The sequence below is a fragment of the Micromonospora peucetia genome (assembly GCF_900091625.1).
Taxonomy (GTDB): Bacteria; Actinomycetota; Actinomycetes; order Mycobacteriales; family Micromonosporaceae; genus Micromonospora; species Micromonospora peucetia.
The window spans coordinates 399,409-457,079 of sequence record NZ_FMIC01000002.1; the positions used below are offsets into that span (position 1 = coordinate 399,409).

The following is a 57,671-nucleotide window of genomic DNA, read 5'->3' on the forward strand; positions in this document are numbered from 1 at the left end:
CGCCGTACCCGACGCCCGCTCCGCGCCGCCGCCCTCACCGCGCCACCTCAGGCCAGCAGCAGACCGGCGACCCAGAGGGCCGCGACGAACAGGCCGGCGAGGAACTCGACAAGCATGGACAGCCCGGCTGCCGCCACCGCCTGCCTCGTCGCCGGCCAGGCCAGCCGGGAGTCGCCCAGCCGCAGCCGCTCCGCCGCCCACACCCCGCCGACGAAGCCGAGCACCAGCCCGATCACCGGGATCACGAAGAAGCCGACCAGCCCCAGCAGGCCACCGGCTAGCAGCGACGAGGTGGGCACGCCGGTGCGTTTCAGGTTCCGACCCGGCCAGGAGTACTTGACGACGGTGCCGACGACGACGACCACGGTGGCGGCGGCGAGCACCGCCCAGCGGCCGGGCCCGGCGCCGCCGAAGAGCGCCCAGACCAGCACCCCGCCCCAACACAGTGGCAGCGCCGGCAGGCCGGGCACCACCACGCCGGCGAGCCCGGCGAGGATCACCAACCCGGCGAGTACGGCGACCGCCGTCTCGGTGTCCGTCAGGCTCATGCCGTCGGCCCCCGATCGTCGCCGCGCAGCCGGGCGGTGATCTCCGCCGCGGGCGCGGGTGGGCCGAAGAACCGTCCCTGCCCGGTGTCGCAGCGCAGCGCGCGCAGCCGCTCGGCCTGCACCCCGGTCTCCACCGCCTCGGCGGTCACCCACAGCTCCAGCGCGTGCGCCAGCCGGACCAGCGCGTCCACGATCCGCTCGTCCCGGTGGTCGGTCACCGCCTCGGCATCCTCGCCCCGGATGCCCTCGACGAACGGGCCGGCCAGCTTCAGGCAGTGGATCGGCAGCCGCCGCAGGTACGCCAGGTTGGAGTAGCCGGTGCCGAAGTCGTCGATCGCCAGCCGTACGCCGAGGGCGGCCAGCCGGTGCAGCGACCGCAGCGGCTCCCCGGCGGTGCCCATCACCGCGCTCTCGGTCAACTCCAGTTGCAGCAGCTCCGCCGGCAGCCCGGTGCAGGCCAGTGCGTCCGCGACGGTGTCCACGATCCCCGGGTCGTCGGCCTGCCGGGCGGCCAGGTTGACGCTCACCACCAGCCGGGCCCGGGGGAACTCGCGCCGCCACGCCTCCGCGTCGCGGCAGGCCTGCCGCAGCACCCACTCGCCGAGCCGGACGATCAGGCCGGTCTCCTCGGCCAGCCCGATGAACCGGTCCGGCCCGATCAGCCCCAGCTCCGGGTGCTGCCACCGGACCAGCGCCTCCACGGCCAGCATCGAGCCCGCCAGCAGGGACACGATCGGCTGGTAGTGCACCACGAACTCGCCCCGGTCCAGCGCCGCCGGCAGCCCGGCGGCCAGGGCGGAGCGGGCGATGTCCCGGGCGCCGCGCTCCGGGTCGTAGACCGCCCACCGACCCCGGCCCTCCGCCTTCGCCCAGTAGAGCGTGGTGTCGGCGGCCTTCATCAGCTCCGAGGCGGTCGTCCCGCCGACCGGGCACTCGACGATGCCGACGCTCGCCGACACCGCGAGCTGGTGCTCGCCGATGCGGACCGGGGCGGAGACCGCGGCCAGGGCCACCTCGGCGACCTCCACCGCGTCGTCGATGCCGGCGCCGTCGTCGACCAGGATGACGAACTCGTCACCACCCATCCGGGCGACGAGGTGACCGCGGCCGGCGACACACTCGGCCAACCGCCCGGCGATCACCACGAGCAACCGGTCGCCGAGGTCGTGGCCGAGGCTGTCGTTGACCGCCTTGAAGCCGTCCAGGTCGAGGAAGCAGACCCCGACCCGGTGGGCCGCGTCGCCGACGTCGAAGACCCGGCTCAGCGTCTCGAAGAACAGGGTCCGGTTGGGCAGACCGGTGAGCGGGTCGTGCAGCGCCTGGAAGCGCAGCCGCTGCTGGAGTTCGTACCGCTCGGTGATGTCCTCGATCATCGCGACGGTGAACCGGGGCCGGCCGTCGTCGTGGCGGATCAGCGAGACGGCCAGGTCCGTCCAGACCACACTGCCGTCCTTGCGGTAGTAGCGTTTCTCCACCCGCGCGCTGTCCTGCTTGCCCTCGATCAGCTCCTGGTAGAGCTCCCACATCCCGGCCGCGTCGTCGGGGTGGAACAGTGCGGCCACGTTGGTCTGTCGCAGTTCCTCGATGGAGTAGCCGAGCATGTCGGCGAACGCCTGGTTGACGTCGATGATCTGACCGTCGATGCCGGCGATGCCGATCCCCATGGCCGCTCCCACGAAGACCGCCCGGAACCGGGCCTCGCTGTCCCGCAGGGCCTGCTCCACCTCGTCGCGAGCCTGCCAGGCCGAGCGGGCGATCCGCTCCTGCTGCGCGAAGGTGCGGTCGCGCAGGGCCCGGGCGAAACCGGCGGCGAGCGCGCCCTGCAACGCCGCGACCCGTTCGGCCGTCTCGTCGCAGTGGGCCAGACCCGGCAGTACCCGGGCGGGGAACCGGTCGCCGAGGGCCTGCACCGACCAGTCGAGCACCCGGGGCTCGGTCAGGTGCTCCTCGACCAGCGCGCGCCCCACCTCCTCGGCCGGCAGGGGCGAGAACGGCTCGGCGAGCAGGGCCTGGGCCAGCCGGACGGCGTGCAGGTGCAGCAGGCGCTCGGTCTCGGCCGCGCTGAGCGGCACGAAACCGAGCCGGCGCACCGCCCGGGCCCACTCGGCCGCGTACCACTGGGCGCCCGACCGGCTGAGGTCGTCACCGCCGGGATCCGGGACGGCGGCCATCGAATCAGGCGGTGGGCCGGTCGTACCGGGCGACGCCGCCGAAGGCGCCGAACCGCTCCGGGTGCTCGTCCACGTCGGAGGGCGAGTCGGGGCGCCACAGCGGCATGTGCACCACGCCCGGCTCCAGGATCGTCCAGTCGCCGAAGAAGCTCGTCACCTCGGCCCGGGAGCGGAGTGTGATCTCGGTGTCGGTGCGCTTCGAGAGACGCTGCGCGTCGAGCATCTCCTGCGGCTGGTCCTCGAACGTGGAGTGCGAGATGACCAGGTGGCTGCCCGGGGCCGCGGCGGCCCGGAGGGTGGCCAGGACGTCGCCGGGGCGGTCGGTGTCGGGGACGAAGTGCACCACCCCGGCGAGCAGGATGCCCAGCGGCTGGCTGAAGTCGAGCAGCCCGAGGCCGCGGGCCTCGGTGAGGATCCGCTCCGGCTCACGCAGGTCGGCGTGGATCACCCCGGTCAGCTCGTCGCCGGCGAGCAGCTCCCGGCTGTGCGCCACCGCGACCGGGTCGATGTCGACGTAGACCACCCGGGCCTTCGGGTTGGCCGTCTGGGCGACCTCGTGCACGTTGCCGACGGTGGGGATGCCGGAGCCGATGTCGAGGAACTGGTCGACGCCGGCGTCGAGCAGCGTCCGTACGGCCCGGCGCAGGAACTCCCGGCCGGCGCGCATCGTCGCCGCCAGGTTGGGGGTCATGCCGGCGATCTGCTCGGCGAGCTGCCGGTCGATCTCGAAGTTGTGCGCCCCGCCGAGGAAATAGTCGTACACCCGGGCCGCGCTCGGGCGGGAGAGGTCGATCTCGGCGGGAAGGCCGTCCGGCATCTGCACTGCTACACCCCATGGTCGTCGCCGCGGTGCGGGAGGGAACCGGATGTCGGGGTGCGTGGCGCACGCGAGGCACCGGCCGACCCGCGGGTCGTGTGGTGCTCACCACTCTAGGCCGGGAACTCCCCGCTCCGGGAGATCCCATGACCCACTTCGTCGACCCTTCCGCCTGCTGTAACGGATCGGACACCGATTCGCGGGCGGCACGGCCGGCGGCGTCCGCGGTCCGAGTCCGGCGTGCGGAGCCGAGGGTCGCTATCCGGCCAGCGCGGTCAGGTCATCGGCGGTGAGGCGGAGGCCGGCCGCTGCGGTGTTCTCCGCCAGATGGTCGAGTGAGCTGGTGCCGGGGATCGCGAGCGTGACCGGCGACCTGGCGAGCAGCCAGGCCAGGGCGACCTGAGCGGTGCTCGCCCGGTAGCGGGTGGCGACCCTCACGATGGGGGCCTGGTCGATCGGGTCCCTTCCCCCGCCTAGCGGAAAGAACGGGACGTACGCGATGCCCTCCTGCTCGCACCGGGTGAGCACGTCGGAGTCGCCCCGGTGGTTCACGTGGAAGTGGTTCTGCACCGCGGCGACGGGCGCGACGGACCGCGCCTCGGCGAGCTGGATCGCGTCGACGTTGCTGACGCCGAGGTGCCGGATCAGCCCTTCGCCGCGAAGCTCCGCCAGGGCGGCGAACCGCTCGCCGATCGATTCGCCGCCCGGCTGGCCCATGCCGCCCACCCGCAGGTAGACCAGGTCGAGGCAGTCCCGGCCGAGGCGGCGCAGGTCTTCCTCGACGAGACCGCGCAGCTGCCCGGCGCTCGCCTGACCGGTGGGCACGACGCCACCCTCCAGGAGCGGGCCGACCTTGGTGGCGATCACCAGGTCGGCGGGGTACGGGGAGAGCGCCTGCCGGATCATCTCGTGCGCCTGGAGGTCACCGAACCCGTAGAAGCCGGCGGTGTCGATGTGGTTCACGCCGAGTTCCACGGCGCGGCGCAGCACCGCGACACCCGCCTCGGGATGCCGTACCCGGCCGCCGAGGGCCAGCCGCATCGCGCCGAAGCCGAGCCGGCTGACCCGCCGGTCACCGCCCAGCAGGAAGTCGCCGGCTGCGGCGGGCATGGTCAGGTTCTCGTCAATTGTCACTACGGCACATCCTTCTCAGGGCGCAGCTGTCCGATATACCGGGGAACGTCTGGCCGCATTCCCGGCGGGTTCCGGGCATGAGCATAATAGGTACGGTACGTACCGTACCTTATAGCGTGGCTGTTGCCCAGCCCCTTCCTCGCCGCGAGGTACGCTTCGGGCCCGAAAGGAACGGGATGGCCGACCAACCGACACCCGACTCGACACCCCAGCCGCCGCGCGCGCCGAGCAGACGGCGCGGGATCGCACTGGAACAGGCGATCCTGCACGCGGCCATGGAGGAGCTCACCGAGAACGGTTACGTCGGGATGACCATGGAGCGGGTCGCTAGCCGCGCCGGCACCAACAAGAACGCCATCTACCGTCGCTGGCCCACCCGGGCCGCGCTGGGCATCGCCGCCTACCGGCAGTTCGTCGTCACCAACACGCAGATCCCGGACACCGGCAGCCTGCGCGGCGACGCGCTGGACCTGCTCCGCCGAGCCAACAGCACCTTCTCGTCACCCATCGGCGGCATCCTGCGCGCCCTGCTGGCCGGCGCCCGCGACGACCCACAACTGCTGGCCCAACTCCAGGAACGCACCGCCGACGCCGGAAGCGCCTCCTGGCTGACCATCCTGGCCCGGGCCGCATCCCGCGGTGAGGTACGACCCGAGGCCCTGCACCCCCGAGTCGCCACCGTGGCCGTCGTGCTGCTGCGCGACGAGTTCATCACCCGCGGGCACCCCGCCGTGCCCGACAGCGTCCTCATCGAGATCATCGACGAGGTCTACCTACCGCTGCTCCGCGGCGTGGCACCGCCCGCCTGACCCGCTGCTCCCGCCCGGCCCGCGACGGGATCCCGACATGCCTCGCGGCCCCGGGGCCGCGACTCCGGATCAGGCGGCTTCGAGCAGCAGCGAGATGCCCTGCCCGACGCCGACGCACATGGTGGCCAACGCCCGCCGGCCGCCCCGGCGGCGCAACTCCAGCGCGGCCGTCAACGCCAGCCGGGCACCGCTGGCGCCGAGCGGATGCCCGAGCGCGATCGCCCCACCGTTCGGGTTGACGTGCTCGGCGTCGGTCGGCAGGCCCAACTCGCGCAGCACCGCGACGGACTGCGCGGCGAACGCCTCGTTCAGCTCGATCACGTCGACCGCGGCCAGGTCGAGGCCGAGGCGGTCGAGCAGCTTGCGGGTGGCCGGCACCGGGCCGACGCCCATCACCCGCGGTGGTACGCCGGCTGCGGCAGCCCCGGCGACCCGGGCCAACGGGGTCAGGCCGTACCGGGCCACGGCCGCCTCGGAGGCGACCAGCAGCGCCACCGCGCCGTCGTTGACGCCCGAGGAGTTGCCGGCGGTCACCGTGCCGCCCTCCCGGAACGGGGTGGGCAGCGCGGCGAGCTTCTCCAGCGAGGTCTCCCGGGGGTGCTCGTCGACCTCGACCAGTTTCGTCTCGCGCCGCCCCGCCGGCACGGTCACTCCCACGATCTCCTCGGCGAACCGGCCGTCGGCCTGCGCCCTGGCCGCCCGCTGCTGCGACCGGTACGCGAACTCGTCCTGCTCGGCGCGGCCGACGCCGTACTCGGCGGCGACGTTCTCCGCCGTCTCCGGCATGGAGTCGATGCCCCAGTGCTTCTTCATCAGCGGGTTCACCAGCCGCCAGCCGATGGTGGTGTCGTAGACCTCGGCGTTACGGGAGAACGGGGTGGTCGCCTTCGGCAGCACGAACGGGGCGCGGCTCATGCTCTCCACCCCGCCGGCCACCACGAGGTCGGCCTCACCCGCCACGACGGACCGGGCGGCGGTGGCAAGGGCGTCCAGGCCGGAGCCGCAGAGCCGGTTGACCGTGCTGCCGGGCACCTCCTCGGGCAGCCCGCCGAGCAGCGCCGCCATCCGGGCCACGTTGCGGTTGTCCTCGCCGGCCTGGTTGGCGCAGCCCAGGATCACGTCGTCGACCCGCGCCCAGTCCACGGACGGGTGCCGGTCGACCAACTCGCGGATCACGTGCGCGGCCAGGTCGTCGGGGCGGACGCCGGCGAGGGCGCCGGCGTACCGGCCGATCGGGGTGCGGACACCGGCCACCAGGTATGCCACGGTCATCGGCGCGATCCTTCGGGGGGTGGGAAGGGGCGGGAGTGGGTGGTCCCGGGTCACGGGGACGCCCGGCCGCCAGGATATCCGCGCCCGCGGCGGATAGGTTGGCGGCATGGCCCGGGCCCAGTTCAGCGCAGAGACCAGCGGCGGCGGCGCGTTCGTCCGCCAACCCAACCGGTTCACCGGTCGGGTCACCCCGCACTCGGCCTCCCCGCCCGGCGGCGGCCCGGACGAGCAGGGCCGCTGGCCGCTGGAGCCGGGCCGCTACCGGCTGATCTGGTGCCGGGCCTGCCCGTGGGCGCACCGGGCCCGGATCGTGCGTGGGCTGCTCGGCCTGGAGGACGCGATCTCCCTCGGCACGGTCGACCCGATCCGCGACGAACGGGGCTGGCGGTTCAGCCTCGACCCCGACGGGTTCGACCCGGTGCTCGGCATCGGCTTCCTCTCCGAGGCGTACCTGGCCACCGACCCCGACTACACCGGCCGGGTCACCGTGCCGGCGCTGGTCGACACGTACACCGGCCGGGTGGTCACCAACGACTACCCGCGGCTCACCCTCGACCTCTCCACCGAGTGGCGCCGGCTGCACAGGCCGGAGGCACCGGACCTCTACCCGGTCGAGCTGCGCCCGGAGCTGGACGCCCTGATGGCGGAGATCCACCGGGACGTGAACAACGGCGTCTACCGGTGCGGCTTCGCCACCTCCCAGGCCGCGTACGACGAGGCGTTCACGGCGCTCTTCGCCCGGCTCGACGCGCTGTCGGTGCGGCTGGCGGACCGGCGCTACCTGATGGGCGACACGATCACCGAGGCCGACGTACGGCTCTTCACCACCCTGGTCCGCTTCGACGTGGCATACCACGGGCACTTCAAGTGCAACCGGCAGAAGCTCACCGAACTGCCGGTGCTCTGGGCGTACGCGCGGGACCTGTTCCAGACGCCGGGCTTCGGCGAGACGGTCGACTTCGAGCACATCAAGCGGCACTACTACGGCACCCACCGGGAGATCAACCCGACGGGCATCGTCCCGCTCGGCCCCGACACGTCCGGCTGGACCACGCCGCACGGGCGTGGCTGAGCCGCACCGGGCCGGCCCGACCGCCACCCCGCCCCGGGCCGCCGCCGCGTCGGCCTCCGCCGCCTGTGTCGTCGCGGGCGCGGTCGCGGTGACCGTCGCCGTGGTCGCCGGTCCCGGCCCGGGTCTGACCGGGTACGTCAGCGAGGCGGGCGTCACCGACAGCGGGTACGCCCCGGCGTACCGGATCGGGGTCTTCGCCCTGGCGGCCGGGGTGCTGCTGCTCGCCGCGGCGCTGCCCCCGGCGTTGCGGGCGGCGGCGGGGCTGCTCGCGGCCGGGAGCGTCTTCGCGCTGGTCTCCGGGGCGGTGACGTGCAGTGCGGGCTGCCCGCTGCCGCCGTTCGAGCGGGCCACCACGGCGGACCTGGTACACGGCGGGGCGAGCATCCTCGCGGTGGCCGCGGTGGTCCTCGCGATGCTGGCGACCACGCTCACCCGGGCCGCCCCGTCGGTGCTGCGCCGGCTGGCCGGGGTGGCCCTGGCAGTGGCCCTGCCGCTGGCGGGCGCGACGGCCGTGGCCCTGGTCACCGTCGGGCGCGGCAGCCTGATCGCGGTCCTGGAGCGGCTGCTGCTGCTGGTGGCCGTCCTCTGGGGCGCGGCCACCGCAACCACCGTCGCCCTCCGCCGGTAGGGAAGGCCCCTGTTGACGCCTGCGGTACATGAAGGGTCCCTCCATACACCTGTAAGGAGCGTCACGGGAGCGGTTCCTTCCGTCGCATCGACTGGTGGCGCTAGCCTCTGCTGGCGATGACCAACGTCTGGCACCTCACCGTGCGCCTGTATGTCGACCTCCGACTGCAGGCCAGCGGCGTCTGTCCGGCGCAGCCGCTCTCCTGACGCTGCCCGTTCGGACCTCCAGACCCTGGGACACACCCTCATGGCTTCCGCCCTGCGCAAGATCCCCTTCTCCGTGCAGATCCTGCTCGGCCTCGTGCTCGGCGTGGCGCTCGGCTTCCTCGCCCGCGCCAACGACCTGAGCTGGCTCACCAGCACCCTCGACACCGTCGGCGGCCTCTTCGTCCAGTTGCTCAAGCTGGCCGTGCCGCCGCTGGTCTTCACCGCCATCGTCGTCAGTGTCGTCAGCCTGCGCGGGGTGGCCAACGCCGCCCGGCTGGCGCTGAAGACGCTGCTCTGGTTCGGCGTCACCGCGCTGATCGCGGTGGGCGTCGGCATCGGGCTCGGCCTGCTGACCGACCCGGGCCGGGGCGTCACCCTCGACACGGCCGGCGCCACCGCGCCCACCAGGACCGGCTCGTGGACCGACTTCCTCACCGGCATCGTGCCGACCAACCCGGTTGGCGCGTTCGTCGACGGCAACGTGCTCCAGATCGTCTTCCTGGCCCTCGTCGTCGGTGCGGCTGCGCTGCTGGTCGGCGAGGCCGCCGAGCCGTTCGTGGCGATCAACCGGGCGCTGCTGGAGATCGTCCAGAAGGCGCTGTGGTGGGTCATCCGGCTCGCCCCGATCGGCACCCTCGGCCTGATCGGCAACGCCGTCGCCTCGTACGGCTGGGACCTGCTGGCCCCGCTCGCGAAGTTCACCACCGCCGTCTACGTCGGCTGCGCGATCGTGCTGTTCGTGGTCTACCCGCTGCTGCTGGTGACCGCCGGCCGGCTCAACCCGCTGCGCTTCTTCGCGGGCGCCTGGCCGGCGATCGAGCTGGCCTTCGTCTCCCGCTCCTCGGTGGGCACCATGCCGGTGACCCAGCGCTCGGTGGAGCGCCTCGGCGTCCCCCGCGAGTACGCCTCGTTCGCGGTGCCGTTCGGCGCCACCACGAAGATGGACGGCTGCGCGGCGGTCTACCCGGCGCTGGCGGCGATCTTCGTCGCCCAGGTCTTCGGGGTCGACCTCGCCGTCACCGACTACCTGCTGATCGCCTTCGTCTCGGTGGTCGGTTCGGCCGCCACCGCCGGCCTGACCGGCGCGATCGTGATGCTCACCCTGACGCTGAGCACGTTGGGCCTGCCGCTGGCCGGCGCCGGCCTGCTGCTGGCGATCGACCCGATCCTCGACATGATCCGCACCGCCACCAACGTCGCCGGTCAGGCGCTGGTGCCGACCATCGTCGCCGCCCGCGAGGGCACCCTGGACCGGGCCGCGTACGACTCGGCCGGCCGTCGGTCGCCGCTCGCCCCGACGGACGCCGACGCCAGCCCGCGCCGCTCCGAGGACCTGACCCCCGCACCGGCCTGAGGTCGGCCCAGCCGGTACCGGGCTGAGCCCGACAAGCGGCTGAGCCCGGTACCGGGCTCAGCCGCCCGCCGCCACGACCCGACGAGTCGGGGAGGTCCCTGCGGGTCCTTCCCGCCGCCGGAGAGGATGACCAGATGAGTGCCCTGTTCACCCCGCTGACCCTGCGCACGGTGACCCTGCCCAACCGGATCGCCCTGGCGCCGATGTGCCAGTACACCGCCGGCCCGGACGGCCTGCCCACCGACTGGCACCTGGTGCACCTGGGCGCCCGGGCGGTGGGCGGTGCCGGCCTGGTGATGACCGAGGCCACTGCCGTGCTGCCCGAGGGGCGGATCAGCCCGCAGGACACCGGGCTCTGGTCCGGGGCGCACGTCGACGCCTGGCGGCCGGTGACCGCGTTCGTCGCCGCGCACGGCGCTGCGCCGGTCGTGCAGCTCGCGCACGCCGGGTTCAAGGCGTCGACGTACCGGCCATGGGCGCCCCTGCGGGGTGGGGTGCCCGACGCGGAGGGCGGCTGGACGCCGGTCGGCCCGGGGTCCGCGCCGTTCGTGCCCGACTACCGGGTGCCGACCGCGCTGGACGAGGCCGGAATCGGCGGCGTCATCGAGGCGTTCGCGGCGGCGGCCGGCCGGGCGGTCGACGCCGGGTTCGCGGCCGTGGAGATCCACGCCGCGCACGGCTACCTGCTGCACGAGTTCCTCTCCCCGCTGACGAACCACCGGCACGACGGCTGGGGCGGGGACCGGGCCGGCCGGATGCGGCTGACCCTGGAGGTGGCCCGGGCGGTCCGCGCGGCGGTCGGCGAGGACGTGCCCGTGCTGGCCCGGATCTCGGCGACCGACTGGGAGCCGGCGGGCTGGACGGTCGAGGACAGCCTGGTGCTCGCCGGGGAGCTGGCCGCCGCCGGGGTGGACCTGGTCGACTGCTCGTCGGGCGGCGCGTCGGCCACCGCCACGATCCCGGTCGGCCCGGGCTACCAGGTGCCGCTGGCCGCCCGGGTGCGCCGGGAGGCGGGGGTGGCTACCGGCGCGGTCGGTCTGATCGTCGAGCCGGAGCAGGCCGAGGAGATCGTCGCGTCCGGCGACGCCGACCTGGTCCTGCTCGGGCGGGAACTCCTGCGGGACCCGTACTGGCCGCACCGGGCCGCCGCCAAGCTCGGCGCCACCCCCTCCTGGCCCGCCCAGTACGCCCGCGCCTGACCCCTCCCACCCGTGATCCCCGTCGATCATGAGGTTGGCGGCGATGTCGATCTCCATCGGTGCCGCCAACCTCATGATCAACGGGTTGGCCGGTGAGGGATGGGGGGTGGGGGGGTCAGCCGGCCAGGTGGGACCAGTGGGGTTCCAGGTCGCGCCAGGGGCCTTGGGCGGCGACCTTGCCGGAGCGGAGGACCACGACGTGGTCGGCCCGGACCAGGGCGGCGCGCTTCGAGGTCGAGCCCACCACGGTCACCCCGTGCTCGCGCAGCGCCTGCCACAGCGCCAGTTCGGTGGTGACGTCCAGCGCCGAGGACACGTCGTCGGCCACCAGCAGTTCGGTACGCGGGGCGAGCGCCCGGGCCAGCGCGAGGCGCTGCAACTGCCCGCCCGAGAGCCGGGTGCCCTTGTGCCCGATCAGCAGCCCGAGCCCGCCCCCGGCCGCCGCCAGGTCGTGGTCGAGCTGGGCGGTCGACACCGCCGCCGCGGCGTCCACCTGGTGGCCGAGGGTGATGTTCTCCGCCACCGTGCCGGAGAGCACCCGGGGCAGCTGGCCGACGTAGCCCACCTGGTGGGGACGCAGGAACAGTTCCGGCTCGGTGACCGGATCGCCGTTCCAGGTCAGCCGGCCGGTGTGCGGCGCGATGCCGGCCAGCGCCCGCAGCAGCGACGACTTGCCCGAGCCGACCGGGCCGACGACCAGCACCAACTGGCCGCGTTCCACCGTCAGGTCGACGTCGCGTACGGCGACCGTCCCGTCGGTGTGCCGGACGCCGAAGCCGGTCAGCTCCAGCCGGCGCAGCGGGTGCCGGGGCGGCACGACGGGCGCCGGGGCGGTTCCCGCGCCGAGGTCCACCTCCGGCACCGCCGCCGAGTACGCCTGCACCCCGGTCATCGCCACCGTCCGCCCGGTCCACACCCGCGCGGACGGGATCTGCGAGATCAGCGACGCCGTCGTCCAGGCGAACCAGCGGGCGGCGGACAGGGTGGCGACCGCGACCAGGGTGGCGCCGGCCGACAGCTGCCCGGTCAGGAACAGCGCCCACGCGCCGATCGGCAACAGGCCGCTGACCAGCGACGGGGTCGACCGGGACCAGACCTGCACCACGATCTCCCGGCGTTGCCGGTCGCTGCGGACCACGTCGAGGTCGGCCAGGTGGGCCAGCACCGGGCGGGTAGCCCCGGCGAGTTTGACCGTACGGGCGGCCGACAGCGAGGAGACCAGCGCGGTGGCGAACGCGGCCCGGGCCGTGACGGTGGCCCGCGCGGAACGCTCCAGTTTGGGGCCGAACAGTGTCGCGGCCAGCCCGGAGACCAGCATCGTGCCGGCGAAGAAGAGCCCCGGCACCAGGCTGCCGGTGACGGCGGTCATCGTGACCAGGAGCAGGAGCGAGATCACCTGGTCCATCACGTTGTCGGCGAGCTGCACGACCCGCTCGGTGTCGCCGCCCTGGGCCACCACCTCGGCCGGCGTGTGCCCGCTGACCCGGCGCGGCCCGGTCTGGCCGTGCACGAGGCGCAGGCTGATCCGCAGCATCTGCCGGACCCACCACTGCGGGAACCGCAGGCCGGTGAAGTACGGCACCGGCAGGGTCACCAGCAGGCCGACGACGATCCCCAGCGCCGGCTTCCACGGGTCGCCGGTGCCGTCGACCAGGTCGGCCCAGAGCCAGGGCAGCACCGGCCCCTCCAGCCAGAGGAGCACGAGCAGCAGGAACAACGAGATCGAGGCCAGCCCGTACCGCGCGTCGTTGACGCACAGCCGCAGGATCTCCCGCAGGCCACGCAGTCCTCGCGGCCCGCGCTCGGCTTCGGCGGCCGACTCCCCCGGCTTCCCGGACCGGCCGCCGCCCGCTTGGCCGTCATGTGCCCGGCCGTCGACCGCTTGGCCGCCGACCGAATGGCCGCCGACCGGCTCGTCCGGCGGGCCGACCGACAGCAGGACCGGCGGGTTGGCCTCCTCCGGGCCGGTGGGCCACGGGTCCGACGGGCCGGTCAGCAGATCCACCCCGCCGGAGCGGCCCGCCGGAGCCGCGCCGCCCCCCGGAGCCGCGTGGGCGTACGCGGCGGCGTGGCTGGTGGCGAGCAGCTCGGCGAAGCGTTCCGAGGAGCGCAGCGGCCCGGCCTCGACCACCGTGCCGTCGGCCATCACCACCACCTCGTCGCAGCGGCGTACGGAGGAGAGGCGGTGTGCGATGACGATGCCGATCCGGTCGCGCAGCAGCCGCTCGGTGGCCTGCTGCACCCGCGCCTCGGTCACCGGGTCGAGGCGGGCGGTGGCCTCGTCGAGGATCACCACGTGCGGGTCGCGCACCAAAATCCGGGCGAAGGCGACGAGCTGCTCCTGGCCGGCCGAGAGCACGTGCCCGCCCTCGCCCAGCCGGGTGTCGAGGCCGTCGGGCAGCTCGGCGATCCAGGCGTCCAGCCCCAGCTCGCGCAGCGCCCCGGCGGCGGCGTCGAGCAGGCCCGGGTCGAACAGCGCGACGTTCTCGGCGAGGGTGCCGGCGAGGATCTCGGTGCGCTGGGGCACCACGGCGACCCACCGGCGCAGCCGCTCGACGTCGAGGTCGCACAGGTCGTCGCCGGCCAGCAAGACCGTCCCGGCCGGCACGTCGACGGCCCGGGTGAGCACCTTGGCCAGGGTGGACTTGCCGGAGCCGGTCCGGCCGACCAGGGCGTACGAGCGGCCCCGGACGAAGGTCAGGTCGACGTCGCACAGCGCGGGGCCGCGCCCGTCGTCGGCACCCGCGTAACGGAAGGTGAGGCCCCGCACCACCAGGTCCCCCTCGGTCGGGGTGGTGCCGCCCACCGGCTCCTGCGGGGAGTCCGCCAGCAACTGCACCCGGCCCCACGCGCCGAGGGCGTACTGGAGTTCGGGAACCATCCGGCTGACGTGCTCGACGGTCATGCCGAAGCCGATGGCGAGCAGCCAGATCGCGGTGAGCCGGGCGCCGTCGACCCGGTCGGTGACCAGCGCCCACGCGCCACCGAGCACCACGGCCGCGATGCCCACCCGGATGGCCCCCGCGGCGATCGTCGTGACCTGGGCGGACATCCGCCACACCCGCACCCCCCGGCTGATCACCTCGGCCGCCCGGCGGGCGTAGAGGCGCAGCACGTACGGCCGGGCCAGGCTGGTGCGCACGTCGTCCTGGCCGTGGATGGCCTCCTCCATCACCGCGGCGAGGTCGGACCAGGCCTCCTCCTCGGTCATCCGGGCCGGGCCGATCCGCGCGGCGGGCTTGCGCAGGCCGACCACCAGCAGCACGGTGAGCAGCAGCATCCCGACGCCGGCCGGCCACCACACGGCGAGGGCGACGACGGTCGACAGCACGCCGGTCGCCAGCCCCTGCGCGATCCGTACGCCCTGGCTGCGCACCGCGGCGGCGACCTGGTAGACGTCGCCGTCGATGCGGTCGAGCAGTTCGCCGACCGGGGTGGTCTCCAGGGTCGGCAGGTCCTGCCCGAGCGCGACCCGGCACAGCCGGCGGCGCACGTCGGCGGACCAGTCGGCGGTCAGCCCGGCCATCAGCAGGCTCGCCGCGAGGTCGGTGAGGACGGCGGCGACCAGCGCCACGGCGAGCAGCGCGAAGAACCCGGTGGCACGGTGCACCAGGACGGGGCCGGCCAGCGCGGCGGCGGCGGCCTGACCGCCGGCGCCAAGCACGATCAGGCAGGTGACGATCGCCATTCGGCGGGGCGAGGTGGCCCACAGGTCCCGGAGCAGACGCATGAGAAGTCCCTTCGGGAAGAACTGGGGCGAAGTACCCAGCCTGCTCGGGATGGCCGGCCGGCTCAACGCATTTTCGGGCGGGCCGACCGGCGGACCCTGGGCCGGCGGATCAGAACAATCCGGCGGCGAGCGTGCCGACCGGGCGGATCAGAAAAGCACGGTGGCGAGCGTGCCGACCGGGCGGAGGCCGCAGCGCTCGTAGACCCGGCGGGCCGGCAGGTTGAAGTCGTTGACGTAGAGGCTGACGGTCGGGGCGACCCGCAGCAGCGCGTCGCGCACCACCGCCGCCATCGCCGCCGATGCGATGCCCCGGCCGCGCCAGTCGGGGGCCACCCAGACGCCTTGCACCTGGGCGGTCCGGCGGGTCACCACCGCCAGCTCGGCCTTGAACACCACCTGGCCGTCGACGAACCTGGCGTACGCCCGGCCGGCCCGGACCAGGTCGGTGACCCGCCGCCGGTAGCCGCGCCCGCCGTCGTCGGCGAGCGGCGAGACGCCCACCTCCTCGGTGTACATCGCCACCGCCGCCGGGAAGAGCCGGTCGATCTCGCTGCCGTGCACCAGTCGCACCTCCGGGTCCGCCCGCAGCGCCGGCAGCGCCTCGGTGGCCAGCAACGGCTGGTTCGGGCGTACGTCCCGGGCCGGCCCCCAGACGGCGGAGAGCCGGTCCCAGAGGCCGAGCACCGCGTCGGCCCGGCCCACGATCGACGAGCAGAGCCGCTCCTCCCCGGCGAGCAGGTCGGCGTAGGCGGCGACGGCCGGTTCGGTGGCGAGCACGGGGGTGAGGTTGCCGCCGAGCCAGCAGATCGACTCCAGGCTGCGCCGGCTGCCGTAGCCCAGCACCCGGCCCTCGGCCCGCCACCAGGCCAGGCCCCGGGCGGCGACCCGCTCGGCGACCTGCGCGCCCGCGAACGGGTCGAGGTCGAGCAACCGTTCGACCGCGCGGCGCTCCGACTCCCCGAGTTGCCGTACCGGCACCGTCAGCACGGATACCAGCCTGCCAGATCCGCCCCGTGCCGCGCGGGCCGAGTGGCGAGTCAGGACGCAATCGGCCCCGACCGCCGAGGTGGCGATCGGGGCCGGTGACGGCGGGACGAGTCAGTGCACGGTGACGGTGGCGCCGCCCGGCAGTAGGCCGCGCAGCTCCTCGGGCAGTTCGGCGCCCATCTCGTCGGCGATGCGCAGCGCCTCCTCGATCAGCGTCTCCACGATCTGCGCCTCGGGCACGGTCTTGACGACCTTGCCCTTGACGAAGATCTGGCCCTTGCCGTTGCCGGAGGCCACCCCGAGGTCGGCCTCGCGGGCCTCGCCCGGGCCGTTCACGACGCAGCCCATCACGGCGACCCGCAGCGGCACCGGCAGCCCCTCCAGGCCGGCGGTGACCTCCTCGGCGAGCTTGTAGACGTCGACCTGGGCCCGGCCGCAGGACGGGCAGGAGACGATCTCCAGGCCGCGCTCGCGCAGCCCGAGCGACTCCAGGATCTGGTTGCCGACCTTGATCTCCTCCACCGGCGGGGCCGACAGCGAGACCCGGATCGTGTCGCCGATCCCCTCGGCCAGCAGCGCGCCGAAGGCGACCGCCGACTTGATGGTGCCCTGGAACGCCGGGCCGGCCTCGGTGACGCCCAGGTGCAGCGGGTAGTCGCACTTCTCGGCGAGCTGACGGTAGGCCCGGATCATCACCACCGGGTCGTTGTGCTTGACCGAGATCTTGATGTCCCGGAAGCCGTGCTCCTCGAACAACGAGCACTCCCACAGCGCCGACTCGACCAGCGCCTCGGCGGTGGCCTTGCCGTACTTGGCGAGCAGCCGCTTGTCCAGCGAGCCGGCGTTGACGCCGATCCGGATCGGCACACCCGCGTCGCCGGCCGCCTTGGCGATCTCCTTGACCTTGTCGTCGAACTGGCGGATGTTGCCCGGGTTCACACGGACGGCCGCGCAGCCGGCGTCGATCGCGGCGAAGACGTACTTCGGCTGGAAGTGGATGTCGGCGATCACCGGGAGCTGCGACTTCCTCGCGATCGCCGGCAGCGCCTCCACGTCGTCCTGGCTGGGCACGGCTACCCGGACGATCTGGCACCCGGACGCGGTCAGCTCGGCGATCTGCTGGAGTGTGGCGTTGACGTCGGAGGTGAGGGTGGTGGTCATCGACTGCACCGACACCGGCGCGCCCCCACCGACCGGCACCGAGCCGACCATGATCTGGCGGCTGACCCGGCGCGGGGCGAGCGGCGGGGGCGGTACGACGGGGATACCGAGACTGACAGCGGTCACTTCAGGCACTCACCTTGAGAAGAGCGTGATCGGGTTGACGACGTCCGCGGTGATGGTCAGCAGCGTGAACACGCCACCGATCAGGATCACCGCGTACGTGAGGGGCATGAGTTTGAGGTAGTCCACCCGGCCGGGGTCGGTGCGGCCGATCCGGGCGTAGAGCCAGGATCGGGCCCGCTCGAACCAGGCGATGGCGATGTGCCCGCCGTCGAGCGGCAGCAGCGGCAGCAGGTTGAACACGCCGATGAAGAAGTTCAGCGAGACGAAGAGCATGAAGAACAGCAGCCAGGCTTCGTTCTCCACCGCCTCGCCGCCGAGCCGGCTGGCGCCGACCACGCTGATCGGGGTGTCGATGTCCCGTTCCTCGCCGGTGATCGCCGCCCAGAGGGCCGGGACCTTCTGCGGGATGCGCTTCATCGCCTCATACGTGTTGACCGCCATGTCGCCGGTGAAGTCGGCGGTCGCGCCGACTGCGCCGACCGGCCCGTACGTGACCCGGGTCGGGGTGCTGGGGACGAGGCCGACGCCGAGCGCGGCGACCGCCGCGACCTGGCCCTTCGGATCATCCAGCGGAGGCCGCTGGGTCTGCGCGAGCACCGTGCTGCCCGTGCCCGGCTGGCCGTCGCGGACGTACGCGATCTGCGCCGGCTCGCCCGGCTTGAGGGTGCGCAGCGTGGTGAGCAGCTGACCGTAGTCGTTGATCGGCGTGCCGTTGATGGCGGTGATCCGGTCGCCGTCGCGCAGCTGCGCCTGGGCGGCGGGGCTGGCCGGGTCGGCGGTGGTGCACTCGCGCAGCGTGTTCTCCGGGACCACGCACTTCGACAGCTGGATGACCGCCGGCTCCTTGCGGATCTCGGCCTCGGTGCTCGGGAACTTCGGGTTCGGCAGGCCGGCGCTGACCGCGATGATCCAGAGGGCGATCACGGCGAGGGCGAAGTGGGTGATCGAGCCGGCGGACATCACGATCGTCCGCTTCCACACCGGGTACCGCCACATCGCGCGCGGCTCGTCGGCCGGGTCGACGTCGTCGTCCTGCGGAGTCATCCCGACGATCTTGCAGAAGCCGCCGAGCGGGATACCCTTGATGCCGTACTCGGTCTCGCCTCGCTTGACCGACCAGAGCGTGGGGCCGAAACCGACGAAGTACTTGGTGACCTTCATGCCGAAGGCCTTGGCGGTGAGCATGTGCCCCGCCTCGTGCAGACTCACCGAGATGAGGATCGCGAGGGCGAAGAGCACCACCCCGAGCAGGTACGCCATCAAGCTCCTTCCACCGAACCCGCGATGATGATCTCCTGCGCATGCGCGCGCGCCCACGACTCCGCCGCGAGCACGTCCTCGACGGTACCTGGTTCGTCGAAGTCGGGAGCGTCCTCCAACACCCGTCCGAGGGTGTCGACGATGCCGAGGAAGGGCAGCCGACCGGCCACGAACGCGGCCACGCACTCCTCGTTCGCCGCGTTGTAGATCGCCGGCCGGCAGCGCCCCGCCTCGCCGGCGGCCTTCGCCAGCGCCACGGCCGGGAACGCCTCGTCGTCCAGCGGCGCGAACTCCCAGGTGTGGGCCTTCGTCCAGTCGACGGCGGCGGTGGCGCCGGCCAGCCGGTCGGGCCAGCCGAGGCCCAGCGCGATCGGCAGCCGCATGTCCGGCGGGCTGGCCTGGGCGAGGGTGGAGCCGTCCACGAACTCGACCATCGAGTGGATCACCGACTGCGGGTGCACCATCACGGCGATGTCGGCGTACGGCACGTCGAACAGCTCGTGCGCCTCGATCACCTCCAGCGCCTTGTTGACCATGGTGGCGGAGTTGATCGTGACGACCGGCCCCATGTTCCAGGTCGGGTGGGCGAGCGCCTGCTCCGGTGTGACCTGCGTCAACTCGTCGCGCCGCTTGCCCCGGAACGGGCCGCCGCTGGCGGTGACGACCAGCCGCCGCACCTCGCCCCGGCTGCCGCCGCGCAGGCACTGCGCCAGCGCCGAGTGCTCCGAGTCGACGGGGACGATCTGCTCCGGCCGCGTCACCGCGGCCTTCACGAGCGAGCCGCCAGCGACGAGGGACTCCTTGTTGGCGAGCGCGAGCGTACGGCCGGCGCGCAGCGCGGCCAGGGTCGGCGCGAGCCCGAGCGAGCCGACCACCCCGTTGAGCACCACGTCGCAGGGCCACTGCGCCAGCTCGGTCATCGCGTCCGGCCCGGCCACGATCTTGGGCAGCTTGAAGTCGCCGGTGGCCCAGCCGCGCCGGCTCGCCTCGGCATAGAAGGCGAGCTGGAGGTCCTGCGCGGCGGACGCCTTCGCCACGCCGACCGCTTCGACGCGCAGTTCGAGGGCCTGGGCTGCGAGCAGTTCGACGTTGCCACCACCGGCACCGAGGGCGACGACCCGGAACCGGTCCGGGTTGCGCCGCACGATGTCGATGGCCTGTGTGCCTACAGAGCCGGTAGAGCCGAGCAGAACAAGTTCGCGTGGGGAGGTCACCGAGCCATTCTTCCCCACCATCGCTGTGCCTCCGCTGGGAGCCTCAGCCCTCCGCGCCGGCCTGCTCCTCCGGGCTTTCCTCGCCTTCCTCCGGCGCCTCCTCACCGAGCAGGTCGGCCGGGTCGATGGAGAACTCGAACGGCTGCCTCATGACGAACCGGGCGCCGGCGGCAGCGGCTGCCACCGGCCGGTACTCCCCCTCGGCAAGCTCGAACAGCGCGATTGTGGGCACCCGGTTGCGTAGGTCGACACGGAGGAAAAACGGCACACCGACGGCGGCATACTCCCGGAGCCGATCGATGATGTCCTTGCGCCGGTTGCCCGGTGAGACGATCTCACCGAGCAGCACGGCGTGCCTGATGTCCATCGTCGTTCGCCCGCCACCTGGCACGTCGAGGATGACGATGTCCGGAATGAAGAGATCATCGCCCGAGACGACGTTCGCTTCGAGGTAGAGCCACAGCTTGGCGCGGCGGGCCGCCTGCTTGAGCAGGTACGCGAGATCCAACTCCGCGTCCTGGTGGTCATATCCGGCGTGTGGGGTCACGATCACGCTTCCGCTCAGGACCTCAACCTTGGGGCCGTTGGTCTCCGGCAACAGGTCGAGGGCGAGCTGGGCGGTCCACGGCTCGTCGTGCCACCGCAGCACGTCGAACGACGGCTCGGTGGGCTGCGGCACGGGGTCGGGTTGCTGCGGCGCCGGCTCGGGCGCGAAAGCTGCCTGGGCCATCCGGGCTCACCCCCTCAGCGGACATTCTGCTCAGGTCAGCCTAGCCGCCGCAGCCCCCGCCGCACCGCGACGCACAACCTGTGCGGCACCCGGCAGACGAGCGCAGGGGTCAGCCGCCAAGCGCGCGGCGGAGATCCTTCATCAGCAGCAGGTGCATGGGGTCGGTGGGGCTGGCCTCGTACTTGGCCAGCCGCTGGTAGAAGTCGCGGGCGGCTTCGGTCTCGCAGTGGATGAGCACCGCCCGCACGCCGATGACCTCGGCGGCGGCGCCGATCCGCCGCAGGGCGTCGACCACCAGTGCCCGACCCGGGCCGGCGCCCTGGACGCTGCGGTCGACCCCAAGCCGGGTCAGGATCACCACCGGTTGGTGGTAACGGCCGGCGCCCTGCCGCAGCCGGGGCGCGGCATCGGCCGGCGCGACGCTACCGGCAGCGAGGGCGTAGTAGCCGGCCACCCGTTGATCCGGGTGGTCGTTGTCCCGCACCACGTACACCCGGGACAAACCCGCCCGGTGGGCTTGCAGTGCATGCTCGACCAGCCACACCGACTGCGCCCGAGATCCGCAGTCAAAAGCGTTCGTAGGCTGCGTCAGTGATTAGCGGATAATTCGGACGGAGTATCGCGCGGCGGCATCCGCGCACTGGCGGTGTTCCGTGATCGGTTGACGCTGGCCCGGGCGGGACGCGGCCCGGAGCCCGGCGAAACGTCAACCGATCTTCGGTGCCCCGCAAGGGGCGCCGTCGGCCCAATCCTGTCGAGGGCGCTGTTGCCATCACAGCCCCCGTTACCTTTTTGATCGTCCCCAGCCGGGGACCCTCGGTCGCCCGGCCCGGTATGACATGATGCTCGGCGGCTACGGCGGCCAGAGCAGTTACACCACGTCACTTAGAAGCCAACTAATAACCCAGCCAGAGCATCGATACCCTTACACGCACAAGCAAATTATCAGATGACATCAGCCTTGACAGCCGTCCGCATGAATGAATAGCCCCCCCCCGCAAGGTTTAGGTACCGTTCTCGACACGTTGCGCCGAGAAGAGCCCTCGCCAGGTTACACCGCAGCGAGGGCTCTTCGTCAGATTCCTGTATCAGAAACAGCGCAACATTTGCTTCATTGATCCTCGAGTCCGGATTGGGTTCGCTGCCAGTTCTCATGCTGATCAGACCAAGCGCGACTGCTATAAATCGCCGCCTTGGCTTCGGGCAAGGACAGATCGAGGACGCGCGAGGCAACATACACAGCCTCTATCGGAGAAAGAGCGCGCTTTCTTAACTCTTGGAACACCTGCTCCTGCTCAGAAAACCCACGGCTGGAAATTTCTGACGCAACTCCGTCCAAGAAAGATCGATTCACCTCTAACCACCCAAAATCTCTGCGACATTTAGCGTCATCGTGCCAGGCCGCTTAAATATGCTGCCATCCGCTTTTGGAATATGTCGCTCATAGTTAAGTATGATAGTACTGAATCCCTCAGATCTTGCTTTTTCTGCAAGTGAGACCTTCATCTGCCGAACCGCGTTAGGGCCAATCGGGGCACGGGTAAGCCCTTCAGTCCCTCTCGGGAAAACCATCAGACCATCCAGGTGCAGAGTATCGCCGGATGCGCGAACGGTCGCCATCGCCTCAACAGTCTGCCCTCCCACATCGAACGAATCGGCCCAAATATCGCCATCGGCGAATTGGCCACACGGGACTGTGTTATGGACCAGGACCGGGGTATTGCCAGCGAGTACATAGTACGTATGGATGTTGGCAACGGTCAGGTTGTGGACGGTGGCGCGTAGGACGCTCCAGCGTTCGATCGCCGCGATCTGCACGAACGTGCCGGCGCTGGTCTGCAGCCACTGGCCGGAACGCAAATCGGTGGCGTCGATCCACTCACCCAACTCCGGCACCCAGAAGGGATGACCGTCGGTGGCGGTGACCTCGGCCGTGTCCGAACCGCGCTCGCCATCGGTGTCGATGGTGACCTTCACCAGGTGCTTGACACCGTCGCCCTTGATGGCCGCGGTGACCGTCTCCACTTCGGTTTGGCCCGTCTCGGGATCGGTGGCCTGGACCTTGTCGCCCGGCTTGACGTCCTCGATCGGCTTCGTGGAGCCGTCGGCCATCACGACCTTGGTGCCGGGCACGAAACTGTTGTCGGGCGTTGGGCAGGAGCCGCCACTGGAGCCGCCACTGGAGCCGCCGTTGCTGCGCGCGGAGGCACCCGAGGCACCGCCAGGCTTGGAGTCTCCCTTGCCACCGCTACCGGAGCTCTTGCCACCACCGGAGCTCTTGCCGGCACCGCCGGACTTGCCGCCGGCGGAACTCGCCGAAGAACCCTTCGGATTCGACTTGGACTGGGCCTGTTTCTGGACCGGGTTGCCGGTCTTCTTCGTGGCGTTGGTCGCCTTGTTGCTGGTCGTGTTGACCTTTTCGGCGGCCTTTTTCTTCGCCGCCTGCGCGGCCTTCTTCGCCCGTTCGATGGCGAGCTTCTTGGCGTTGATCGCCGCCGCCTCCGCCGCCTTGGCGGCTGCCAGCACGGCCTCGGCGGCCTTCTTCGCTGTCTGCCACGCCTGGATGGCGGCGATCGTGCGGTTGACGGCCCTCAACACGGCCGGGATCTTGCCGAGCTTCGCCCACGGGATCGCCCCGATGATCAGGCTCCCACAGGCCCACATGTCACCGCCGAAGCAGTTCATGGCGTCGGTGATGCCGATGAAGTCCTTCAACATCGACCAGGCCGCGTCGAGGACCACCGACATGAGCGAGCGACCCATGTTGGCCTGCGCCTGGGCCACCATGGCCGGCGACAGACCCGCGCCCGCCAGGGCCGCCGACATCTCCGAGGCGGTCAGCGAGATCGAGAGGCCGGTGGGGTCCGAGTGCGTCACCGGGTTGTTGTGCGCGTACGCGTACCCGTTGGACTGCTCCGGGTCCGCCAGGTCCAGGACCGGGTCGGCGGAGAGGAAGCGTCCGACCTGCGGGTCGTACAGGCGGGCCCCGAGCGGGGTGTAGCCGGAGGCGTCGTCGCGGATCGCGCCGAGGAACCCGGCGTTGGTCTGCATGTTGGCGCCGACGGTCCCCGCGCCCCGCTGGTTACCGAACGGGTCCTGCTTGCGGATCCGGGTCGGCATCGTGCCGTTGAGGCCAACCTCGGCGTACGGGCTGCCCTGGTGGTCGCCGGCGAGGGCGACGAGGGTGGGAGAGGCGGTGCTGTGCGCGTAGCGCATCACCGCGCCGCCCGGGGCGGCGTACGTGCGCTGGGTGTTGACCAGCGTCCCGCCCCGCTGGACGGTGACCTGCGACTCGCCCAGGTTCAGCGTGGCCTGCTGCCCCTGGATCGTCAGGAGTCGGCTGCCGCCGGGGCCGTAGATGTGGCGGGTCTCGTCCTGCGGGTCCCACTGCTGTGCGGGGGTGCTGCCGGCGCAGGCCGCCAGCACGAGCGGGGTGCCGTTGGCCGTGGCCGCGTCCTTGACCGCGAGGCACAGGCCGGAGGCGGCGTGCTTGAGCTGACCCGTGGAGAGGCGCTCAAGGTGCTGGTTGGCCAATCCGTTGCACTGCTGGACCCCGAACGCCGAGCCGGCGGTGTTGGCGGCCGGCTGGACGCACCAGTCGTCGTACACCGACACGGTGCCCAGGTTGGGGTTGTTCTGGTTCTGACCTGGAGCCGGCGTGAAGGTCCACTTCTGCGCGATCGTGCCGTTGCACGAGTACAGCTGGATCGGCCGGCCGGCCACCGCGAGCCCTGAGCTGAGATCGATGCACTTGTTCGCAAGGCCGAGGTACGCGCTCCGGCCCTTGCTGCCCTGGCCGGTGATCCGCTCGATCTGGCCGTCGTGGGTCCAGGACAGCGTCTGCTGGTCGCCGTTCTGGATGGACGTGACGGACTTCGTCTCGCCGGTCAGCTCGTACAGCCGGTTCGCCTCGGCGGTGACCGCGGCGCCCGCCGGAGTGACGTAGTTCTTGGTCACCTTGGTGAGGGTGCGGGGCTGGCTGCCGTCGGCCTTGCCGTAGGTGTAGGTGCTGGTGGCGTCCTTGCTGGCGTCGCCGGTGAGGTTCTTCTCCACCAGCTCCGTGCGGTTGCCGAGCAGGTCGTACTTGTACTCCTGCCAGTAGCCCGACTTGTCGGTGCCGGCCGCCACGTTGAGGGTGCCGTCCGTGCGGACCGGCCCCGAGCCGCACGACGCATGGTCGCCGGCCGTCCAGGCCATCTTCAAGCGGCCGAGCGAGTACTGGAAGCACTGCCGTTCCGCGATGGCGGCGGCACGCTCCCGGATCGCGATGACGTTGCCCGCGTCGTCGTACAAGTAGGAGCGGTGCGAGACGAGGTTGTCGCCGGCTGCGGGTGGGGCTTCCTTCTGCTCGCGGTAGACCCGCTGGTCGGTGAGGGCCCCGCTGGCGTCGTCGTACGCGGCCATGGTCCACACCCGGTACGGCTGCGCGCCGAGCGTGGAGCGCAGCACCTGCCCGTACGGCGAGTAGACGGTCTCGGATCCGTACCAGCCGTTGCCGGACACGGACAGCGGCAGCCCGTCCTTCGTGTAGCGGACCAGGAGCTTCTCGGCCGGGAAGTTGCCGACGGCGGGCAGCGTGGCCGACTCCTGCAGGCCGGTGTCGGTGTAGGTGTGGTCGTACCGGTAGGAGGTCTGCAGGCCCCACGTGTCGGCGATGGACTGCGGCAGCGTGAGGGTGGTCGACGTGGGCTGGTAGTCGTCGGTGTAGCCGCCGATGGTCTGCTTGTACGGCAGGCCGTCGGTGTAGCGGGTCGCGCTGGCGGGCAGGCCCTTGCCGCCGGCGACCGAGTCGTAGGTGTAGTCGGCCAGCAGCGTGCCGGCGCTGTCGCCGAGCCGCTGCTGCGTCGGGCGGGACAGCTCGTCGTAGCCGTTCCAGACGGTGACGTCGCGGGCGTTGGTGACGGTCTGCGTCCGGTCCCGGTGGTCGTACGTGGTGCTGGTGGTGCCGGTGTCGGGGTCGGTGGCGGTCGCCATCCGGCCACGCTGGTCGTAGGTCCAGGTCCACGGGCGGGTCGGGTCGGCGGAGTGGGTGGCCTTCACCATCTGGCCACGCGGGTCGTACTCGTACCGCATCGAGGTGAAGGTGGTGTGGGCGACGTTGGTGAAGGTGTCCACGCGGTTGGTACGGCCCAGGGCGTCGGTGTACAGCCGGTAGGACTTCGCGCCCGACGGATTGATCACCGTGGAGTGGTCGGCGCCGTACGTGTAGCTGGTGGCGCGCGCCGGGGCGTCGACGCCGCGCAGGACGGGCGTCTCCTTGACCACCCGGCCGAGGCCGTCGTAGGTGTAGCGGGTGGCGTTGGGCACGGCCGTGTCCGCGAGCGGCGTGAACACCTGGCCGATGGGTGACCCCTCGGCGAAGTAGGCGTTGTTGGTCTGCCACACCTCGCCGGAGCTGTTGTACAGCGTGTCGGTGATCAGCCGCCCGCCGCCGGTGGCCTCCTCCTGACTCTGCCGCTCGCGGCCGAGACCGTCGTAGAGGGTGACGGAGGTCTGGATCCGGTTCTCGTGCCCCCGGCTGAAGGTGGTGATGTACGGCGGCTTGCCGGCGGGGACGGCGTACTCGGCCCGGAAGTCCGGGACGGCCGTGGTGGACGGGGTGCGGCCCGGGCCCCAGGCCTCGACGAGGCGGCCCATCGGGTCGTAGCGGGCCTCGCTGACGCGGCCGTTGAGGTCGGTGGTCTTGACCGTGACGGCGCGGCCCGGGTCCAGGTCCCGGATCTGCTTGTGCCCCAGCGAGTTCTCCTCGGTGACCGCGAAGGCCTGACCGGAGGACGGGGTGTAGGTGATCTTCGAGGTCTTGAGGTCGGCGTCGGTGCGCGTGACGACGCGACCGATGGCGTCGAAGCCGGTGGTGCCGTCGAACTGGAAGCCGGATCCGTCGCCCTTCAGCGACCAGGTCTGGGTGGCGAGCCCCCGGGTCGTGTTGCTTAGGGCCACGCCGTAGGCCTCGCCGTCGTAGCCGACGCGGCCGGCGGAGCTGAGCGTCGTCAGGTTGTCGAAGGTGGCGGCGGCGCAGGTCGTGGGGCTGCTGCGGACCTGCTTGGTGAGGCCGATGATGTTCTTGTCGAGGTGGTGCAGGTATTCGACGAACGTGCAGGACTCGTCGCCGGTCTTGCCGGTGTCGCCCAGGGACTCGACGTGCGTCGGCAGCCCGTGCGTCGTCTCGTAGGTGGTCTTCGTCTCGATGGTCCGCAGCGTGCGGTTGTCGTCGCCGGTGCCGGAGGACCTGGTGTACGAGACCTGCCGGGGCTCGGTGACCCGATAGGCGTGCAGGGGGCTGAGCCCGTCGTCGCGCGTCCGGGTGGCGAGTTCCTGGGCCGCGGGGAAGGTGACACTGCGGGTGAGCCAGTCACCGTCGGCGTCGTCGGCGCTGGCGTAGGTGAGTTCCTCGGCCACCCGGCCCGCGAAGGGCTCCCTGTCCTTGGCGATCTCGGCGCCGGCGATGTCCTGCATGGACACGGTGTCGCCCATGCCACGGAAGTAGCGGGTGACGGATTTGGTCCGCTTGCTGCCGATGTCGGGATCGTCCGCACCGGTGAGGACGGTGGTCTGCGCGAACCCGGCGAACTGGGAGTAGGTGCGGGTGGACTTCTTGGTGAACTCCTGCTCGGCGAGCCGCCATCCCGGGTTCTCGTACGCGTACCGGGTGGTGGTGCCGAACGCGCCGTCCACGGCGGGGAGTTCCTCGACGCTGTCCACGACGTACTTGTGGAACCAGTCGATCTCCTCGGCCGCCGGGTCCGGGTGCCAGAAGCTCGGATAACACAGCCGGTCGTTGGTCCTCAGCTCGGCGGTGTCGCCCTTGCCGGGCAGTCCGGTGCCGGTCTCGCAGGCGCCGACGGGCTGCTTGTAGGTGATGACCGTCTCGCCGCCGTACTCGTTGATCACGCGGGCGACGCGGAGCCGGGAGAAACCGGGGCGGTTGTCCCGCTTGACGCGGTTCGGCATGTCCTCGGCGTTGGGCTCGAAGCGCACCGGGTTCAGGGTGACCTTGGCGTCGGTCGCACCGTTGCGGGCGAAACCGGTGCGGGTGATCGACTCCAGCCAGAGCGCCGTGTTGGGGCCGGTCCTCAGGATCGGGAAGTTCTGCTTGAGCTGGTACTCGTCCACCACCTGCCGGGCGCTGGTGTCGGTGCGCCGCTGCGCCGACGTGCTGATCTTGTCGAGGCGCTTGCGGGTGAAGAAGGACGGCGAGGCGTTCCAGCACTTCTGCCCGGAGGCGCAGCGCAGGTCTGCCGGGGTGTCGTACCAGATGCGGTAGTTGTTGGGGTTCTTGCTGGCGAAGTTGGCCTCGGTGCAGGTGAGGGTGCCCTCGTCGAAGCAGCGCTCGGCCAGGACGAAGTTGACCCGGGCCGCGGCAGGGGCCGTGAACAGGTTGTCCTTGCGCAGCCCGTAGTCGATGCGGTCGAGGTAGCCGCCGCGGTGGTAGGAGACGGGGGCCTTGAAGTTGAAGTTCTGGGCGTAGTAGTTCGTCTCGCGACCCCACCAGAGGGTCATGGCGTTGCCGTGGATGTCCTCGACGTAGTCGAGCGACCAGCGCCAGGCCTGGGTGCAGGCGGAGCCGGCCCAGTTGCCCGCCTTGTAGCAGGGCTCGTCCGGGTGGTTGCCGTACACCGGCACGGTGAGGACGGAGTTGGTGACCGGGTCGTCCTCGGCCGCGCCGTGGTCGGACCAGCCGGGCAGGCGGTGGCGGCCGAAGTGGTAGCGGGTGCCGTCCCGGGTCGTGATGACCCAGTACTCGCCGTCGGCGTCGCCGTTCGCCAGGCCGGTGTCCTTGACCAGCTCGACCTTGGAGCCGTCGCCGTTGCCGGTGAACCAGGCATTCCTGCTCTCGTCCCAGACCAGCTCGGTGGTCATGCCGCCGAGCGACATGGTGGCGTTCTTCGACCCCCAGCACAGGTCGGCGGTCCGGTGGGTGGCGTTGTTCGAGCCCGGCTTCTTCGAGTCCTGCCGACAGTTGGCGTAGCTACGGGTGATCGCCCCCGCGTTGTAGTCCCAGCCGTCGCCGATCCAGGAGGCCTGGTTGTTGGTGGCGGAGGTGCGCCCGTCCACCGACTGCGAGGAGTACGACAGGGCCACCTTCGGCATCAGGCCACCCGCCGTCTCGGGCACCTGCACCTGGTACGAGTAGGTGAAGGCGCCGGAGGAGGCGCCCGCGGCCCAGGAACCCGAGGACAGCAGCGGCGTGGCGGTGAAGTCTCCGGCCGCTGAGGCTCCGGTGTCGAGCACGCCGACGACGCTGGAAGCCGTCGAGGTCTGGGCGGCGCGGCCGGCGGCCGAGGGGGTGCTCCCGGCGCCGAGCAGCGGGCCGACGGGCACACTGCCGATGACGATCCGGCGCGTCGGCGCGTCATCGGCGGTCCTGGCGCGGGTGGGCGCCTTCTTGGCGGGCACCAGCCGCACCTCGCTGGACACGACCCGCGAGGGGTCCGCGCCGGGGGCGGCGAACATCGTCCCCGCGCCACCGTCGGTGGCGCAGTCGCCGGTGTCGGGGGCGTCGTAGACACAGGTGGGCAGCAGCATGACGCCGAAGCGGTCGGCGGCCTGCGGGCCGTACAGGTCGGCGAAGGGCGTGTAGTCGACGCTGAGGGCGACCTCGGCGGTCGGGTCGGCGGTGGCCGGCGGGGTGATCTTCATGATCAGGCCGGACACGCCGGCGTCCTGGGACGCCTCGGGGGCGGCCAGGGCGACGGTCCAGGTGCCGGCGAGGTCGGCCGGGTCACTGCCCGCCGGCACGCCGAGGGCGACCGGCAGGTCGTCGACCGGCCTGGTGGCGCCGGCCGCGAGGCCGGTCAGGTCGACGGCGCCGCTGTCCTGCTGCCACGGGGTGATGGCCTGGGGCTCGTACGGGACCGCCGGCACCGGGTCGGCGGTGGTCAGGTTCGTCTCGGCTTCCTCGTCCTGCCCGACCTTCTCGCTCCGCGGAATGTCCGGCAGGTCGACCCGGGTCTCCTCGCGGCTCATGCCGGGGCCGGGCACCGCCCACGCCTCGGCGGGCAGCATCGTGCCGACCAGGATCGTCGACAGGGACAGCACCATCGCCGTACGGGCACGACGCCACCGGGGCTGACCTGGCTCCGTCGGGGTCCGTCGGCCATGCCACCGCGGAGACAGCAAACCGGTACCACGCATGCGCGTCGACCCCCACCAGGCGCGAAGACGAAAGAGAGAAGGCGCGGAAAGACCGCGAAGACACGCCCCAGGTACGGCACGTGCGTGAGCACTCTGCGCCGTGGGGGATCGATGCTCAAGATTGCAAAAAGTGACGGAGGCGGACTCTGAGTGATCTACACCACGACACCATTGGTGCCAAGCCTCACCAATAGCCGCACTTCGCATGATCCGACTTCAAGCGCCCATGCAAGTCATTCCGCGCGGCCAAAACGGTATACAGGATGGAATTTAGACGTCACTCACAGCTACCTCCGTTCCGATATCACGGATTCATAACGTTCGCGGGATAGACGAAGACCCCTGGTGTCATGCGATCGTGTGCCCGCGTTTCTGCCCCACGGCCCGCCGGACGGGGCTGCTTTTCCGCGCCTTCCCCTGTCCGCCTGGCCCCACGGGAGTAGACCCGCCGTGACTGCGTCTCGCCTGCTCAGCCCGTTCGTGCGCACGCGCACCAGGCTGACCCTCACCCTGGGCCTCCTGCTGGCCGCACTCGTCGCCACCCTGCTGCCGTGGTGGCCGGGCACCGACGAGCCCCGGACGGCGGCCGTCGCCGCCGCGCCGGCACCCGCCCCCCGGGACGAGGTGACGGCCGTGGCCGCCGCCCGTCGTACGGGCAACGACGTCCTCGTGGAGACGGCCACGAGCGCCACCTCGCTCACCTGGGCGCTCCCCAATGGACAGCTGCGCACCACGACCCACGCGACACCCCAGCGGGCGAAGGACGCCACGGGCCGCTGGGTCGGGCTCGACAACACGCTGACCCGCGCCGGGGACACCGCTGGTGACCTCGACGTACGCCCGGTGAACACCCCCCATCCCGTGCGCTTCTCCGGCGGAGCGGCAAGCACGCCCGCCGACGGCACCGGGACCGTCCTGGCCGAGGTGGACGTCGACGGCCACACCATCGCGTACACCTGGCCGGGTCCGCTGCCCGAGCCGGTGCTCGACGGCCCGCGCGCCCTCTACCCCGACGTCCTTCCCGGGGCGGACCTGCTCGTCGTCGCCCGCCAGGAGGGCGGCTTCGGCCAGCTGCTGATCGTCAAGAACCGGGCGGCCGACACGATCAGGGCCGTCAGCGCCGTGACCTACGGCCTGCGCTCCGAGACCCTGGTCTTCCGCCAGGACGCGACCACCGGCGGTGTCCGGGCCCTCGACCGGGTCAGCGGCGAGGAGATCAGCTCGATCCCCACCCCGTTCGCCTGGGACTCCGCCGGCCGGGACCCCGAGGCGCCCGACGTCGCTGCCCGCACCTCGGTCGCCACCACCGCCGACGTGCTGTCGCTCTCCGGCCTCAGCGGCAGCGAGCCGGGCGCCCGCCAGGCCCGGATCCCCACCCGCCTCGACGGCAACGGCACCGGCGACGCTCGACTGCGCCTGGACGCCGCCGCCACCGGCCTGCTCACCGGCGAGGGCGTGCGCTTCCCCGTCTTCCTCGACCCGACCCTCATCACCGGCAAGCAGGCCTGGGCCACCGTCTACTCACAGCACCCCAACACCAACACCTGGAACGGCACCAACTTCAACTCCGGCACCACCGACGCCCGGGTCGGCTACGAGCAGAACACGCCACTGCGGGCCCGCTCCTTCTGGCGGATGGGCTACAACAGCGGCATCAAGGGCGCCACCGTCACTTCGGCCAGCTTCAAGGTGCTGAACAACCACTCGTGGAACTGCACGGCCCGTGAGATGCAGCTCTGGCTCACCGGCGCCATCTCCTCCGGCACCACCTGGAACAAGCAGCCGGGCTGGACGACCCTGCAACAAAAGCGGTCCTTCGCCTACGGCTACGGCAGCAGTTGCAGCGACGACTACGTGAGCTTCGACGTCCAGAACGCGGCCCAGCAGGGTGCCAACGCCGGCTGGTCGAGCCTCACGCTCGGGATGCGTGCCACCAGCGAGTCGGACACGCTGACCTGGCGCAAGTTCCAGGTCTCCTCCGCGGAGTTGACCGTGAACTACAACAGGAAGCCGAACGAGCCGACGAACGGCACCACGACCCCCGGCGGTGCCTGCGTGCCCGGCCCCGGTGGTGGCACGACGGTCGCCAAGGCCAACATCACCCTCTCGGCGAAAGCGACCGATCCCGACGGCAACCTCTCGGCTCTGCGGTTCCGCTTCTGGAAGACCGGCACGACCGCTCCCGCGGGCACCCTGGTCACCCCCACGACGGACGGCAGGGCCAGCCTGATCATTCCTTCTGCCACCCTGGAGGACACGGCCACCTACTCGTGGGAGGTGAGCGCCCGGGACTCGGCGGGTGCAGAGTCCTCCTTCTTCCCGCCCGGCAACGAGCCCTGCCGCGTCACGATCGACGCCTCGGAGCCCCCGGCCCCGGAGGTCACCAGCGAGGTCTTCAAGCAGGCCACCTCCGACGGCACGACCTGGTCGACGGTGCGGTTCGGCGAGACCGGTCCCATCACCTTCACCGCCGAGGGCGCGGTCAAGTTCACCTACTCCTTCGAGAGCATCGGCGCGGTGACGGTGACGGCCACCGCCGGGACCGCCACCGTTCCCAACCTGCGCCCGCGCCACGCCGGCCCCACCACCCTGCACGTGTACGCCTTCGACGCGGCCGACAACCGCAGCGCCCGCACCGACTACTCCTTCTATGTGCCGCCCAGCGAGGTGGGCGACGGGCCCGGCGACACGGGCGGCGACAGGATCCCCGACCTGCTCCTCGTGGACTCCTCGGGCAACCTGCGCAACTACGCCGGCGACGTGGGCGGCGAGTTGTACGGCTGGCTCTCCGCCTCGTACAGCGGTAACCAGGTGCTGAACCCGGCGGGCCACTGGTACGACCCGGCCAGCGGCAAGGCCGCCCTGATCACCAAACACTCCGACGCCTACCCGGGCGACGGACTGACCGACCTGTTCGCCCGCACCCCGGACGGCGGCTTCTGGCTCTACCCCGGTGACGGGTACGGCAGCTTCAACGTGGACCAGCGGCTGCGGGTCCTGCTGCCGTCCAACGTGCCCGCCCCCTCGACCTGGACGCAGATCAAGGCGGTCGGCGACATCACCGGCGACAAGCTCCCCGACCTGGCCCTGCGGGCCGGAACCGCCTTCTGGGTCCTGAGCGGTTACACGGGGGCGAGCTTCCAGGAGGCCACCCTGATGGAAGGCGCCTCGTGGGCCCGCCGGGAGGTCCTCAACGTGACGGACGTGGACCTGGACGGCACCCCGGACCTGCTCTGGCGCAACCTGGACAACGGCAACATGTACCTCCGGCACGGGAAGCCGGGTACGACGGCGGGCAGCGTGAACCTGGATTCGCTCAAGCAGGCCGTCAACTCCCGTGACGGCGACGTCTCCTATGGAACGGGCTTTACGGAGGCGAGCATGAGCGCGGCCGTGAGCATTCCGGACGTGAGCGGGGACGGGGTGCCCGATCTCTGGGTCCGCTCCGGAACGAACGGGATGATGCAGGTCTACCACCCCTCCAAGACCGCCGTCGGCAGTTCGGTGAAGGTGGTCCTGGGCGACGACTGGAGCGGCGTCAAGTCCTTCGGCTGACGCCGCACGATCGTTGACAGCACACGGCGGGCCTGAACAGGCGACTGTTCAGGCCCGCCACCGTCTTCAACCCCGGGCATCGTCCTGGTCGTCCACGAACTCGTCGACGGCAGGGCCGTTGGTCAGTTGACGCTGACCGTCACCGTGCCGGTCACCACGCGGTGATCCGAGCAGGCGCCGATCGTGCAGGTGGTTGGAATGGCCAGCGAATCGGCGGTGTAGCTGCCGGCGAGCCGGTTTTCCCGTACGAAGATCAAGTCGATCTTGTTGCCGAGGCCGCATGGCCCGCCGGTGCTGCCGTCGGCGACGGTGGTCTCGCCGTAGCCGACGCAGCGGGAGTCCAGGTCGTCCAACTCCCGATAGAAACCGGTGTTGCCGGCGTTGTTGGCCACGTTGAGACTCGGCGCGTACCAGTTGTTCAGCCGGCCGTAGTTGGGCTGGGCGTTGAAGTCCCCGCCGATGAGCACGGTGTCACCGTTCGCCGCGAAGGTCTCCAGTCGGCCACGTACCGAATTGAGCTGCTGCACGTTGATCGCCGTGCCGTTGATGACCGTGTTCGACGGCGTGATGTGCGTGGTGCAGAACCGCAGGTGCGGCCGGGCGGACAGCGGGGCGCAGAGCAGGGTCCGCCGCTCGGCGCTGCCGTCCGAGGGCAGCGTGTAACGGTTCGCCGTACCCAGCGGCGCCTTGCTGAAAATGGCGTTGCCGAACCCCTGCCCATTGCAAACCGTGTCACGAGACGGCTCGAAGCGGGCGAAGTTGGTGGAGTCCTGCGGCCAGCCGGAGGCCCGCAGGTTGGCGACGATCGCCTGGTACTGCTGGTAGCAGAGCTCGTTGAGGCCGACGAAGTCGGCGCCCCGGCTGCGGATCGAGCCGGCCAGGGCCGGAACGAGGCCGTCGGTGGTCGAGGCCCGGTGCATGGTCCAGCCCGCGACGTTCCAGACCCAGAGGTCGTACGTTGCCGTGGTGGCCGCCGAGGCGGGAGCTGCCGAGGTGAGGGCGAGGACGAACGCGCCGAACACGGCGACACAAAGCCTGATTAACCGCATACTTCTCCCCATCGAACTGATCTTCACCGATTCACCGGAGATGATGACACAGCAGATCGATCGGCTCGCAAGAATCTTTCAATGCATCGATCGGTGCGGTTGACTACCCGTCGCTGGTCATCGCCAGCGACTTCCCGACCCCGACGTGGTCAAATTCGACAGCACCTACTACGCGTACTCCACGAACGACGGTCACGGCAACGTCCCGGTCGCCACTGCCGGCACGCTGACCGGAGCGTGGACCAGGCGGGCCGACAGGCGTTACCTGCTCTACTTCGCTGACCGGCCCGTACACCAAGGCGTACCGCCCGCTGCTGACCACCGCGTCGCTGGACTCGGCCGTGCGGGGGCCCGGCGGTGCGGACGTGGTGCGCGAGGCGGGCGGCGACCACATCGTGTTCCACGGCTGGATCGACAACTACTCCGCCCTGGGGCATGTACGTGGCGGCGCTGGGCTGGACCGGCGGGTATCCCGTCGTGCGGGCCAGCCGCGTGCGATACGAGGCCGAGCGCGGTGGGCTCGGCCACTGCGCGGTACGTGCCGCCCCGAACGCGTCGCAGGGGCAGGTGGTGGCGTACATCGACACGCGGACAGCTGGGTCGACGTCACCGTCTTCGCGCCCCGGTCCGGCGGGTACCGCGCCCACGCCACCTACGCCGCCCCTCGCTCCGCCGGGTACCCTCGCGATCTTGCACTTTCGGCCCTCAGTTCGCGGCTTATGCCGCATCTGCCGGGGCAGAAAGTGCAAGATCGCGGGCAGCCCTGCCGGCATTCGACGGTCGGCGGGCTGGGTGGCGTACCCGCGGTCGACAGCGCCGACAGTCAGATGTCGACCGCGACCGCCGCCCCGCCCGTGCCGAAGCCGGCCCCGTCGTACGGGCACCCCGGCAGGAACCGGCTCATCCGACGGTCCGGCTCCCGACCCCGTCGACGGTCAGCACGAAGGTCTCCAGGGACTCGCCCCCGTACCAGTCGGTGCGCCGGCCCACGTGGGTCATGCCGAGCCGGCGGGCCACCGCCATCGACGCGGCGTTGCCCGGGCCCACCACCGCGTAGACCTCCCGGGTGCCGGCGGCCAGTTCCCGCCTCGCCACCGCCCGGGCCGCCTCGGTGGCGTACCCGTGGCCCCAGGAGTCGGGGTGCAGGTGCCAGCCCACCTCGATGTCCTCGGTCGGTACACCCTCGTCCCGCCCGGGCAGCGGCTTGAGCAGCACCGTACCGACCACCACGCCGGTGTCGCGGACCTCGATCGCCCAGGTGCCGTACCGGCCGCCGTGCCCCGCGTGCCGCTCCCGCCACGTCGCGAGCCGTTCGGCGGCCTGCGCCGGATCGGTCATTGGCAGGCCGGGCGCGTTCAACCAGCGGGCGACCTCCGGCCGCGAGTAGATGTCGAAGATCCGGGCCAGGTCGGCCGGGTCGGCGGTCCAGTCCCGCAGGACCAGGCGTTCCGTGCTGAGAACGGTCATGGCCGGCGATCCTAATGAGTGACGTGGGGCGGTGCGGGGAAAGAAGCCGCGATGGGCGGCGGATGGCAACGGGCGAAGCGGGTCACCAGTGCGGCGTTCCGCCCGCTGCGGGGCCGGGACCTGTCGCTGCACGCCGCCGCCATCACCTTCTACGGGGCGATCGCCGTGGTGCCGGTGGCCCTGCTGGCGATCTGGCTGACCTCGCTGCTGGCGGGAGCCGAACGGGTGCGCCGGCTCACCTCGTACGCCGTGCGCACGCTGCCGGACGCGATCGGCGCGCCCCACGCGGTGCAGGCGCTGGTCGAGGCCGGGGTGGGGTTGACCCCGCTGCTGGCGTTGGCGTCGCTGCTGCCGGCGTCGCTCTACGGCGAAGGGCTGCGCCGCGCCTTCGTCTCGGTCGCCGTGCCGCGCAGCGACGAGTCGCTGGTCGGCTGGCGGGGCCGGTTGCTGCTGCTCCCGCTGCTGGCCCCGGCCCCGGCCCTGCTGCTGTCGATCCTGCTCGCACTGCCGACGACCACCGGGCTGGTCCGGCAGGGCGGATGGCCCGGTGCGCTGGGGGTGGTGCTGTCGTTCCTGGCGGTCTGGCTGGTGCTCACCCCGGTGCTGCTCTGGGTGTTCCGGGTGGTCGGGCCGGCCTCGCCGGACTGGCTCTCCACGCTGGGCGTCGGGTCGTTCACCGCGGCCAACCTCTCCGGCTTCCTGCACGGCTTCGTGCTCTTCGCCTCGCTCCCGATCGACCTGGGCGTGCCGTTCGGGGGTATCGACGAGATCGGCGCGGGGGTGGCGGTCCTGCTCTGGCTCTACCTCTTCCACGTGATCGTGCTGGCCGGTTACTCCGCCACCCTCGCCCTGTCCCGCTGGCGCACCACCCGCTCCGGGGTCGCCGGCCCGGGCTCGTCGGACTCGCGGATGCCGAAGCGGCGGTAGACGCGGCCGAGCGGGCCGGGGGCCCACCAGTTCCAGTGGCCCAGCAGGCGCATCGTTGCCGGTACCAGCAGCGCCCGGACCAGCGTCGCGTCCACCACGATCGCCACGATCATGCCGATCCCGATGAGCTTGATGTACGCCATCTCGCCGGTGGCGAAGCCAGCCACCACGATGATCAGCAGCAGCGCGGCAGCGGTGATGATCCGCCCGGTGTGCTGGAGCGCGGTGGCCACCGACGCGGTGTTGTCGCCCGTGCGGTCCCACTCCTCACGCACCCGGGAGAGCAGGAACACCTCATAGTCGGTCGCCAGCCCGAAGAGCACGGCGAGCATGAGGATCGGGTTGCTCGGTTCGATGAACCCGGTCGGGGTGAAGCCGAGCAGGTCGGCGAAGTGCCCGTCCTGGAAGATCCAGACCACCACGCCGAACGACGCGCCGATCGACACCAGGTTCATCAGCACCGCCTTGACCGGCAGCACCACCGAGCCGAAGGCGAGGAACAGCAGGACCAGGATCGCGGCGGCCATCAGCAGGGCCATCCAGGGCAACCGGTCGGCGAGGCCGTCGATCAGGTCGAGGTCCACGCCGGGCCGGCCGCCGACGAGCACCTCGGCGTCGCCCGGCGCGGGCAGGGCGCGCAGCGCCCGGACCAGGTCGTACGCGGCGTCCCCGCTCGGCTCGCCCGGGTAGGTCACCGTCAACAGCGTCGACGCGTCCCGGTTGGCCGCCACCTGCACCCCGGTCACGCCGGGCACGGCGGCGACCCGGTCGGCGAAGGGCTGCACCTGCTCCGGGGACGCCCCGGACACCAGCACGTCGATCGGCGAGATCGTGCCGCCGGAGAACTCCGCGGCGACCCGCTCGGAGACCACCCGGGGCTCGGCGCTCGCCGGCAGCACCCGGTCGTCGAACCCGCCGAACTCCATCCGCAGGGTCGGCGCGGCCAGCAGCAGGAGCAGCGCGGTCACCCCGACCAGGTAGCGCACCGGGCGGCGCATCACGCTGTGCGCGATCCGGGCCCAGACGCCGCCCGTCCCACCCGCCGCCGGCCGCCCCCCGCGCGCCCCACGCCGCCACGGCAGCGGTACGCGCAACGCGTCGATCCGGTGGCCGAGCACCGCGAGCAGGGCCGGCAGCACGGTCAACGCCGCCAGCATGGCGACCAGCACGGCGGCCATCCCGCCGAGCCCCATCGAACGCAGGAACGCCTGCGGGAAGATCAGCAGGCTGGCCATGGCGGTCGCGATGGTGAGTCCGGAGACCAGCACCGTCCGCCCGGCCGTGGCCATGGTCCGCCGGATCGCCGTGGGGGTGTCGCGGCCGGCGGCCAACTCCTCGCGGAACCGGCTGACCACGAAGAGGGCGTAGTCGATCGCCATGCCCAGGCCGATCAGGGTGATGACGTTGATGGCGAAGACCGACACGTCGGTGACCATGTTGACCAGCCGGACGGCGACGAACGCGCCGAGGACGGCCAGCCCGCCGATCAGCAGTGGCGTGGACGCGGCCACCAGCCCGCCGAAGATCAGCACGAGCAGCACCAGCAGCACCGGCATGGAAAGGAGTTCCGCGCGGGTGATGTCCTTGGTGGTCTGGACGTTCGACTCGTACAGGGCCGCCGTCGCGCCGCCGACCTCGGTCCGTACGCCGGGCGTCGCGAGGGCCGGCCGCAGTTCCTCGTACGCGGCGGCCTTGTCGTCCTTGTCGGCGGCCCGGAGCTGGACCAGCGCGTAGGTGGCCCGGCGGTCGGTGGACAGCAGTGCGGGGGCCTGGGTGTCGTACCAGGTGGTGACGCTGGTGATCTCGGGGCGCGCGCGCAGCCCGGCGACGGTGGCCGCGACCGGGTCACGGAAGGCCGGCTCGTCGACGGTCGGCCCGTCGCTGGACCAGAGCACGACCAGGTCGGCGCCCTGCGGCCCCAACTCCTGGACGATCCGGTCGGCGGCCCGGCTGGACTCGCTCGCCGGGTCGTCGAAGCCGCCGCCGGTGAGCTGGCCGAAGACCCCGACCCCCCAGGTGGAGCCGACCGCGACCAGCACCAGGGCGGCAGCCAGCACCACCCAGCGCAGTCGCACGACCATGTGTCCCCACCAGGCGAACATTCGCCTCCCCCTCCGTCGACGGTTAGGCTGTGACCATCGCTCATTTGAGTGAACGCCGTTAACTATCGCAACGGCGGTCGATTCGGTCAAGGGAGTCAGCCGGATGGGCGCACCGAGCCGACGGGAGCGCCTACGCTCCGCGACAGTCGCCGAGATCAAGGACGGGGCACGGCGGCTGTTGGTGACGGGCGGGGTCGACGCCATCTCGCTGCGCGCCATCGCCCGGGACATGGGCATGACCGCGCCCGCCATCTACCGTTACTTCCCCAGCCTGGAGGCGCTGGTCGCGGCGCTCGCCGGCGACCTCTACGACGAGCTGCGGCTGCGGCTGGAAGCGGCCCGGGACGGTGCCGGTGCCGAGCCGGTCGAGCAACTGCTGACCATGTCCCGGACGTTCCGCGCCTGGTCGGTGGCGCACCCCGCCGAGTTCGGGCTGATCCTCGGCGCCCCCGTCCCCGGCCGGAACGCCTTCGTCGAGGGCTGCGTCACCCCGGAGCATCCCGGCGCCCGCTTCGGCGCGGTCTTCATCCAGCCGATCCTCGACCTCTGGCACCGGTCACCCTTCCGCACCCCGCCCGCGGAGCTGCTCCGGCAACGTCTGGGCGGGCGGCGGCTGGAGCCGCTGCGGCTCAGCCACGGCGACGTGCCGATCGAGGTCGCGTACGCCTTCCTCTCCGGCTGGACCCGCCTCTACGGCCTGGTCGCCATGGAGGTCTTCCACCAGTTCGACTGGGCGGTCACCGAGGCCGAGGCGCTGTTCGAGCTGGAGATGGAGATGTTCACCGCCCAACTGCTGGCCGACCCGCCCACGGGCGACAGCCCGCCGACCTGAGGGAGGGAGTCCGTCGACGGGACGGGCTACCGCCCCCGCGCCCGGGTCCGCTCCCGGTGCCCGGCGCGGTCAGGGCGACCGATGTGGCCGCCCTCGCGTCGGGACTCACCGAGCCAGAGGTGCGGCGCGTAGTGGTGGACCGCCGCCACCGCCAGGGGCACGTCGGCAGCCTCGATACGGAGACGGTGGCGCAGCCAGGGGAGCCCGGGGCGGAACGGTTCCTCCTCGCGCACCAGCGTCCACAGCACCGGGTCGTCGCGGTCGATGGGGCCCGTCGGATACAGCTCCAGGGAATGGAAAGTGGTCTTGTGCCCGCGGCTGCGGAACAGGCCGACTCCGGCGAGGGTGTGCCACGGGATGACGTTGCGTCCGTCTCCCTTGTCGAACCACAGGCCAGTGTGGTCGACGAGGATCCTCGTCCGCCGTTGCCGCCAGAACACCACGAGGAGCAAGCCGCCCGGCACACCGAGGGCCGCCAGGACGACCGCCGCGACGAGCCCCTCCCCGCGTGATCGTGGCTGGTGACTCCCGTCGACGACCGCCACAGCCGCGACGACACCGCCGACCCCGATCAGGACGAGGATCAGGGCGAAGGGCAGCCCGGTCCGGGCGCGGCGCCACCCGGTCGGTATCACCGTGGCGTTCGGGGCGGGGGTGGGCGCGATGAAGGGTGCTGCTGCCATGGCAGGCAAGCCTAGTAAGTGCCTACGTGCGCTCTCACCTGCCCCTTCGCCATGATCCGCTGGCACCGTCCCCACCGCTTGTGGCGCCGGGAGGCGGTAGGTGCCAGGCGGGTCGGCGCGAGGCAGGTCGTCGGCGCAAGACAGGTCGTCGATGTAAGGCTGGTGGGCGGTGCCGACGGCGACGCTGGCAAATCATCGGCGGCGGAGGGCTGACTGACGGCGCCTGTGGGCACTAGGCTCCCCCGGCATGGGTGACGAGCTGCCACCCCGGGCCGACGTGGTGATCGTCGGGTCCGGGCACAACGGTCTGGTGTCCGCGATCCTGCTCGCCCGCGCCGGGCTCGACGTGCTGGTGCTGGAGGCGGCGGACGTGATCGGCGGAGCCACCCGCACCGAGGCACCTTTCCGCAAGGTGCCCGGGCTGCGCCACTCCACCGGGTCGTACCTGCTCGGGCTCATGCCGCCGGAGCTGCTCGCCACGCTCGACGTGCGCATCCCCGTGCTGCGCCGCGACCCGCACTACTTCCTGCCCACCCCGGGCGGCCCCGGCTCGCCCTACCTGCTCTTCGGCAGCGACACGGCGGCCACCCGGGCCCAGTTCGCGGAGTTCTTCTCCCCCGCCGACATGGCCGCCGACGATGCCCTCCAGGCCGAGCTGGCCGCGCTGCGCGACGACCTCGCCCCCGCCTGGCTGGCCGAGCCGCTGGCGGTCGAGGAGACCGCCGAGCGGTACGTCCGGCCGACGCTGCGGCAGGTCTTCGTCGACCTCGTCCGCGGCTCCGTCGCCGACCACCTGGCCCGCTTCGACTTCCGCTCCGAACTGCTGGTCAGCATGTACGCGGTCACCGACGGGCTGTCCGGGCTGAACGCCGGCCCCGACGACCCCGGCACCGGACACAACTTCCTCGTGCACAACATGTGCCGGCTGCCCGGTTCCGACGGCACCTGGATGATCGCCGAGGGCGGGATGGGCACCGTGTCGGGTACGTTCGCCGACGCGGCCCGGGCCGCCGGCGCGACGATCCTGACCGGCACGCCGGTCAGCGCGATCACCCTGGACGGCGGCGCGGCCAGTGGAGTGGTGCTCGCCGACGGGCGGGAGGTCGCCGCGCGGGTGGTGCTCGGCGCCTGCGACCCGTACCGGCTGATGGACCTGCTGCCCGACGGCGCGCTCCCGGCACCACTGGCCGACCGGATGGCGGCGGTCCGCCGCCCCGGCACCACACTCAAGCTCAACCTGGCGCTTACCGGCCTGCCCCGCTTCTCCTGCCTCCCCGAGGGCACGCCGAACCCGTTCGGCTCGACGATCCACCTGCTGCCCGGCTCGGACTCGCTGATCGGCGGGGGCGGCGAGGCTCCGATGGCGGCGCTGCGCGCCATGTGGGCCGACGTCCAGGCAGGGCTGCTGCCCGACGAGCCGACCATCGAGTGGTACCTGCACACCACCGTCGACCCGTCACTGTCGGACGGCCGGGGGCACCACTCGTCGGCGCTCTTCGTCCAGTCGGTGCCGTACGAGCTGGCCGGCACCACCTGGGACGAGGCGCTGCCCGGCTACGTCGACCGGCTGATCGGCATCTGCGAGCGGTACGCCCCCGGAACCGCCGACCTGATCGCCGACGCGGTGCCGCTGCCGCCGCCCGGCATCGAGGCACACTTCGGCATCACCGGCGGGCACATCCACCACGTCGACAACACCGTCTCGTTCACCGACCGGATGCCGTACGCCACCGGGGTCGACGGCGTCTATGCCGGCAGCGCCGGCTGCCACCCGGCCGGCAGCGTCATCGGCGCCGCCGGCCACAACGCCGCCCACCGCATCCTCACCGACCTCGGCCGCTGACCTCGGCGCCGGCCTCGGCGGGGGGCAGGTCGCCGGGACGGTGAACGAGGGAGAGACCGAGGAGCAGCAGGTAGAGCAGAAGGCTGAGGATCGCGTTGACGAAGACGAAGGCGAAGGCGATCAGGTAGAGCAGTGGGCGCAGCAGCAGGCGACGCGCCACCGCATGGGCCAGCCGGGGATCCAGATCGGGGTGGAGCAGCCTTCGCCGCCGCGCCCACCACCAGCTCAGGTTGAAGCAGATCGACTCGCCGAGCACGGTGCCGAAGTAGAGGGCGGCGGTCAACCGCTGCTCGGTCGGCTCGCCGCGCAGGTTGTCCGACAGCAGGTCGGCGGTGAACGGGATCGCGGCCACGAAGAGCAGCACGAGCAGGTTGAACACCAGCAGCAACTGGTCTACCCGGACCACGTACCGCCACATGTTGTGGTGGCCGAGCCAGATCTGGCCGGTGATGCCGAAGGTGATCACATACGCCAGGTAGGACGGCCAGGCGTGGGCGAGGGCGTCGGGAAGCTCCCTCCCACCGGCCCTCGCCGGGCCGTTCTGGAGCAGTTCGACGGCCATCACCGTCAGCACGACCGCGAAGACGCCGTCGCTGAACGTCTCCACCCGGGAGGCGTCCCGGGCCATCTCCCGGTCACGGCGGTACCGGTACCCGCTCTTGCCCACTCCCTCGGCCACGCCACCCCCTCTTCGACCTGATGGTCACCCGGCGGGGGCGGCGGGCGCGGGGAAATCGCCGTTAGCTGGCCGCCTCGTCCACCGGGGCGGAGGTCTGCTGCTCGCCGACCCGGTGCGCCCGGACCTTGTGCCCGACGCTGGTCAGGCAGCGGCCACTGGCCAGGTCGAACCTCCAGCCGTGCAGCTGGCAGGTGAGCTGGTCGCCTTCGACGATGCCGAACCGGGTCAGGTCCGCCTTCAGGTGCGGGCAGCGCCGCTGCAGCACCCAGTCGCCGAGGGTGATGTCCTCGGCGTCGGTGCTCCGCTCGTGCTCGTCGTACCAGCCCTCGGCGTACTGGAGCCGCTCCGTGGAGAGGCACTTGAAGAACGCGTAGACGAACTCGTTGTACTGGCCGATCCGGGCCGCCGAGAAGCGGCAGGAGAGGAAGAGGGAGTTGACCCAGTCCACCTCGCCGATGTGCAGCAGGTGCTCGATCATCGCCCGGTCGGTACGGAACCGGTAGCGGACCTTCTCGTCGGCGTACGGCCGGACCTGCTTGCCCGGGAAGTCCACGACGATGGATTCGACGCTGTCTCCGTCGTAGCCCACCAGGTCGAAGCGGACCGGTCCGCCGACCCCCTTGGCCAGGTAGATCGACTCCTCCAGCAGGGGCTCGATCCGGCGCTGCATCTCCTTGAGCACGTCCACGTCGGGGTGCCGCCAGGACGCCTTCTCGGCCTCGATGACCGGGCGCTTGCGCTCGCGCATCTCCTCCAGGTGGGCGACCTTGTTCGCGAAGAACTCCTCGACCGGCACCGGGTGGGTGGTCTCGGCACCGGAGGAGGTCACCTCGGTGACGCTGCCGGGCAGCAGCACGATGCCGTTGGTGCCGCCGACCTTCGCGTACTCGCTCAGGAAGACCGACTGATCGGGGAAGATGTTGCCCTCGTCGCCGTGGATGTCGTTGAACTGCCACAGCTCGTCGTCGAGGAAGCAGGGCGGGCCGGCGATCGGGAATACGTGGTCGGCCTTCAGGTCGTCGATGTAGCGCCAGGTGCGGTCGAACTGCCGGTCCCGCTTCTGCTTGCCGAACGCGGTCTTCGCCGCCTGCGGCAGCTCGTAGACCATCGGGTACCAGATCGCCCCGGAGAACTGGAGCATGTGCGCGTGCACGTGACCCAACTCGGTGAAGATGCTCAGGTCGGTGGGGCGGGCGTCGTTCTGGTTGAGCAGCCGGACGCCGTCGTACTCCACCCACAGCGAGGAGTCGCCGATCGGGCCGTCGGTCGGGCTGGTCAGCGCCTGGATCATGACCTTCAGGCCGCCGTCCAGCTCGACGACCTGCTCGTTCGGCGCCTTCAGGAACTTGGTGAAGCCCAGCTCCCGCAGCTCGTCCTCCATCTCGGAGGTGGGGAACGCGGGCAGCAGCACGGTGGCCGACTTCGACACGAAGCGCTTCAGGTGCGCCCCGTCGAAGTGGTCCCGGTGCAGGTGGGAGACGTAGAGGTAGTCGGTGTCGCCGAGAGCCTCCCAGTCGAGCAGGGAGTTGTCCGGAAAAGGAAACCACGACGCAAAATAGGCCGGATTGACCCACGGGTCACACAGGATGCTGCCCGCGGCCGTGTCGATCCGCATGCTGGCGTGGCCCGTACCGGTCACTCGCACCGCAGTTCCCCCTCAAAACGACAAACAAGGTGTACGCCAGAAACGCTACCGGAGTGAGTCTGGCGACCGACCCGCGACGCCGGTAGTGCCGTTACGCCCGGGCCGAGCCGGGACCTTGGTCCCCACCTGCCGGCCCTCGTACGCCATCCGGGGTCGCCGGACCGGTCGTGCGGTCCGCCCCATCGGTCGGACCCAGCGCCGGGCCCGGCACGGGGCGTGCCAGACTAACCGGAGATCCGATCGCGAGGGAAGGACCGACAGTGGCAGGAAGCGAGCCGGTAACGTCGCCAGACCAGCACAAGCCCGGGCACCGCAAGTCCGGGCGGATCGGCGCGGTGGTCTCCGCGCTGGCCCTGCTGGCGATGCTCTGCGGCAACCACGAGGGCAGGGTCGAGGACATCTGGCTGATCGGCCTGGCCGTGCTGCTGCTGGCCATCGTCATCGGCGACGCCGTGCTGCGGCGCAACGGCCTGCGGTCCTGATCGCACCCGCGTCAGCCGGCGTCGAACCGGTCCGCGCGCCGAAGGTGACACGCACGAGGGCCCGCCCCCGACCGGGGAGCGGGCCCTCACCGTACGCGGATCAGCGGCCGAACAGGATGTCCTGCACGTCCTTGAGCGCGGCGTCGACCTCGGCCTCGAAGTAGCCGCCGGGCACCAGCCCGAAGCGCAGAGTGTCCAGGTCCTGCGGGTTCACCGGCATCGGGTTGCGCCCCTGCATGCCACCCAGCAGGGTGTCGAAGAAGCCGTCGACCTGGTCAGGGTCGTACCCGCTGCCGAACCGGCGCGCCTGGAAGCTGCGACGGATCTGGTCAACGCGGTAGAGGTCGCTGCCGGGCGGTCCGGCCATCGGTGGGCCGGCCATCGGCGGCGGGCCCCCCACCGGTGGGCCGCCGACCGGCGGGCCTGCATTCGGCGGGCCGCCGACCGGAGGGCCTGCATTCGGCGGGCCGCCGACCGGAGGGCCTGCGTTCGGCGGGCCGCCGAAGCCCTGCTGGGGCGGTCCGGCCGGGCCCCGACCCCGCATGTCACGCAACTCCCGCTCGGGCATCCGGATCTCGGCGGTCATGTCGGCGCGAGCACGCCGGCCGGCCTCGAACCCGTCGAAACGCGGCTCGTCGCCGTAACCACCTGGGCCGTCGCCGTAGTTGCCCGGACGGTCGCCGTGGCTGCCCGGACGGTCGCCGTAACCACCGGGACCGGCACCGCCGCCGTAACTGCCGGGACCGGGACCGTCGCCGTAGCCGCCGCCCGGGCCATCACCGTACTTGCCGGGGCCCTCACCGTAGCCGCCCGGACCGTCGCCGTACTTGCCCGGACCGTCACCGTAACCGCCGGGGCCGTCGCCGTAGCCACCACCCGGACCGTCGCCGTACTTGCCGGGGCCGTCACCGTAACCGCTGGGGCCGGCGGGCAGGCTGCGCGGCGGTGGACCACCGTGGCCCATCGGGGCGCCCGGTCCCATCGGGCCCGGGCCACCCGGGCCACGGGGCGGCTCGTAGCCTCCCCGGGGATTGTCGTATCCACCGGCGAAGGCGCCGGTGGGCTCGTCGTAGCGGCCGTAACGGTCGGCGGGAGGGCCAGCCTGCGCCGGCATCGGCCGGGGTGGCATCGGTTGCGGGACCGGCGGCATGCCGCGGTCGTCACGCATCGGCGGACCCATCCGATCCGGGGGGCCCATCCGGTCCGGCGGACCCATCCGATCGGGCGGACCCATCCGGTCCGGGGGACCCATCCGATCGGGCGGACCCATCCGGTCCGGGGGACCCATCCGGTCCGGCGGGCCCAGGCGGTCGGCTTCGCGGGGATCGCCGCCGCGGCCGCCGGCGCCACCGCGCTCCTCCAGCTCGGCCAACTGCCGCTCGACCCGGTCCAGGTGCAGGTCGACCTGCCACTCGTCGTAGCCGTTGAAGCGAACCCGGAAGACAACGTCGTGGACCTCCTGCGAGGCGACGGGGGCGCCCACCGGCTGGCCGTCGAGCGTCGCCTCGACCCGGTCCAGGAAAGCGTCGACCTCGTCGACCTTGTATCCCCGGCGGAGCGCCTTACGCCGGAAACGCTGACCCTGACTCGCCACTATGTCTCCTGGTCTCGTTCGCTACGCCCGGTCACGCCTTCTCCCCGGCCCGGTCGGTGTCGGTATCGGTGTCCCCGGCGGCGGCGAGCTGCCCACACGCTCCGTCGATCTCGCGGCCCCGGGTGTCCCGTACCGTCGTCGAGACCCCGGCCTCGCGCAACCGCCGGACGAACTCCCGCTCGACCGGCTTCGGGCTGGCATCCCAACGGCTGCCCGGAGTCGGGTTGAGCGGGATGAGGTTCACGTGGACCAGCTTCCCGGCCAGCAGCCGCCCGAGCAGATCGGCTCTCCACGGCTGGTCGTTCACGTCCCTGATCATCGCGTACTCGATCGACACGCGACGCCCCGTCTGGGCCGCGTAGTCCCACGCCGCGCCCAGCACCTCGGACACCTTCCAGCGCTGGTTGACCGGCACGAGTTCGTCGCGAAGCTCATCATCGGGGGCGTGCAGCGACAACGCAAGGGTCACCGAGAGGTCTTCGCTGGCCAGTCGGCGGATGGCCGGAACCAGGCCCACCGTGGAGACCGTGATGTGGCGCTGCGACAGCCCGAGCCCTTCGGGCGCCGGGGCGACCAGCCGGCGAATCGCCGCGATCACCCGGGAGTAGTTGGCCAGCGGCTCGCCCATGCCCATGAAGACCACGTGCGAAAGGCGCGGCGGCGAACCCGACACCGCTCCGGAGGCGGCCACCCCGGCCAGGTAGACCGCCTGGTCGACAATCTCGGCGGTGGAGAGGTTGCGGGTCAGCCCGGCCTGGCCGGTTGCGCAGAACGGGCAGGCCATGCCGCAGCCGGCCTGGCTGGAGATGCAGACGGTGACCCGGTCCGGGTAGCCCATCAGCACGCTCTCCACCAGCGAGCCGTCGTGCAGCCGCCAGAGCGCCTTACGGGTCGCGCCGTCGTCGCAGGCCAGTTCGCGGACCGGGGTGAGCAGCCGGGGCAGGAGCTGATCGGCGAGCTTCTCCCGGGTGGCGGCGGGCAGGTCGGTCATCTGCCCCGGATCGCGCACCAGTCGGCCGAAGTAGTGGGTGGAGACCTGCTTGGCGCGGAACGCCGGCTCCCCCAGCTCGGTGACCAGCGCCCGGCGGCCGGCGAGGTCGAGATCGGCGAGGTGGCGGGGAGGCATCGCGGGCCGACGACCGGGGGCATCGGGGTCTGCGGGAATCAGGGGCAGGCTCGTCATAGCGCATCCAGTCTGTCACGCCGGACGGCCGACACACCCGTCCGGAGGTGCCGAATCGCCCCCCGCCGGCCAGGCGGGACCACTGACGCCGGGTGATTCACGCCTCACTCCAGCACCGGGACGAAGACCGCCAGGAGCAGGTACGCGGTCGGCAGCGCGAAGAGGATCGAGTCCAGCCGGTCCATCAGGCCACCGTGCCCGGGGAGCAGGTTGCTCATGTCCTTTACGCCGAGATCCCGCTTGATCATGGATTCGGCGAGGTCGCCGAGGACGGCGGCGCCGGAGATCGCCACGCCGAAGAGCGCGCCCCACCACGGGGCCACGTCGAGGAAGAGCCAGAGCAGCAGGGCGCTGCCCAGCGCCGCGGCGGTGACCGAGCCGGCGAAGCCCTCCCAGGACTTCTTCGGGCTCACCGAGGGGGCCATCGGATGCTTGCCGAAGCTGACGCCGGCCGCGTACCCGCCGGTGTCGGAGAGGACCACGGCTGCCAGCGTCACCAGCACCCGCCACTGGCCGTCCTCGGGCGCCGCCAGCAGCGCGGCGAACCCGGCGAGGAACGGCACGTACACGGCGATGAGGGTGGCGGCGGTCAGGTCCCGCTGGAAGCCGCGCGGCCCGTCGCCGAGCCGCCAGACCATGGTGCCCAGCACCGTCACCAGCAGGCCGAGGCTGAGCGCGTCGGGACCGGAGAACCAGGCCAGCCCGACGGTGAGCACCCCGCCGGCGATCAGCGGTACCAGCGGCGGATGGGCGCCGCTGCGGCGTACCGCCCGGGCCATCTCCCAGATGCCGACGCCGACCGCCGCGGCCACCACCATCACGAAGGCGGGCGGGTAGAAGAACAGCGGCACCACGATCAGGGCGCCGAGGCCCACGCCGACGGCGATGGCGGCCGGCAGGTTGCGCCCGGCCCGACTCGGGACGGGCTGCTGGCTCGGGGGCCGGTCGGCACCGGCCCGGCGCCGACCGCGCTGCCGGCGACCCGAGGGCCGCGCGGGCTCCGGCTCCGGCTCGACGTCCCGGACCGGCCCGACGTCCCGGACCGGCCCGACGTCCCGGACCGGCTCGAGCTGGGCGGTCGGGTACTCGGAGTCGTCGGGGTGGTCGCGGTGGCCGTTCACCGCGGCCGGGTCACCGCCCGCCGTCACGTCGGCGTACGGGCGGGAGCGGGCCGGCGACTCGGCGTACGCGTCGGGGATGACGGCGGGATGCCGGTGCCACTGGCCGGGATCGATCTCGGGCTCCGGCCAGGGGAGGGCGGGCGCCGGTGCGGGGGCGTCGGGGCGGTCCCAGCCGCGAGGCTCGGCGCTGCTGTGGGGATCGAGGTGGGACATCACGCACCGAGCGGGACCGGTACGAGATCCACCAGATGACGCACAACCACAACCATTCCCCTACCCGCGCGACTGTTCCGTCCGGTTGACCCGCCCGACGGCCGGCCGATCCCCACCGTTCACCGCAGGGTGGCCGGGAATCGTGCCGAGCCTACTGCACCCACCGATCCCGCACGTCGGACCGGCCCCGTCGACGTGGACACGCTCGTCGCCCTCCAGGCGGTTGTGGGCGTTCCCGCCGTGGCACCCCCGACGACGGTGGCACCGGGCCCCGCCGCCCGGGAGCGGACGGCGGAGCGCCGGTGCCACGATGCCGTCGGTCGCCGGTGGAGAACCGGCGTACGGCTCATACCTCGAGAAGCTCGTTCTCCTTGTGCTTGACCAGGTCATCGACGGCGGCGACGAAGCGCTGGGTCAGGTCGTCGAGTTCCTTCTCGGCGCGGCGGCCGTCGTCCTCGCCGACCTCGCCGTCCTTGACGAGCCGGTCCAGCTCCTCCTTGCCCTTGCGGCGGATGTTGCGGATGGCCACCTTGGCCTCCTCGCCCTTGTGCCGGGCGACCTTGATCATTTCTCGGCGGCGCTCCTCGGTCATCTGCGGCAGCAGGATGCGGAGCTGGTTGCCCTCGTTGTTCGGGTTGGCGCCGAGGTCGGAGTCGCGGATCGCCTTCTCCATGGCGTTGATCTGCGAGTTGTCGTACGGCTTGATGATCACCATGCGCGGTTCGGGAACCCCGATGGACGCCATCTGGGGCAGCGGGGTGGGGCTGCCGTAGTAGTCGATCACGATCTTCGAGAACATGGCGGCGTTGGCGCGACCGGTGCGGATCGCGCCGAACTCCTCCTTGGCGTGCTCGATGGCACGCTCCATCTTTTCCTCGGCCTCGAGGAGGGTGTCGTCGATCACCGGTCTCCTCGCCTCCTTCTGTGCTCGTCGTGGGCTTGCCGTGTCGAGGGACCGCTGAGGTCGGGGTCACGCGACCGCTCAGGCGGTGATCAGAGTGCCGATCTTCTCGCCACCCACGGCCCGGATGATGGTGTCGTCGCCCTGCGCGCCGAAGACCAGCATCGGCAGGCCGTTCTCCATGCACAGGCTGAACGCGGCGGCGTCGGCGACCCGCAGGTTACGCCGCAACACCTCGGAGAAGGTGATCGAGTCGAACTTGCTGGCGTTCGGGTCGACCCGCGGATCCGCGGTGTAGACGCCGTCCACGCCGTTCTTGCTCATCAGCACCACGTCGGCGCGGATCTCCAGGGCCCGCTGGGCGGCCACGGTGTCGGTGGAGAAGTACGGCATGCCGGCGCCCGCGCCGAAGATCACCACGCGGCCCTTCTCCAGGTGCCGGATGGCGCGCAGCGGGATGTACGGCTCGGCGACCTGGGCCATCGTGATCGCGCTCTGCACGCGCGTCTCGATGCCCTCCTTCTCCAGGAAGTCCTGCAACGCGAGGCAGTTCATCACGGTGCCGAGCATGCCCATGTAGTCGGCCCGGGCCCGGTCCATGCCGCGCTTCTGCAGCTCGGCGCCCCGGAAGAAGTTGCCGCCACCAACCACCACCGAGACCTGCACACCGCGGCGGACCACGGTGGCGATCTGCCGGGCGATGGCCTGCACGACGTCCGGGTCCACCCCGATCGCGCCCCCGCCGAACACCTCGCCGGAGAGCTTCAGCACCACCCGGCGGGCCCGGCCGGGGGGCGGTGCCGTCGGATCGTCCGCCGCCAGACTCCGGTCACTCACAACCTGCGTCATCCGCCCCGTCCTTCCCCATGCGCACGTCCCGTACGCCCCGTACCGCGAAACTGCCGTAGCCGACCCTATGTGACGAGGAGGCCGCGGTGCCTGTCACGTACACCCCGGCCTCCTCGTCGACGTTCTCCCTGCCCGGGCGCGCGAAGCGCCCGGGGGCGGCTCAGGCCTGGCCGACCTCGAACCGCACGAAGCGGGTGACCTCGATGCCGGCCTCGGCCAGCAGCTGCTTCACCGTCTTCTTGTTGTCGGCGACCGACGACTGCTCCAGCAGGACGTAGTCCTTGAAGAACGCGTTCACCCGGCCCTCGACGATCTTCGGCAGGGCCGCCGCAGGCTTGTTCTCCTCGCGGGCGGTCTGCTCGGCGATGTTCCGCTCCGACTCGACGACGTCCGCCGGAACCTCGTCCCGGGTGAGGTACTTCGGCCGCATGGCGGCGATCTGCATCGCGACGCCCCGGGCGTCCGAGTCAACCGCCTCGTCGCCGGCGGTGCCGGTGTACTGCACCAGCACGCCGACCGCCGGGGGCAGGTCCTGGCTCTTGCGGTGCAGGTAGACGGCGGTGGTGCCATCGAGCTTGGCGAACCGGTTGAGAACCAGCTTCTCGCCGATCTTGGCGGACTGCTCCTGCACCAGGTCGGCGACGGCCTTGCCGTCCAGCTCGGTGGCGAGCAGTTCCTCGGCGGTGCCGGCGCCGCTGCGCTCACCGTGCTCGACCAGCCGCTGGGCAAGCTCGATGAAGGCCTCCGTCTTGGCGACGAAGTCGGTCTCGCAGTTGAGTTCGAGCAGCGCCTTGCCGGAGTGGGCGACCAGACCGTTGGCGGCCGTACGGCCGGCCCGCTTGCCGACATCCTTGGCGCCCTTGACGCGCAGGATCTCGACGGCCTTGTCGAAGTCGGCCTCGGCCTCGGTCAGCGCCTTCTTGCAGTCCATCATGCCGGCGCCGGTGAGGTCGCGGAGCTTCTTGACGTCCGCGGCGGTGAAGTTGGACATGGCTCTCTCTTCGGTGTTGAGACTGCGGGTGGGTTGGTCCCGGTGCCGGTTACCCGGTTCGGGCGCGAGGTGCCCGGCGTACCTGCCGCTTCCCCGCCGCCCGGGCGAACGGGCGGCGGGGAAGCGGCGGCGCGGTCACTCCGCGGCGGCGGTCGCCGGCTGCTCGGCCGGCTGGGCCTTCTCGGCCTGCGGGGTGGGCTCGGCCTGCGCAGCCGGCTCAGCCTGCGGGGTGGGCTCGGCCTGCGCAGCCGACTCAGCCTGCGCGGCGGGCTCGGCCTGCTCGTCGGCCTTCTTCGGCTCCTCGAGCAGCTCACGCTCCCACTCGGCCAGCGGCTCGTCGGTGGCGACGCCCGGCTCCGGCTTCTCGTCGCTGCCGCGACGACGGCCGGAACGGGCGATCAGGCCGTCGGCGACGGCGGCGGCCACGACCTTGGTCAGCAGCTCGGCCGAGCGGATCGCGTCGTCGTTGCCCGGGATCGGGAAGTCGACCTCGTCCGGGTCGCAGTTGGTGTCGAGCACCGCGATCACCGGGATGCCCAGCTTGCGGGCCTCGTCGACGGCGATGTGCTCCTTCTTGGTGTCGACCACCCAGATCGCCGCCGGGAGCTTCTGCATGTCCCGCAGACCGCCGAGGGTGCGGGTCAGCTTGATCTTCTCGCGGGAGAGCTGCAGGGTCTCCTTCTTGGTGTACCCGGCGGCGGTGCCGCTCAGGTCACCCAGGGCCTCCAGCTCCTTCATCCGCTGAAGCCGCTTGTAGACCGTCTGGAAGTTGGTCAGCATGCCGCCAAGCCAGCGGTGGTTGACGTACGGCTGACCGACCCGGGTCGCCTGCTCCGCGATGGCCTCCTGGGCCTGCTTCTTGGTGCCGACGAAGAGGATGCTGCCACCCTCGGCGACGGTCCCACGAACGAACGCGTAGGCCTTCTCGATGTACTCGAGGGTCTGGCGCAGGTCGATGATGTAGATACCGTTGCGCTCCGTCATGATGAAACGCTTCATCTTCGGGTTCCAGCGCCGGGTCTGGTGCCCGAAGTGGACACCGCTTTCCAGCAGCTGACGCATGGTCACGACGGCCATGGGGGTACTCCTCAAGATCCCTGGTTGTCACGCCCGGCCGGTGGCCGGGCGTCCTGGCGCCTGGTCGCCGACCCATGGTGGGCCCGACTCAGGATCGGGACCAGGGAGGTCGTCGCCCCACGACGATTCGTGGAGAGGGCACGCGAGGTCGACCGCACAAGGCGGTCGCCAGTCGACCAGTGTACGCCCCTTCCCCGCCCCCGATGCCTCGGGTACGGGGAAGGGGATGAAACACTCATTTCCGACACTCGGCGCGGCCGCCCCGGTCCGCCGTCAGTCGGGCAGGCACTGACGGTCGGGGCTCAGCGGACAGCGAGAGCCGCGGCGACGAAGAGCACCAGGCCGACGGTCAGGTACGCCGTCGGCGGGCGCAGCCAGCCCCGGCTCCCCTCCGCCAGCGACAGCCCGCCGGTGCGCAGCCCGTACAGGCCGATCGCGAAGAACGGCAGGCCGCAGACCAGGAAGATCCCCACCAGGGTGTCGGCGGCCGAGACCGGGTCACTGGTCACGCCGCTGAACAGCACCTGCATCGCGGGGACCTCGAACACCACTACCAGCAGGGTGAAGAGCGCGGCCAGCGCCGGCCGCCGGGTCCGGTAGACCCCGTCGCCCGCCGGTGGTCCCGGGTGCAGGGCGGGCACCGGTGGGTACACCGGCAACTCCCCCGCCGGAAGGTCGGCACGGGGGACGATCGGCGACATCGGCCCGGTCGGCATCTCCAGCGGGTGCGGGGGCTCGGCCGGCCGGGCGGGCTCGACGACCGGCGTCTCCACCGGGTTCGCCGCCTCGGCCGACCGGCCGGGCGCGACGATCGGATAGCCGCCCAGCGGGGCCGGGCGGGCCGACTCCGCGCCCCGCTCGACGGGGCCCGCCCCGGCCAGGACGTCGACGCCCGACGTCGAGACCGCGTCGCGGGCCTCCCTGGATTCCCGGGCGGCCCGCCGGCCCGGACGATCGGCGGGCAGTTCCCCGGAGACGTCCGGATCCGCCTCGGCCCGGCGCGAGCGGCTCGCCCGGTATCCCTCGGTCTCCGACCGGGTGTCCCCGAGCGGCGGGACCGCGGCGAAGCGCCCCGAATCGGCCTCGCCGAACCTCGCGGGCTCCGGTCCGGTGACGGCGAACCGGCCGGAGTCCTCCGGGCCGCCGAAGCGACCCCGGTCGGCGTCGACGGGACCGATGGCGTCGACCGCGCCGAAACGGCCGGAGTCAGGCTCGACAGCCCTGAAGCGACCGGAATCGGGCTCGACAGCGCCGAAACGACCCGAGTCGGGTTCCGTGGACGCAGCGAAGCGTCCCGGTTCGCCGCGCCGGGTCCCCGTGGAGTCCCCGTAGCGGCCGTCGTCCGCGGCGCGGCGCTGCTCGGGGGCGCTCCCGTCGTCGTCCCGATACCGGGTCTCGGCCGGGTCGCGCCAGTCCGCCTCCCCGTAGCCACGCTCGCGGTCGCGGTCGCGGTCGGCGGGATACCAGCGCGACTCCTGATCTTCGACAAAGTTCCGTCGTCCGTCCACGTCCGGCACCGTATGCGACCGGCTCCACGGACGCCATTCGCCCCCTGGGCACCCGCGATCCCGAGCGCCGGGTCACCGCGCGGCGACGGTCAGGAACCGTGGCGGCCGAGGCGGTCCAGTTCCGTGCTGAACCGCACGCAGTCCGTGGTGACGATCCACCACCCCCAGTCGCATAGCACACCGAGGGCATGATCGTCCGGTCGTCCACAGTCCGCCCGCCGTCCACAGATCCCGCAACGCGGGGCGGCGGCTCCCCACCCGCAGGGGGCACCGTGCCGGGCATGACGAAGCGGAACCAGGCGGTCGGCGCGTACGGCGAGCGGTGCGCCGTCCGGCACCTGATCGGGGCGGGACTGCGCCCGGTGGCCCGGAACTGGCGCTGCCCGGCCGGAGAGATCGACATCATCGCCTGGGACGGGCCCGTGCTCGCCTTCTGCGAGGTGAAGACCCGCCGCACCGACGAGTTCGGTCCGCCGGCCGAGGCGGTCGTACCGGCCAAGGCCCGGCGGTTGCGCGGGCTCGCCGCCCGGTGGCTCGCCGACACCGGCACCACCGCCGACGAGGTGCGGTTCGACGTCATCTCGGTACGCCTCACCGGCGCCGGTCCCGCCCGCGTCGAGCACCTCAAGGGAGCGTTCTGAGATGGCCGGACATGACATGACCAGATCCGCCGTCGAGGGCCGGCGGGTGACGTCGTGAGCTACGCGAAGGTGCTCTGCGTGGGCCTGGTCGGCGTCACCGGGCACCTCGTGGAGGTCGAGGCCGACCTGGCTGCCGGCCTGCCGGCGGTGGTCATCTCGGGACTGCCGGACACCGCTCTGCACGAGGCCCGGGACCGGGTCCGCGCGGCCGTGGTCAACTCCGGTCAGCGGTGGCCCAACCGACGGATCACCCTCAACCTGCTGCCGGCCGACCTACCGAAGTTCGGCTCCGCCTTCGACCTGGCAATCGCGGCGGCCCTGCTGGGCGGCTCCGGCGAGCTGCCGCTGCTGCCGCTGGAACACGTGGTGGTCTTGGGCGAGCTGGGCCTCGACGGCACGGTCCGCCCGGTGCGCGGCGTGCTGCCGATGGTCGCCGCCGCCGCCCGGGCCGGCGTCGGCAAGGTGATCGTCCCGGCCGGCAACGCCGCCGAGGCGGCGGTCGTTCCCGGGGTCCGGGTCCGGGCGGTCGACACGCTGCACCGGCTGGTCAGCTTCATCCGCGACGGCTCGCCCCTGATCGAGCCGGCGTCGGACGAGGTGCCACCGGACGGCGGTGGGCCCGACCTGGCCGAGGTCGCCGGGCAGGGGCTGGGCAGAAGGGCGCTGGAGGTGGCCGCCGCGGGCGGGCACCACCTGGCGCTGGTCGGGCCGCCGGGCGCCGGCAAGACCATGCTCGCCGAGCGCCTGCCGTCGATCATGCCCGAGCTGGACGACGAGGCCGCGCTGGAGGTCACGGCGTTGCACTCGATCGCCGGGCTGCTGCCGCCCGGCGGCCGGTTGCTGCGCCGCCCGCCGTTCCAGGCACCCCACCACACGGCGACGGTGCCGTCGCTGGTCGGTGGCGGCTCCGGGCTGGCCCGCCCCGGCGCGATCTCCCTCGCCCACCGGGGCGTGCTCTTCCTCGACGAGGCGCCCGAGTTCAGCAGGGGGGCGTTGGAGGCGCTGCGTCAGCCGCTGGAGAACGGCCGGGTCCGGCTGGCCCGCAGCCGCGGCGGCGCCGAATACCCGGCCCGTACGCAGCTGGTGCTGGCGGCCAACCCCTGCCCGTGCGCCAAGCCGGCCGGTGACGCCTACTGCGAGTGCCCACCGCAGGCCCGGCGGCGCTACCTCAGCCGCCTCTCCGGCCCGTTGCTGGACCGGATCGACGTGCAGGTGAAGCTGCCACCCCTCCGGGCGGCCGAGCTGATGGAGGCCGCGGTGGACAGCGAGGCCTCCGCCACCGTCGCCGCTCGGGTGGCGGTCGCCCGGCAGGCGGCAGCCGCGCGCTGGGCGGTGCTCGGCCGCCGGCTCAACGCCGAGATACCCGGCCCGCACCTGCGCCGCCCGCCGTGGCGGCTGCCCGGGCCGGACACCGCCGAGCTACGGGCCCGGCTGGACTCCGGATCGCTGTCGGCCCGTGGTTTCGACCGGATCATCCGCCTGGCCTGGACGATCGCGGACCTGGACGGTCGGGACCGGCCCGACCGCGAGGACGTCCGGGAGGCCATCCAACTGAGGACGGGGGACGCGACGTGAGCACAGACGAGGAAACACTGGCCCGGGTGGCGCTGACCTGGCTCGCCGAGCCGGGCACCCGGTCGGTGCACCGGCTGGTCGACCGGCTCGGCCCGGTGGCGGCGCTCGACCTGCTGCTCGACGGGGGCGCGCCGGAGGAGACGCTACGCAACACCGTGACCGCTCGCTGCGCCGCCGGCGATGCCCAGGCCGTCGCGGCCGAGGCGCTGGCCCGCACGGACCGGCTCGGTGCCCGGATCGTCGTCCCCGGCGACGACGAGTGGCCCGTCCGGGTCGACGAGCTACGCCGGCTCCGGCTGCCCGGCGCGTACCGGCGGGTGGACGTCGAGACCGCTCCCCCGCTCTGCTTCTGGGTGCGCGGCTCGTGGCCGCTCGGAGAGGCGTTCGACCGCTCCGTGGCGGTCGTCGGGGCCCGGGCCGCCACCGGGTACGGCACGCATGTCGCCACCGAGCTCGGCTACGGGCTCGCCGACCGGGACTGGACCGTCGTCTCGGGCGGCGCCTTCGGCATCGACGCCGCGGCCCACCGGGGCGCGCTCAACGCCAGCGGCGTCACCGTGGCCGTGCTCGCCTGCGGCGTGGACCGCCCGTACCCGATGGGCAACGCGGCACTGTTCGACCGGATCGCCGACACCGGGTTGCTGGTCAGCGAGTGGATGCCCGGAGCCGAACCGCTCAGGCCCCGGTTCCTCATCCGCAATCGGGTGATCGCGGCCGGCACCCTCGGCACGGTGCTGGTGGAGGCCGCCGCCCGCAGCGGCGCCACGCAGACCACCCACCGGGCGCTCGCCCTGGACAAACCCAGCATGGTGGTGCCCGGTCCGGTCACGTCGGCGATGTCCGTCGGCGCCCACGAGATGCTGCGGGAGCGTCCGAAGGCTCGACTGGTGACGGGGGTCGCGCAGGTGCTGGAGGAGGTCGGGCGGATCGGCGACCTGGCACCCGTACCGCGCGGACCGCAGCGGCCGGTCGACCTGCTCGACGACGACGCACGGGCCGTCGTCGAGGCGTTGCCCCGCCGGGGCGTGGTGGGCGTGGACGTCCTCGCCGCACGGGCCGGAGTGCCTGTCCGTACCGCGCTCCGGAAGCTGTCGATGCTGGAGGAGCTGACCCTGGTGCTCCGCCGCGAGGACGGGTACGCCCTCGCGCCGCCGCCCGCCAAAGAGGCGACCAGCACGCCACCGGCGACGCCGGAGGACCA

At 71.9% G+C, this 57,671-nt stretch carries 39 protein-coding genes and 1 pseudogene (1 of these 40 running past the window's edge); 13 read left to right on the forward strand and 27 right to left on the reverse strand.

Going from position 1 to position 57,671, the window contains the following annotated elements:
* Positions 1–47: 47 nt before the first annotated feature.
* The 4 genes from GA0070608_RS02330 to GA0070608_RS02345 form a co-directional block, all read right to left on the reverse strand.
* The gene (locus GA0070608_RS02330) at positions 48–548 is read right to left on the reverse strand and encodes a DUF456 domain-containing protein (protein WP_091620792.1); all 501 of its coding nucleotides are present in this window, start codon (positions 546–548) and stop codon (positions 48–50) included.
* Complete coding sequence (locus GA0070608_RS02335) at positions 545–2,719, reverse strand: putative bifunctional diguanylate cyclase/phosphodiesterase (RefSeq protein ID WP_091620796.1); 2,175 nt, start codon at positions 2,717–2,719, stop codon at positions 545–547. The genes GA0070608_RS02330 and GA0070608_RS02335 overlap by 4 nt, the downstream gene beginning before the upstream one ends.
* A gap of 4 nt (positions 2,720–2,723) precedes the next feature.
* Complete coding sequence (locus GA0070608_RS02340) at positions 2,724–3,542, reverse strand: SAM-dependent methyltransferase (RefSeq protein WP_091620800.1); 819 nt, start codon at positions 3,540–3,542, stop codon at positions 2,724–2,726.
* Between the two features lie 252 nt (positions 3,543–3,794).
* Positions 3,795–4,670 (reverse strand): aldo/keto reductase, encoded by an 876-nt coding sequence (locus GA0070608_RS02345; RefSeq protein WP_326564343.1) that lies wholly within the window; start codon positions 4,668–4,670, stop codon positions 3,795–3,797.
* A gap of 176 nt (positions 4,671–4,846) precedes the next feature.
* On the opposite strand from GA0070608_RS02345, the gene GA0070608_RS02350 reads away from it, so the two are divergent.
* Positions 4,847–5,479: a TetR/AcrR family transcriptional regulator gene (locus GA0070608_RS02350; RefSeq protein WP_091620807.1), complete on the forward strand. Its 633-nt coding sequence runs from the start codon at positions 4,847–4,849 to the stop codon at positions 5,477–5,479.
* A 69-nt stretch (positions 5,480–5,548) separates the two neighbouring features.
* Here GA0070608_RS02350 and pcaF read toward each other — a convergent pair whose 3' ends face one another.
* The gene (gene pcaF / locus GA0070608_RS02355) at positions 5,549–6,751 is read right to left on the reverse strand and encodes a 3-oxoadipyl-CoA thiolase (protein ID WP_091620812.1); all 1,203 of its coding nucleotides are present in this window, start codon (positions 6,749–6,751) and stop codon (positions 5,549–5,551) included.
* 106 nt (positions 6,752–6,857) lie between these two features.
* On the opposite strand from pcaF, the gene GA0070608_RS02360 reads away from it, so the two are divergent.
* From GA0070608_RS02360 to GA0070608_RS02375, 4 genes are all read left to right on the forward strand, one after another.
* Positions 6,858–7,823 (forward strand): glutathione S-transferase family protein, encoded by a 966-nt coding sequence (locus GA0070608_RS02360; RefSeq protein ID WP_091620815.1) that lies wholly within the window; start codon positions 6,858–6,860, stop codon positions 7,821–7,823.
* The gene (locus GA0070608_RS02365; protein WP_091620821.1) at positions 7,816–8,451 is read left to right on the forward strand and encodes a DUF998 domain-containing protein; all 636 of its coding nucleotides are present in this window, start codon (positions 7,816–7,818) and stop codon (positions 8,449–8,451) included. The genes GA0070608_RS02360 and GA0070608_RS02365 overlap by 8 nt, the downstream gene beginning before the upstream one ends.
* Before the next feature lie 258 nt (positions 8,452–8,709).
* Positions 8,710–10,011: a dicarboxylate/amino acid:cation symporter gene (locus GA0070608_RS02370; RefSeq protein WP_176733921.1), complete on the forward strand. Its 1,302-nt coding sequence runs from the start codon at positions 8,710–8,712 to the stop codon at positions 10,009–10,011.
* A gap of 134 nt (positions 10,012–10,145) precedes the next feature.
* Positions 10,146–11,210, forward strand: coding sequence for an NADH:flavin oxidoreductase/NADH oxidase (locus GA0070608_RS02375; protein ID WP_091620829.1), 1,065 nt, complete (start codon positions 10,146–10,148; stop codon positions 11,208–11,210).
* Positions 11,211–11,325: 115 nt separating this feature from the next.
* Here the strand turns inward: GA0070608_RS02375 and GA0070608_RS02380 are convergent, their stop codons facing one another.
* From GA0070608_RS02380 to GA0070608_RS02415, 8 genes are all read right to left on the reverse strand, one after another.
* Entirely contained in the window at positions 11,326–14,940 is a 3,615-nt protein-coding gene (locus GA0070608_RS02380) for an ABC transporter ATP-binding protein (protein ID WP_091620833.1), read from the reverse strand.
* A gap of 147 nt (positions 14,941–15,087) precedes the next feature.
* Complete coding sequence (locus GA0070608_RS02385; protein ID WP_091620836.1) at positions 15,088–15,927, reverse strand: GNAT family N-acetyltransferase; 840 nt, start codon at positions 15,925–15,927, stop codon at positions 15,088–15,090.
* A 111-nt stretch (positions 15,928–16,038) separates the two neighbouring features.
* Positions 16,039–17,214, reverse strand: coding sequence for a flavodoxin-dependent (E)-4-hydroxy-3-methylbut-2-enyl-diphosphate synthase (gene ispG / locus GA0070608_RS02390; protein ID WP_091620839.1), 1,176 nt, complete (start codon positions 17,212–17,214; stop codon positions 16,039–16,041).
* Between the two features lie 9 nt (positions 17,215–17,223).
* Positions 17,224–18,474 (reverse strand): M50 family metallopeptidase, encoded by a 1,251-nt coding sequence (locus GA0070608_RS02395; protein WP_091620843.1) that lies wholly within the window; start codon positions 18,472–18,474, stop codon positions 17,224–17,226.
* Positions 18,474–19,688 (reverse strand): 1-deoxy-D-xylulose-5-phosphate reductoisomerase, encoded by a 1,215-nt coding sequence (gene dxr, locus GA0070608_RS02400; RefSeq protein ID WP_091634147.1) that lies wholly within the window; start codon positions 19,686–19,688, stop codon positions 18,474–18,476. The genes GA0070608_RS02395 and dxr overlap by 1 nt, the downstream gene beginning before the upstream one ends.
* A 43-nt stretch (positions 19,689–19,731) precedes the next feature.
* A complete protein-coding gene (locus tag GA0070608_RS02405; RefSeq protein WP_091620847.1) occupies positions 19,732–20,418 on the reverse strand; it encodes a Uma2 family endonuclease in 687 nt (228 codons plus the stop codon).
* Positions 20,419–20,527: 109 nt separating this feature from the next.
* Positions 20,528–20,902 (reverse strand): hypothetical protein, encoded by a 375-nt coding sequence (locus GA0070608_RS02410; RefSeq protein WP_245715671.1) that lies wholly within the window; start codon positions 20,900–20,902, stop codon positions 20,528–20,530.
* An 872-nt stretch (positions 20,903–21,774) separates the two neighbouring features.
* Positions 21,775–29,553 carry a ricin-type beta-trefoil lectin domain protein gene (locus GA0070608_RS02415; RefSeq protein WP_091620854.1) on the reverse strand — a complete coding sequence of 2,593 codons (7,779 nt, stop codon included), beginning with the start codon at positions 29,551–29,553 and terminating at the stop codon, positions 21,775–21,777.
* Positions 29,554–30,003: 450 nt separating this feature from the next.
* On the opposite strand from GA0070608_RS02415, the gene GA0070608_RS02420 reads away from it, so the two are divergent.
* Positions 30,004–33,108: a VCBS repeat-containing protein gene (locus tag GA0070608_RS02420; RefSeq protein ID WP_091620858.1), complete on the forward strand. Its 3,105-nt coding sequence runs from the start codon at positions 30,004–30,006 to the stop codon at positions 33,106–33,108.
* Positions 33,109–33,230: 122 nt separating this feature from the next.
* On the opposite strand, the gene GA0070608_RS02425 is transcribed toward GA0070608_RS02420, so the two are convergent.
* Positions 33,231–34,157 carry an endonuclease/exonuclease/phosphatase family protein gene (locus GA0070608_RS02425; protein WP_141719393.1) on the reverse strand — a complete coding sequence of 309 codons (927 nt, stop codon included), beginning with the start codon at positions 34,155–34,157 and terminating at the stop codon, positions 33,231–33,233.
* Between the two features lie 900 nt (positions 34,158–35,057).
* Positions 35,058–35,624 carry a GNAT family N-acetyltransferase gene (locus GA0070608_RS02435; RefSeq protein ID WP_091620868.1) on the reverse strand — a complete coding sequence of 189 codons (567 nt, stop codon included), beginning with the start codon at positions 35,622–35,624 and terminating at the stop codon, positions 35,058–35,060.
* Between the two features lie 51 nt (positions 35,625–35,675).
* On the opposite strand from GA0070608_RS02435, the gene GA0070608_RS02440 reads away from it, so the two are divergent.
* Positions 35,676–36,551, forward strand: a complete 876-nt coding sequence (locus tag GA0070608_RS02440) for a YhjD/YihY/BrkB family envelope integrity protein (protein ID WP_091620872.1) — start codon at positions 35,676–35,678, stop codon at positions 36,549–36,551.
* Here GA0070608_RS02440 and GA0070608_RS02445 read toward each other — a convergent pair.
* Complete coding sequence (locus GA0070608_RS02445; RefSeq protein ID WP_245715672.1) at positions 36,455–38,632, reverse strand: MMPL family transporter; 2,178 nt, start codon at positions 38,630–38,632, stop codon at positions 36,455–36,457. The genes GA0070608_RS02440 and GA0070608_RS02445 overlap by 97 nt on opposite strands.
* Before the next feature lie 124 nt (positions 38,633–38,756).
* Between GA0070608_RS02445 and GA0070608_RS02450 the strand changes: the two genes are divergently transcribed.
* Complete coding sequence (locus tag GA0070608_RS02450; RefSeq protein ID WP_091620879.1) at positions 38,757–39,485, forward strand: TetR/AcrR family transcriptional regulator; 729 nt, start codon at positions 38,757–38,759, stop codon at positions 39,483–39,485.
* Positions 39,486–39,511: 26 nt separating this feature from the next.
* Here GA0070608_RS02450 and GA0070608_RS02455 read toward each other — a convergent pair whose 3' ends face one another.
* The gene (locus GA0070608_RS02455; protein ID WP_091620882.1) at positions 39,512–40,168 is read right to left on the reverse strand and encodes a hypothetical protein; all 657 of its coding nucleotides are present in this window, start codon (positions 40,166–40,168) and stop codon (positions 39,512–39,514) included.
* A 247-nt stretch (positions 40,169–40,415) separates the two neighbouring features.
* Here GA0070608_RS02455 and GA0070608_RS02460 point away from each other — a divergent pair, with 247 nt between their 5' ends.
* The gene (locus tag GA0070608_RS02460) at positions 40,416–42,011 is read left to right on the forward strand and encodes a phytoene desaturase family protein (RefSeq protein WP_091620886.1); all 1,596 of its coding nucleotides are present in this window, start codon (positions 40,416–40,418) and stop codon (positions 42,009–42,011) included.
* On the opposite strand, the gene GA0070608_RS02465 is transcribed toward GA0070608_RS02460, so the two are convergent.
* Both GA0070608_RS02465 and GA0070608_RS02470 read right to left on the reverse strand, forming a co-directional pair.
* Entirely contained in the window at positions 41,992–42,639 is a 648-nt protein-coding gene (locus GA0070608_RS02465; RefSeq protein WP_091634150.1) for a TMEM175 family protein, read from the reverse strand. The two genes, GA0070608_RS02460 and GA0070608_RS02465, sit on opposite strands and share 20 nt — an antisense overlap.
* 112 nt (positions 42,640–42,751) lie before the next feature.
* Complete coding sequence (locus GA0070608_RS02470) at positions 42,752–44,335, reverse strand: Rieske 2Fe-2S domain-containing protein (protein WP_091620891.1); 1,584 nt, start codon at positions 44,333–44,335, stop codon at positions 42,752–42,754.
* A 260-nt stretch (positions 44,336–44,595) separates the two neighbouring features.
* On the opposite strand from GA0070608_RS02470, the gene GA0070608_RS02475 reads away from it, so the two are divergent.
* Positions 44,596–44,817 (forward strand): DUF2631 domain-containing protein, encoded by a 222-nt coding sequence (locus tag GA0070608_RS02475; protein ID WP_091620896.1) that lies wholly within the window; start codon positions 44,596–44,598, stop codon positions 44,815–44,817.
* A 100-nt stretch (positions 44,818–44,917) separates the two neighbouring features.
* On the opposite strand, the gene GA0070608_RS02480 is transcribed toward GA0070608_RS02475, so the two are convergent.
* From GA0070608_RS02480 to GA0070608_RS02515, 8 genes and pseudogenes are all read right to left on the reverse strand, one after another.
* Positions 44,918–46,411 (reverse strand): DivIVA domain-containing protein, encoded by a 1,494-nt coding sequence (locus GA0070608_RS02480; protein WP_091620900.1) that lies wholly within the window; start codon positions 46,409–46,411, stop codon positions 44,918–44,920.
* 31 nt (positions 46,412–46,442) lie between these two features.
* On the reverse strand, positions 46,443–47,594 hold the full coding sequence (rlmN, locus tag GA0070608_RS02485; RefSeq protein WP_091620903.1) for a dual-specificity RNA methyltransferase RlmN: 1,152 nt from the start codon (positions 47,592–47,594) through the stop codon (positions 46,443–46,445).
* A 104-nt stretch (positions 47,595–47,698) separates the two neighbouring features.
* On the reverse strand, positions 47,699–48,928 hold the full coding sequence (locus GA0070608_RS02490; protein ID WP_091620906.1) for a phosphatidate cytidylyltransferase: 1,230 nt from the start codon (positions 48,926–48,928) through the stop codon (positions 47,699–47,701).
* Positions 48,929–49,274: 346 nt separating this feature from the next.
* Entirely contained in the window at positions 49,275–49,832 is a 558-nt protein-coding gene (frr, locus tag GA0070608_RS02495; RefSeq protein WP_091620910.1) for a ribosome recycling factor, read from the reverse strand.
* A gap of 78 nt (positions 49,833–49,910) precedes the next feature.
* On the reverse strand, positions 49,911–50,678 hold the full coding sequence (pyrH, locus tag GA0070608_RS02500) for a UMP kinase (protein ID WP_091620914.1): 768 nt from the start codon (positions 50,676–50,678) through the stop codon (positions 49,911–49,913).
* A gap of 160 nt (positions 50,679–50,838) precedes the next feature.
* Entirely contained in the window at positions 50,839–51,669 is an 831-nt protein-coding gene (tsf, locus tag GA0070608_RS02505; RefSeq protein WP_091620919.1) for a translation elongation factor Ts, read from the reverse strand.
* Positions 51,670–51,804: 135 nt separating this feature from the next.
* Positions 51,805–52,746, reverse strand: a complete 942-nt coding sequence (rpsB, locus tag GA0070608_RS02510) for a 30S ribosomal protein S2 (RefSeq protein ID WP_091620924.1) — start codon at positions 52,744–52,746, stop codon at positions 51,805–51,807.
* 302 nt (positions 52,747–53,048) lie between these two features.
* Positions 53,049–54,291, reverse strand: a pseudogene (locus tag GA0070608_RS02515) (hypothetical protein).
* Positions 54,292–54,535: 244 nt separating this feature from the next.
* Between GA0070608_RS02515 and GA0070608_RS02520 the strand changes: the two are divergent.
* The 3 genes in view from GA0070608_RS02520 to GA0070608_RS02530 are tightly spaced (at most 54 nt apart) and all read left to right on the forward strand, a layout consistent with a single transcriptional unit that may run on beyond the window.
* Positions 54,536–54,895 (forward strand): YraN family protein, encoded by a 360-nt coding sequence (locus GA0070608_RS02520; protein ID WP_091620928.1) that lies wholly within the window; start codon positions 54,536–54,538, stop codon positions 54,893–54,895.
* A gap of 54 nt (positions 54,896–54,949) precedes the next feature.
* Complete coding sequence (locus GA0070608_RS02525) at positions 54,950–56,470, forward strand: YifB family Mg chelatase-like AAA ATPase (protein ID WP_091620932.1); 1,521 nt, start codon at positions 54,950–54,952, stop codon at positions 56,468–56,470.
* On the forward strand, positions 56,380–57,671 hold the 5' portion of the coding sequence (locus GA0070608_RS02530; RefSeq protein ID WP_411970805.1) for a DNA-processing protein DprA. 4 nt of this gene lie beyond the right edge of the window; the window shows 1,292 of its 1,296 coding nt (coding positions 1–1,292); the start codon lies at positions 56,380–56,382; its stop codon lies off the right edge, out of view. Before GA0070608_RS02525 ends, GA0070608_RS02530 begins: the two co-directional genes overlap by 91 nt.

Bases quoted from the DNA above. Each gene is read 5' to 3' on its own strand.
- tsf (WP_091620919.1), bottom strand. From the start codon at position 51,669: ATGTCCAACTTCACCGCCGCGGACGTCAAGAAGCTCCGCGACCTCACC.
- GA0070608_RS02455 (WP_091620882.1), bottom strand. From the start codon at position 40,168: ATGGCAGCAGCACCCTTCATCGCGCCCACCCCCGCCCCGAACGCCACG.
- GA0070608_RS02395 (WP_091620843.1), bottom strand. From the start codon at position 18,474: ATGGCGTACCTGCTCGGGGTGGTGCTCTTCGCCCTCGCGATCCTCATC.
- GA0070608_RS02375 (WP_091620829.1), top strand. From the start codon at position 10,146: ATGAGTGCCCTGTTCACCCCGCTGACCCTGCGCACGGTGACCCTGCCC.
- GA0070608_RS02350 (WP_091620807.1), top strand. From the start codon at position 4,847: ATGGCCGACCAACCGACACCCGACTCGACACCCCAGCCGCCGCGCGCG.
- GA0070608_RS02435 (WP_091620868.1), bottom strand. From the start codon at position 35,624: ATGACCGTTCTCAGCACGGAACGCCTGGTCCTGCGGGACTGGACCGCC.
- rlmN (WP_091620903.1), bottom strand. From the start codon at position 47,594: ATGACGAGCCTGCCCCTGATTCCCGCAGACCCCGATGCCCCCGGTCGT.
- pcaF (WP_091620812.1), bottom strand. From the start codon at position 6,751: ATGACCGTGGCATACCTGGTGGCCGGTGTCCGCACCCCGATCGGCCGG.
- GA0070608_RS02460 (WP_091620886.1), top strand. From the start codon at position 40,416: ATGGGTGACGAGCTGCCACCCCGGGCCGACGTGGTGATCGTCGGGTCC.
- rpsB (WP_091620924.1), bottom strand. From the start codon at position 52,746: ATGGCCGTCGTGACCATGCGTCAGCTGCTGGAAAGCGGTGTCCACTTC.
- GA0070608_RS02425 (WP_141719393.1), bottom strand. From the start codon at position 34,157: ATGCGGTTAATCAGGCTTTGTGTCGCCGTGTTCGGCGCGTTCGTCCTC.
- GA0070608_RS02520 (WP_091620928.1), top strand. From the start codon at position 54,536: ATGACGAAGCGGAACCAGGCGGTCGGCGCGTACGGCGAGCGGTGCGCC.
- GA0070608_RS02330 (WP_091620792.1), bottom strand. From the start codon at position 548: ATGAGCCTGACGGACACCGAGACGGCGGTCGCCGTACTCGCCGGGTTG.
- GA0070608_RS02380 (WP_091620833.1), bottom strand. From the start codon at position 14,940: ATGCGTCTGCTCCGGGACCTGTGGGCCACCTCGCCCCGCCGAATGGCG.
- GA0070608_RS02450 (WP_091620879.1), top strand. From the start codon at position 38,757: ATGGGCGCACCGAGCCGACGGGAGCGCCTACGCTCCGCGACAGTCGCC.
- GA0070608_RS02335 (WP_091620796.1), bottom strand. From the start codon at position 2,719: ATGGCCGCCGTCCCGGATCCCGGCGGTGACGACCTCAGCCGGTCGGGC.
- GA0070608_RS02445 (WP_245715672.1), bottom strand. From the start codon at position 38,632: ATGGTCGTGCGACTGCGCTGGGTGGTGCTGGCTGCCGCCCTGGTGCTG.
- GA0070608_RS02440 (WP_091620872.1), top strand. From the start codon at position 35,676: ATGGGCGGCGGATGGCAACGGGCGAAGCGGGTCACCAGTGCGGCGTTC.
- GA0070608_RS02465 (WP_091634150.1), bottom strand. From the start codon at position 42,639: ATGGCCCGGGACGCCTCCCGGGTGGAGACGTTCAGCGACGGCGTCTTC.
- pyrH (WP_091620914.1), bottom strand. From the start codon at position 50,678: ATGACGCAGGTTGTGAGTGACCGGAGTCTGGCGGCGGACGATCCGACG.
- GA0070608_RS02405 (WP_091620847.1), bottom strand. From the start codon at position 20,418: ATGGCCCAGGCAGCTTTCGCGCCCGAGCCGGCGCCGCAGCAACCCGAC.
- GA0070608_RS02490 (WP_091620906.1), bottom strand. From the start codon at position 48,928: ATGTCCCACCTCGATCCCCACAGCAGCGCCGAGCCTCGCGGCTGGGAC.
- GA0070608_RS02360 (WP_091620815.1), top strand. From the start codon at position 6,858: ATGGCCCGGGCCCAGTTCAGCGCAGAGACCAGCGGCGGCGGCGCGTTC.
- GA0070608_RS02415 (WP_091620854.1), bottom strand. From the start codon at position 29,553: ATGCGTGGTACCGGTTTGCTGTCTCCGCGGTGGCATGGCCGACGGACC.